The organism is Curtobacterium sp. GC_Cur_3 (assembly GCF_026544205.1).
GTDB lineage: Bacteria > Actinomycetota > Actinomycetes > Actinomycetales > Microbacteriaceae > Curtobacterium.
Genome location: NZ_JALNUI010000022.1, coordinates 1 through 57018 on the forward strand (window position 1 = coordinate 1; position 57018 = coordinate 57018).

Sequence of the window (57018 nt, forward strand, 5' to 3'; positions counted from 1 at the left end):
CGGACTTCTTCCCTTTGCAGGATGCCCATCCAGGCAACTTCGGTACTGTACCACTACTTCAGTGGCGGTCATGTTGACCGGCTTCATTGGAGTGGGTGGTCCCGCTTGAGGCCGACGTGATCCGGACTGCGTCGCTCGGGGCTCTCGCTCCGGTGACCGTCTCGGCGTTTCCGCCGCACCTTTGGGGTGACGAGTAAGAACATTACGCACGATTCCCGGATCGGGCAAACCGGGGCGCCACGACGGCGTGTCGCCCGGAACGACGCGGATCGAGCACCAGGAACGACCGAGGGCCCGATATCCGGGTGGACGTCGGGCCCTCGTGACCGTGCGGTCGGGGTCGATCAGTGGCGTGCGATGACCGGGCTCTTCAGCGTGCCGATCCCGGAGATGGTGACCTCGACGACCTCGCCGTCGCGGATCTCACCGACACCGGCGGGCGTGCCCGTCAGGATGACGTCGCCGGGCAGGAGCGTCCAGATCGCCGACACGAACTCGATGAGCGACGGGATGTCGTGCACCATCTCGCTGGTGGACGCCACCTGGCGCAGGTCACCGTCGACGCGGGTCTCGAGGCGCAGGTCCGACGGGTCGATCTCGGTCTCGATGACGGGGCCGAGGGGGCAGAACGTGTCGAAGCCCTTCGCCCGGGCCCACTGCCCGTCGCGTGCCTGGAGGTCACGGGCGGTGACGTCGTTCGCGATCGTGTAGCCGAGGATGACGCTGGCGAAGTCCTCGCGCTTGACGTTCTTGGCGAGTGAGCCGATCACGATGGCGAGCTCACCCTCGTGGTCGACGCGTCCGATGCCCTCGGGCAGGCGGATCGGTTCGTCCGGGCCGATCACCGAGGTGTTCGGCTTGAGGAACACCACGGGGTCGTCACCCGACACGTCGTCCATCTCGGCTTCGTGTTCGGCGTAGTTGAGCCCGACGCCGATGACCTTGGACCGCGGGATCACCGGTGCGAGGAGCTTGACGTCCGACAGTGGCACCCGCTCCCCCGTGGTCTCGAAGCCCTGGTACATCGGGTCCCCCGCGAGCACCACCAGAGCGCGCTCGTCGAGGATGCCGTACCGGGGGTCTTCACCCTTGCTGCTGAACCGTGCGATCTTCACCGTTCGACCCTACCGACGTCCGCGCCGCGATCAGGACGCGTCGGTCAGCTTGGTCATCCACCCGTGCGGGTCGGGACGACGGCCGGACTGGATGTCGGTGAGCTCCTCGCGCAGGGACATCGTCAGTTCGCCGGCCCCCACCGTCGGCGAGCCGATCGTGAACCCGTCGCCGCGGAGCTCGGCGATCGGCGTCACCACGGCGGCGGTGCCGCACGCGAAGGCCTCGGTGATCGAGCCGTCCGCCACGCCGTCGCGCCACTCGTCGAGCGTCACCCGTCGGCGTTCGACCGTCAGGCCGCGGTCCTCTGCCAGCTGCAGGATGGAGTCGCGCGTGATGCCCTCGAGGATGGAGGGCGAGTCAGGCGTCACCAGGGTGCCGTCGGCCTTGACCAGCACGACGTTCATGCCGCCGAGCTCCTCGAGGTAGCGGCCCTCTTCGGAGTCGAGGAACATCACCTGCTGGCAGCCGTGCTCGTAGGCCTCCTGCTGCGGGAGCAGGGACGCGGCGTAGTTGCCACCCGTCTTCGCGGCACCCGTGCCGCCGCGGCCGGCGCGGGCGTAGTTCGTGGAGAGCCAGATGGACACGGGCTTCGGTCCCGAGGTGAAGTACGCACCTGCCGGGCTGGCGATGCAGTGGTACGCCACGGCCTGGGCAGCGCGGACCCCGAGGAAGGACTCCGTCGCGATCATGAACGGCCGCAGGTACAGGCTGGTCTCCGGAGCCGACGGCACCCAGTCCACGTCGGTCTGGACGAGCTGCCGGATCGACTCGACGAAGGCCTCGACCGGGAGCTCCGGCAGCGCCAGCCGTCGGGCGGAGCGCTGGAAGCGTCGGGCGTTCGCATCCGGGCGGAAGGTCCAGACGGACCCGTCGGCGTGCCGGTAGGCCTTCAGCCCCTCGAAGATCTCCTGCGCGTAGTGCAGGACGCTGGCGCTCGGGTCGAGGGAGAGCGGTCCGTACGGGTGGATCGAGGCGTCGTGCCAGCCGTCGTCGACCGTCCACTCGATGGTGGCCATGTGGTCGGTGAAGTGCTTGCCGAAGCCGGGGTCCGCGAGGATGACCTCACGCTCGGCCTCCGCACGACGCTGCGCCGACGGGGTGGTGGAGAACTCGAGTCCGAAGACCGAGTCGGCGCTGACGGTGTCGCTGCTCATCGGTGTGGCTCCTTCTCAGGCGGTTCTGGTGCGTGCGGTGACCGCTGCGACGACGGCGTCGCCGATCTCGGTCGTGCTCCGCTCGGATGTGCCCCGGGCGGCCAGGTCGGCCTCCACCGCGGCCGTCACGACCGACGCCAGGTCCGCGCGACCGATGTGGTCGAGCAGCAGGGCGACGGACAGGACGGCGGCCGTGGGGTCGGCCTTCTGCTGACCAGCGATGTCCGGAGCGGAACCGTGCACCGGCTCGAACATGCTGGGGAAGGTGCCGTCGGGGTTGATGTTCCCCGAGGCCGCCAGACCGATCCCGCCGCTGATCGCGCCGGCCAGGTCGGTGATGATGTCGCCGAACAGGTTGTCGGTGACGATGACGTCGAAGCGACCGGGGTCGCGCACCATGTGGATGGTCACGGCGTCAACGTGCTGGTAGTCGACGGTGACGTCGGGGTGTTCCTGCGCCACGGCGTCCACCGTGCGCTGCCAGAGGGCTCCGGCGTGCACCAGGACGTTGCTCTTGTGGACCAGCGTCAGGTGCTTCCGCTCGCGTCGGCTCGCCAGGTCGAAGGCGTAGCGGACGGTGCGCTCGACCCCGTGCGCGGTGTTCAGCGAGACCTCGGTCGCGATCTCGTGCGGTGTGCCGACGCGGATCGCTCCACCGTTGCCGACGTAGGGGCCCTCGGTGCCCTCCCGCACCACCACGAAGTCGACGGCCCCGGGTGCCGCGAGCGGGGACGCCACCGCGTCGTGGACCTTGGTCGGACGCAGGTTGACGTAGTGGTCGAACGCGAACCGGAGCCGCAGCAGGAGCCCGCGTTCGATGATCCCCCCGGCCAGACGCGGGTCGCGCGGGTCCCCGCCGACGGCGCCGAGCAGGATTGCGTCGTGCGTGGCGAGGGCGTCGAGGTCGTCCTGCGTCAGGATCTCGCCGGTGTCCAGGTACCGGGTCGCGCCGAGGGCGAAGGGGGTCTCCTGGATGACCAGGTCGTCCGGGGCGACGGCGTACAGGACCCGCAGGGCCTGGTCCACGACCTCTGGACCGATGCCGTCGCCGCGGATGACCGCGAGCTGGAGTGTCTGCGTCATGGCTGTCCCTAGAGCGTGATGTCGATCTCGCGGAGCGAGGAGGCGTCGATCGTCCGACGGACGTGCTCGAGGATCTCCGCGGGCACGGGCGAGTCCACGGTCAGGACGCTCAGGGCCTGTCCGCCGGCGGCCTGGCGCGCGATCTGCATGGCCGCGATGTTGATGCCGGCCTCACCGAACTCCTTGCCGTACACCGCGACGATGCCCGGGCGGTCGGTGTAGTCCATGACCACGTGGTGCTTGTCGAGCGCGACCTCGACGTCGTAGCCGTTGATCTCGACGAGCTTCTCGACCTGCTTCGGGCCGGTCAGGGTGCCCGAGACGCTGATCGCGGGGCCGTCGGACTGGGCGCCGCGGATCGTCAGGACGTTGCGGTACTCGGTGCTGTCCGTGTCCGTGATGAGCCGGACGGACACCCCGCGCTGCTCCGCGATGAGCGGGGCGTTGACGTAGGAGACCTGGTCGCTCACGACGTCGGTGAAGACGCCCTTGAGCGCCGCGAGCTTCAGCACGCTGACGTCGAAGCCAGCGAGCTCGCCGTGGACCTCGACGTCGATGCTGGTGACCGGCGAGGTGGCGAGCGCGGTGAAGACCTGCCCGAGCTTCTCGACCAGGGGGATCCCCGGGCGGACGTAGGGGTCGATGACACCACCGGCGACGTTGACGGCGTCCGGGACGAGCTCCCCGCCGAGGGCGAGCCGCACGGACTTGGCGACGGAGACGCCCGCCTTCTCCTGTGCTTCGTCCGTCGAGGCACCGAGGTGCGGTGTGACGACGACGTTCGGCAGGGCGAGGAGCGGCGAGTCCGTCGGGGGCTCGGTGACGAAGACGTCGAGGCCGGCACCGGCGATCTGCCCGGCGGTGAGGGCCCGGTGCAGGGCGTCCTCGTCGATCAGGCCACCGCGGGCGACGTTCACGACGAAGGCGGTCGGCTTCATGACCGCGAACTGGTCGTCGGAGATCATCCCGAGGGTCTCGGGGGTCTTCGGCATGTGGATCGTGACGAAGTCGGCACGGCGGAGCAGGTCGTCGAGCGACACGAGCTCGACGCCGAGCTGCTGGGCGCGGGCCGTCGTGACGTAGGGGTCGTACGCGATGACCGAGACGCCGAAGGCCTGCAGCCGCTGCGTGATGAGGGCACCGATGCGACCGAGGCCGATGATGCCGACGGTCTTCTCGTAGAGCTCGACGCCGGTGTACGCGGATCGCTTCCACGCGCCGGCCGCCAGCGACGCGTGCGCTGCCGGGATGTGGCGCGCGAGCGAGAGGATGTGACCGACCGTGAGCTCGGCCGCCGAGATGATGTTCGACGTCGGGGCGTTGACCACCATCACACCGGCGGTGGTGGCCGCCTTGATGTCGACGTTGTCGAGCCCGACGCCGGCACGGGCGACGACCTTGAGGTTCGGAGCGGCGGCGATCGCCTCGGCGTCGACCTTGGTGGCGGAACGCACCAGGACGGCGTGCGCGTCGGCGAGGGAGGCCAGGAGTGCGGCGCGGTCGGTGCCGTCCACGTTCCGGATCTCGAAGTCGGGCCCGAGGGCGTCGACTGTGGCGGGCGAGAGTTCTTCGGCGATCAGGACGACCGGCTTCGGCACAGCTGTTTCCTCACACGAGACGGGCGGTGTCCGCCCATCGTATCGACGCCGACGGGCGCGTTACGACCGTCGGCGGTGCCCTGTGGAGAACCGCATGCCGGACGGGAGGCTCGTGGCGGGGCCCGCCACGGGCCTCCTGTCCGGCATGGGTGGCGTCAGCCGTCGGTTCAGGACCCGATGCGGAGCGTGGTGCCGACGTACTGCAGCAGCGTGAACCAGAGCGCGGAGACCGCGCAGAGCGCGGCGACGAAGACCACGACGGTCCGCACGAGGTCCATCCGGCGGGACACGACCCAGGCGGCGACGAAGCCGACCGGCGCGATGGCGACGTCGATGACGAGCGCGACCCACGGCGTGGAGGTCTCGAGGCCGGTGCCGCCGTTCTTGTGCACGAAGGCGTTGAAGTCCGCGACGGACTTCGAGACCCCGACGAAGTTGCCGACGGCCTGCCAGGTCACGTACGCGAGGCACAGGGCGGCGACGACCCAGACCACGACCTTGGCCGGGGTGACGACGACGCGGCGCCGCTCGGTGGCCGCGGCGGTCATCCGAAGCTCCTGGTCATGATGAAGGGCCACGGGATGAGGACGAGCGCCCCGACCAGCAGCCAGGTGAACCGGGTGCGGTTGGAGCTGGCCTGTCCGAGCCACAGCGTGGCGGCGAACCAGAAGGCCGGTGCCATGATCGCGAGGACGCGCATCGCCTCTGAGACGATGCCGGCGACGCCCGTGCCGGTGATGGTCAACAGGCTGGCGCTCACCAGCCAGGCGACCGTGTAGAGCAGGTAGACACCACCGAAGACACCCATCCCCACGAGTGCCCCGGACCCGAGCGGCTGCTCGGCGTCGGACTCGCGACGCGCACGGACCGAGACGGGGTTGTGCGCGGCGTCCACGTGGGTGGCGTCGGTGCCGTCGTCCCAGGAGAGCGCGGCGTCGTCGTCGTGGTCGACAGCCGGATCCGGCGGGGACGCGGCGGCGCCGTCATGTGCGGGAGGTGCCGGGGTCATGCCGTCGATCCTACGAGAGGCCGCGGACAGCCGCAGACCGTCCGGGGCGACCTGTGGACGGGTCAGACGTCTGCTGCCTCGGTCTGCAGGACCTCGGCGACCACGTCGCGCACGGCCGGGAACAGCGGGTGGCTCTCCATCAGGCCGGTGAGGATCTCGGTGAGGGCGTGTGCCGTCGCGCCGGACCGGAGCAGTGCGTGGAGCTCGATCGACTCGGGGTCGTCCTGGTCGTCGAAGGCGAGCGCCACGCGGACCGCGCCGACGAGGTGCTCGACGGGCATCCCGCGCTCGGCGAGCTGCGCGGCCGGACCGACGAAGCGCTCGCGGCGGCCGAGCTTGCGGAGCGGGTTGCGCCCGACGCGAGCGGTGGTGTCCGGCAGGTGCGGGTTCGCGATCCTGGACAGGTTCGCGGCGACGTAACGGGCGTGGTCCGCGCGGTCGAAGCCGTGCTTGGCGACGAGGAGCTCGGTCGTCTCCGCGAGGACGCCGTCCACCGCGGCACGCACCGTCGGGTCCTCGAGGGCTTCACGGATGAGCCGGATCCCGCGGACGTAGCCGTGGTAGGCCGCCGTCGCGTGGGCGGTGTTCACCGTGTAGAGCTTCCGCTCGACGAACGGCTGCAGGTCGTCGACCCAGGTGACGCCGTCGATCGCGGGCGGTTCGGCGTCGGTCCCGGCGAACGGCGTGCGTTCGATGACCCACTCGTAGAAGGGCTCGAGCACGACGTCGAGCCCGCCGAGCTGTCCGAGGACGCCGGACTGGTCGGGCACGATGCGGTCGATGGCGCAGTTCGCGAAGACCGCGGCGACGACGCGGTCCTCGAGCACGGGGGCACGACGGATGCTGGCGTGCAGCGAGTCGGTGGCGTTGTAGGCGTTCTCGCACGCCACGATCGTGACGACACCGGCCTCGAGGGGCCGTGCCGCGAGGCCCTCGGCGATGATCGGGGCGACGAGCGGCAGCGTGCGGGCACCGACGGCGGTGGTGACGACGTCGGCCTCGGCGATGGCCTGGACGACGCGGGCGCGGTCGGACTTGCTGCTCAGCGCCCGGAACCCGTGCACCACGTGCTCGACCGGGGCCTCGCCGACCTCGTGCACGACGAAGCGGCCGGCTTCGTTGAGGGCGGAGACGACACGCTCGTCGACGTCGACGAAGGTGAGTTCGTAGCCGCTCGCCACGAGGAACTGGCCCACGAAGCCGCGCCCGATCTTGCCGGCGCCGATGTGGACCGCTCGCTTCGTCACCGCCATCAAACGATCATCCCATGCTGGTCGGGCCGGTCCTGCCACGTGGCGCGGGGACCGCCCGGCGAGGAGGAGCGGCGGTGCTCGACGCCCTGGGCAGGGGCGGAGGGACGCCTGTGCGCGGCGCCGGGGGTGGTGGAGAAGGGCTTCATGTCGTTCGGGTCACATCGAGAGGCGGCGGTGCACGGGTGCACACCGCCGCCTCGTCGTCGAGTGGTTCTCGAGAAGACTACCGCGCGGCCGAACCGTCGACGTAGTCGGAGTCCGACTGCTTCCACGCGAACAGCTTGCGGAGCTCGCGGCCGGTGGCCTCGATGGGGTGGCCCTCGCCCTTCTCGCGCAGGGCCTTGAACTCCGGTGCGCCGGCGTCCTGGTCGTCGATGAAGCGCTTCGCGAAGGCACCGTTCTGGATGTCCGCGAGCACCGCCTTCATGTTCTCCTTGACCTCGGGCGAGATCACGCGGGGGCCGGAGACGTAGTCGCCGAACTCGGCGGTGTCGGAGATGGACCAGCGCTGCTTGGTGAGGCCGCCCTCCCAGATCAGGTCGACGATGAGCTTGAGCTCGTGCAGGACCTCGAAGTACGCGATCTGCGGCTGGTAGCCCGCCTCGACCAGGGTCTCGAAGCCGTACTGGATGAGCTGCGACGTGCCACCGCAGAGGACGGCCTGCTCGCCGAAGAGGTCGGTCTCGGTCTCCTCGGTGAAGGTCGTCTTGATGCCGCCGGAGCGCAGTCCGCCGATCGCCTTCGCGTAGGACCAGGCGAGATCCCAGGCGCTGCCGGACGAGTCGACCTCGACGGCGACGATCACGGGGACGCCACGGCCGGCCTCGTACTCGCGGCGCACGGTGTGCCCCGGGCCCTTCGGGGCGACGAGGGTGACGTCGACACCGGCGGGCGCCTCGATGTAGCCGTAGCGGATGTTGAAGCCGTGGCCGAAGACGAGCGTGGCGCCCGGCTGCAGGTTCGGCTCGATGTCGTCCTTGTAGACGATGCGCTGGACCTGGTCGGGCGCGAGGATCACGATGACGTCGGCCCATTTGGTGGCCTCGGCGGGCGTGTGCACCTCGAAGCCGGCCTCCTCGGCCTTCTGGCGGCTCTTGGAGCCCTCCTGCAGACCGATCTTCACCTCGACGCCGGAGTCGCGGAGGTTGAGGGCGTGGGCGTGGCCCTGCGAGCCGTAGCCGATGACCGCGACCTTCTTGCCCTGGATGAGCGTCAGGTCGGCGTCGGCGTCGTACACAATGTCAGTCACGGTGTGGTTCTCCTGGGTCGGTGTTCGTGCGGGTGCGTGGCGGTGCTCAACGCACCCGGTCGGTGATGCTCTTCGGTCCGCGGCCCATGCCGAGGAGACCCGCGCGGGCGAGCTCCTTGATGCCGTAGGGCTCGAGCACGCGGAGGATCGCCTGGATCTTGCCGGGGTCACCGGTCACCTCGACGATGAGCGAGTCGTTCGCGACGTCGACGACCTGGGCGCGGAACAGGGTCACTGCTTCGAGCACGGCCGACCGCGTCTGGTTGTCGACACGGACCTTCACGAGCATGTGCTCGCGCTGGACCGACTGTGGGAAGTCGAGTTCGACGATCTTGATGACGTTGACGAGCTTGTTGAGCTGCTTGGTCACCTGTTCGAGCGGCAGGTCCTCGACGTCGACGACCACCGTGATGCGGGACAGGCCCTCCACCTCGGTGTTGCCCACGGCGAGGGACTCGATGTTGAAGCCCCGTCGGGCGAACAGCCCGGCGACGCGCGTCAACAGACCGGGCTTGTCCTCCACCAGGAGGGACAGGACGTGGCTCATGCGGGTTCTCCCGTCATGTCGGCGTCCTCGTCGTCCCAGGTGGGGGCGAGTTCGCGGGCGTACTCGATGGAGGAGTTGCCGGTCCCCTGCGGGACCATCGGCCACACCATCGAGTCGCGGCTGACGACGAAGTCGATGACGACCGGGCGGTCGTTCGTGTCGAGTGCGAGCTGGATGGCGGCGTCGACCTCGTCGGCCTTCTCGACGCGGATGCCGAGGGCACCGTAGGCGTCGGCGAGCTTGACGAAGTCCGGGATCCGCTTGGTGCCGTGGCCCGTCTGCAGGTCGGTGAAGGAGTGGCGGCCGTCGTAGAACAGCGTCTGCCACTGCCGCACCATGCCGAGCGACGAGTTGTTGATGATCGCGACCTTGATCGGGATGTCGTTGATGACGCAGGTCGCGAGTTCCTGGTTGGTCATCTGGAAGCAGCCGTCGCCGTCGATCGCCCAGACGACCCGGTCGGGCTGGGCCACCTTGGCGCCCATCGCGGCCGGGACCGAGTAGCCCATCGTCCCGGCACCACCGGAGTTGAGCCAGGCGTTCGGGCGCTCGTACTGGATGAACTGCGCCGACCACATCTGGTGCTGGCCGACCCCGGAGGCGAAGACGCCCTCGGGCCCGGTCATCTCACCGATCCGCTTGATGATCGCCTGCGGGGCGAGGAGCCCGTCGGTCGGTTCGGTGTAGCCGAGCGGGAAGTCGGTGCGCAGCTGCTCGAGGTGCGCCCACCAGTCGGTGGTCGACGCACGGTCGTCCACGGGCACGTCGGCCCACGCGGCGGTGAGGTCGACGAGGACCTCGCGGGCGTCACCGACGATCGGGACGTCCGCGTACCGGATCTTCGAGATCTCGGCGGGGTCGATGTCGACGTGCACGACCTTGGCGCCCGGGGCGAAGTCGTCGACCTTGCCCGTGACGCGGTCGTCGAAGCGGGCACCGAGCGCGATGATGAGGTCGCTCTCCTGCAGCCCGAGCACCGCCGGCACCGTGCCGTGCATCCCCGGCATGCCGAGGTGCTGCGCGTGGGAGTCCGGGAAGGCGCCGCGCGCCATCAGCGTCGTGACGACGGGGGCACCGGTTGCCTCGGCGAACGCCAGGAGCTCCTTCGACGCACCGGAGCGGATGACGCCGCCGCCGACGTAGAGCACCGGGCGGGACGACGCCGCGAGCAGCTGGGCCGCCGCGGTGATCTGCTTGCCGTGCGCCTTGGTGACGGGCCGGTAGCCGGGCAGGTCGACCTTGGGCGGCCAGACGTACGGCGCCGACTTCTGCTGGGCGTCCTTCGTGATGTCGACGAGCACCGGACCGGGCCGGCCGGTCGTCGCGATCTGGTAGGCCGCCGCGATCGTCGCGGGGACGTCCTCGGGCTTCGTGACCAGGAACGAGTGCTTCGTGATCGGCATCGTGATGCCGACGATGTCGGCTTCCTGGAACGCGTCGGTGCCCATCAGCGTCGAGAACACCTGACCGGTGATCGCGATGAACGGCACCGAGTCCATGTAGGCGTCCGCGATCGCGGTGACGAGGTTCGTCGCACCGGGGCCGGACGTGGCGATGGCGACGCCGACCTTGCCGGACGAGGACGCGTAGCCCTCGGCGGCGTGCCCGGCGCCCTGCTCGTGCCGGACCAGGATGTGGCGGATCGTCTTCGACGCCATGAGCTCGTCGTAGAACGGGATGATCGCGCCGCCGGGGAGCCCGAAGACGTCCGTGATCCCGAGGTGCTCGAGGGACCGCAGGACGGCCCCCGAGCCGGTGAGGACCTCCGGCGTGCGACGCGCTCCGGTGGCCGCGGACAGCGGTGTTGCTTCCGTGGGCATGTGGGGTTTCCTGCCTGGAGAGGTGGCGATGGTGCGGGTGTCGACGCTAGCCCGTGACCGCGCCGGTGGCGGCGGACTGGACGAGCTTGGCGTACTTCGCGAGGACTCCGCGGGTGTAGCGCGGGGGCAGCGGCGCCCAGCCGTCACGGCGGGCCTCCAGCTCGGCGGCGTCGACCAGTAGGTCGAGCGTCCGAGCCGCGATGTCGACACGGATGCGGTCGCCATCGCGCACGAAGGCGACGGGACCTGCGTCCACTGCCTCCGGTGCGATGTGGCCGATGCAGAGGCCGGTTGTGCCGCCTGAGAATCGACCGTCGGTCAAGAGTAGTACATCCTTGCCGAGGCCCGCGCCCTTGATGGCCGCCGTGATGGCGAGCATCTCACGCATGCCGGGGCCGCCCTTCGGGCCCTCGTAGCGGATGACGACGACGTCGCCCTTCTGGATCCGGCCCTCGGTCAGGGCGTCCATGGCGGAGCGCTCGCGGTCGAACACCCGCGCGGGGCCCTCGAAGACCTCGGCGTCGAAGCCGGCCGTCTTCACGACCGCGCCCTCGGGAGCGAACGAGCCCTGCAGGATCGTCAGGCCGCCGGTGGCGTGGATCGGGTTGTCGAGCTTGCGGAAGACGTTGCCGTCGAGCTCCGGCGGGTCGATCTCGGCGAGGTTCTCCGCGACGGTCTTGCCCGTCACGGTCATGCACTCGCCGTGCAGCAGGCCGGCGTCGAGCAGCGCCTTCATGATCACCGGGATGCCGCCGTTGCGGTCCACGTCGAGCATGACGTACTTGCCGAAGGGCTTCATGTCGGCCAGGTGCGGGACCTTCGAGCCGATGCGGTTGAAGTCGTCGAGGCTGAGCTCGACCTCGGCCTCGTGCGCGATGGCGAGCAGGTGCAGGACGACGTTGGTCGAGCCTCCGAGTGCCATGGCGACGGCGATGGCGTTCTCGAACGCTTCCTTCGTGAGGATCTGGCGCGCGGTGATGCCGAGCCGGAGCATGTTCACGACGGCCTCACCGGAACGGTGCGCGTAGTAGTCGCGACGACGGTCGGCGCTGGGCGGCGCGGCCGAACCGGGCAGCGACATGCCGAGGGCCTCGGCGACGGACGCCATGGTGTTGGCCGTGTACATGCCGCCGCAGGCGCCTTCGCCCGGGACGATCGCGCACTCGATCTTCTTGAGCTCCTCTTCGCTCATGGTGCCGGCCTTGCACGCGCCGACGCCCTCGAAGGAGTCGATGATCGTGACTTCCTTCATCGAGCCGTCGGCCTGCTTCACGTAGCCGGGCATGACCGAACCGGCGTAGAGGAACACGCTCGCGAGGTCGAGGCGGGCCGCGGCCATGAGCATGCCGGGCAGCGACTTGTCGCAGCCGGCGAGCAGCACGGTCCCGTCGAGGCGCTCCGCGTTCACGACGGTCTCGACGCTGTCCGCGATGACCTCACGCGAGACGAGGGAGAAGTGCATGCCCTCGTGGCCCATCGAGATGCCGTCGGAGACGGAGATGGTGCCGAACTGCAGCGGGTAGCCGCCACCGCCGTGGACGCCTTCCTTGGCGCCCTGGGCGAGTCGGTCGAGGGAAAGGTTGCACGGGGTGATCTCGTTCCAGGACGAGGCGATGCCGATCTGCGGCTTCTCCCAGTCCTCGTCGCCCATCCCGACGGCCCGCAGCATGCCACGCGAGGTGGTTGCTTCGATCCCGTCGGTGACGACCCGGCTCCGCGGCTTCACGTCGATGTCAGGCATGCGCTGAGTCTAGGACGGATTGGGATACCAGCGGCGCACGTCCATGCATCTGCATGTTGCGACGGGTGCCGGAGAGCTCGCAAAACACCGGTGTTCGTCGTTGGAGCCGCGTCAGGACGCGGCGTGATCGCTGAACACCGGCGTTCCGCTGGAAGGGCGGGGCAGGGCAGGGCGGGCGGACGGACGGGAGGCTCGGCTCGGCCTGGTCAGCGCACCGCGCGCAGGCGCGCGAGCTGCTTCAGGACGTCGGTCAGGGCCGCCGGGTCGGCGACGCGGAAACCGGCGAGTGTGTCGCCCTCCCCCACCTTCACGCCGACGTCGCCGTCGCCGAGCACGCGGAAGGCGTCCTCGTCGGTGACGTCGTCCCCGGCGAAGAACACGGCGTCCGACCCGCGGAGGTCGCGCAGCCGGGCGATCGCGTCGCCCTTCGTGACGTGCCGGACGGCGAACTCGAGGATGTCCTTGCCGCCGCGCTCGAGCACGTCGGCGTCGGCCTCGTGCGCAGCCGCACTCGCCGCGGCGTTCACCTCGGCGGCGACCTCGGCGCTGACCCGCCGGGTGTGCACGCCGTGCCCGGCGGGCTTGTGCTCGATGACGACGCCAGGGAACCGCTCGCCGACCTCGTCGAGCGCGGCACCGACCCGGGCGACCCGCTGCTGTTCGTCCTCGGTGAGGGCGTCCTCGGCGTGGCCGTCGACCCGCCACTCGACGCCGTGCGAGCCGACGAGCGCCATGTCCGCCGGCGCCTGCGTGACCGCCGCGAGGCTGTCGAGCGGCCGACCGGAGACGAGCACCACCTCGGTGTCCTTCGCCCGCTGCAGGGTGAGCACGGCCGCCCAGCTGCCGGGCAGGGCGCCGACGTGGCCGGGGTCGTCGGCGAACGGCGCCAGGGTGCCGTCGAAGTCGAGGGCGACCAGGAGACGCGGAGCGTCGCCGAGGCCCGCCAGGGCCGCTGTCAGAGCCGACCCGTCGACGGTGGTGTCAGTGGTCTCGTCACGCATCACGGGCCTCCCGGGTGTCCTCTGCTGCACGCGCCTTCTGGGCGTCCTGGTCGAAGATCGACGTGCCGTCGGTCTGGGCCTCGCGGTGCCGGTCGGCCGGTTCGGTCGCCGACGCGTCGATCCGCGCGTTGCGCGGGGCGTGCCGGTCGAGCGCCTCGAGGAACGACCGCGACCAGCGGGCCACGTCGTTGTCGCGCACGCGCTTGCGGAGGGCGCGCATGCGGGTGGAGCGCTCGCGGCGGGGCATCTCGATCGCACGCTCGACGGCGTCCTTCATGGCGCCGATGTCGTGCGGGTTGATGATCACCGCCTGCTTCAGCTCGTCGGCGGCACCGGCGAACTCGGAGAGGATCAGCACGCCGTCGTTGTCGAAGCGCGTGGCGACGTACTCCTTGGCGACCAGGTTCATGCCGTCCCGGAGCGCCGTCACGAGCATGATGTCGGCGGCCAGGTAGAGCGCGACCATCTCCTCGCGGGGGTAGCCGTGGTGCAGGTAGGAGATCGGCTGGTGGCCGATGGTGCCGAGGTCGCCGTTGATCCGCCCGACGCTCAGCTCGATCTCGTCGCGCAGCGTGCGGTAGGTGTCGACCCGCTCGCGGCTCGGGCTCGCGACCTGCACGAGGGTGGCGTCCTCGACCCGGATGCGGCCGTCCTCGATGAGCTCACCGAACGCCTTGATGCGGTGGCGGATGCCCTTGGTGTAGTCGAGGCGGTCGACCCCGAGCAGCACGGTCTTCGGGTTGCCGAGGCCGGCGCGGATCTCCCGGGCGCGCTCCTGCACCTCGGGCTTCCTGGCGATGTCCTCGAAGCTCTCGGCGTCGATCGAGATCGGGAAGTGGCGAGCCTCGACGTGGCGCACGGTGATGCCCTTGCGGCTGCGCGGAGCCGCCGGGTCGTCCACGGGGACGTCGATCGTCGTGCCCTTGGTCGTGTAGCCCTTGATGTGGCGGACCGCACGGAGGAAGTCGCTGGCGTCGTCCTGCCGCTGGAACCCGATCACGTCGGCGCCGAGCAGACCGTCGAGGATCTGGGCGCGCCACGGCAGCTGCGCGTAGATGCCGACGGGCGGGAACGGGATGTGGTTGAAGAACCCGATCGTGACGTCGGGACGGAGTTCCCGCAGCAGGGCCGGCACGAGCTGCAGCTGGTAGTCCTGCACCCAGACGATGCCGTCCTGCTCGACGATGTCGGCGATCTGCTCCGCGAAGCGCTTGTTCACGCTCTTGTACGCGTTCCACCAGTCCCGGTGGTAGCTCGGGTGCTCGATGACGTCGTGGTAGAGCGGCCAGAGGGTGTCGTTGCTGAAGCCCTCGTAGTAGTCCTGCACATCGCTCGCGCTGAGCGGGACCGGGACGATGTGGATGCCCTCGTTGTCGAAGGGCGCGACCTCGACGTCGGGCTGGCCGACCCAGCCGACCCAGGCGCCGTCGTTGGCGCGCATGACCGGCTCGAGCGCGGTGACGAGGCCACCGGGAGAGTGCCGCCAGCCCTCGTTGCCGTCCTCGTCGACGACGCGGTCCACGGGGAGACGGTTGCTGGCGACGACGAAGGAGTACTTGGTGGACGAAGGATGCGGAGCTGACACGCCACCGAAGCTACCAGCGTGCCGATCCCCCGCGCCCGGCAGCGGAACCTGAGCAGACTGCACGCCACGGCCGGACGACCCGGTCCTGGCGCGCAGACGTCGCTCACTAGGCTCTGGCGCATGGTCAGCACTCGCTCGTGGCGGAACGGTTCGGACGCGGAGCGGGACTTCCCCGTCGACCGGGTGTCGGACCTGGTCGCCGACGAGGACGCCTTCGTCTGGATCGACTACACGGACCCGTCGGCCGCCGACCTCGAGCAGGTCGAGGAGGAGCTCGGCATCCACGCGCTCGCCGTCGAGGACGCCGTCGAGCACGGGCAGCGGCCGAAGCTCGACCGGTACCGCGACAGCCTCTTCCTGGTCGTCTACGACGTGCACGGGCGGGACTCCGAGGGCGAGCTGATCACGCGCGAGGTCAAGGCCTTCGTGACGAAGCGCGCCCTGGTGACGATCCACGGCGCGGACGTCGACATCGCCGCGGTCGAGCGCCGGCTCGCCTCGAACTCCGACATGGCCGAGCACGGGGTGCCGTGGCTCGTGTGGGCGCTCCTCGACGCCGTCGTCGACCACGCCACCGCCGTGGTCGAGCAGATCGAGCAGGACATCGACGCGCTCGAAGACGACCTGTTCGAGCACGGCGACCCCCGCGAGCAGCAGATCCAGCGCCGGTCGTTCCGGCTGCGCAAGGCACTCGGGGTCCTCCGGCGTCAGGTCGTCCCGACGAAGGACAGCGTCGCGTCGCTCCTGCACGGGGACGCGGAGACCATCGTCAACGGCATCCGCCCGTACTTCCGCGACGTCGAGGACCACCTGGTCTCCATCTCGGACTCGGTCGACCAGCTCCGCGACGCCGTGGGCAGCGTGCTCGACACGAACCTCAACCTGGCGTCGAACCGCCAGAACACCGTGATGAAGAAGGTGACGAGCTGGGCGGCGATCATCGCGATCCCGACAGCGATCACCGGGTTCTTCGGGCAGAACGTGACGTTCCCCGGCGAGGGGCACTGGAGCGGGCTGTTCGCGTCCGTGGCGCTCATCATCGTGACATCGCTGCTGCTGTACCGGTCGTTCAAGCACCGCGACTGGCTGTAGCCCGAGGGTGCGGCTCGGCACAGCACAGCCGGCTCAGCCCGGCGCTACAGCCGGCTCAGCCCGGCGCTACAGCCGGCTCAGCCGGCGCTACAGCCGTAGGGCGAGGACGCCGGCGACGACCGTGAGCGGCGCGACGACGCACCCGAGCGCCATGTAGCGCCCCCACGACAGGTGCACACCCTCGGCGCTGAGCCGTGCGTGCCACAGGAGCGTCGCGAGCGAGGCCCACGGCGTGATGAGGCAGCCGGCGTTCACGCCGATGAGGAGCGCGGCGTACCGCAGGGCCTCGTGTCCCGCCGAGGGCTCGAGCACCAGGTAGGCGGGCAGGTTGTCGATCACGTTGGCGGTCACCGCACCCGCACCGCCGAGCAGCAGCAGGGAACCGGTCCCCGTCCCACCGGACACGGCTTGCACGAGCGGGTCGGTGATGCCCGTCGTGTGCAGGGTCTCGACGACGACGAACAGCCCGGCGGCGAACACGAGCGTCGACCACGGCACGCGCGACGGCTTCAGCTCGGACGGCGCCCGGAAGGCCGCGACCACGACGAGCAGCACGGCCGCGGCCAGCGCGGCGATCCACACCGTCACGCCGACGGTCAGCGCGACGACGAGCGCCACGAGCACCGCCGAGGCCGCACCGAAGAAGACCGGGTCGGCGGGGCGGCGCACGTCGACCGGTGTGTACCGGCCGAAGAGCTTGCCACGGAACACGACGAGCAGCACCGCGCACGGCACGACGACCCCGGCGAGCGCGGCCCAGACCATCAGGCCGGCGAAGGGCAGCGGGCCGTCGAGCCCGATGCGGTCGACGGCGAGCAGGTTCGTCAGGTTCGACACGGGCAGGAGCAGCGAGGCCGTGTTCGCCAGCCACACGGTGGTCAGCGCGAACGGCATCGGCGGGAGCCCGACGCGGCGGGCGAGCGCGATGACGATCGGCGTGAGGAGCACGGCGGTGGTGTCGATGGACAGGAACACGGTGCAGAGCACGGCGAGGACGACGACGGCACCCCACAGCCCGATGGTCCGGCCGCCGCCGATGCGCGCGGCGACGTCCGCCAGGCGGTCGAACACCCCGGCGTCCGCGGCGAGCTCGGAGACGATCGTCAGTCCGAGGACGAACCCGAGGACGGGCAGTACCCGGGCGGCGAGGTCCCCGAGGTCGGCGAGCGGCAGCAGACCGAGGGCCACGCACACGGCTCCGGCGACGAGCAGGGCTGCTCCGATGACGGCTTGGCGCACGGTGGTTCTCCTCGCGGTGGTGAGCCGGAGGTGCCTGTGCGCCCGGCGGCGTTCCAATGTACCCACCGGTAGCGTTGACCCGACGACAACAGGAGGCATCTGTGCGCAAGTTCATGTTCAACGGTGCGGTGTGGAGTTCCCTCATCAGCGGCTACAGCGTTCTGCAGACCACCCGTCAGGGGCCCAGGGACTGGCGTCTCGCCCTGACGTGGGTGGCGTGGATCTCGACGACGATCGTCGCCATCGGCACGGTCGTCGAGGACGACCGCGCGGTGCGCTCGCGTCAGCCGTGAGCTGACGTCCCCACGGGACGCCACGGGAGGCTCGGTGCCAGCTGGCACCGGGCCTCCCGTTGCGTCCGGGGTCGCCGCCTGCAGACGGAGGGCCGTGTTCAGATCTGGCGGTGACGGATCCGATTCACGGATCCCGAGGGTCGCGAACCAGATCCGTCATCGCCGCGAAGACAAACCGACGAGCGGGCGGCACCGGTGCCCAGAGCCGCCGACAGCGTGACGCCGTCGGGACCGGACTCGGGCCGGACCCCTCCGGGCGCGGCCACGCGTTCCGGGTGGACTGGGCGCCCGGGGCGGACGGGTCGCCGCTTGAGGGCGGAGGGCGGTGTTCTGATCCGGCGGTGACGGATACGGTTCGCGAATTCCAAAGTTCGCGAACCAGATCCGTCATCGCCACGAAGACGAACCGTCGGCCGGCCGGTACCGGTGCCCAGAGGTGCCGACAGTGTGACGCGTCGGGAACCGGCTCGGACAGGACCAGTCCGGGATCCTCCTCGGCCGCTACCGTTGCGGCGGCACGTCCGACGCCCGGATGCCCGAGGTCTGGATCGGGCCGGTGAAGAGCGCAGCACGCTCGTCGCCCTCACCGAAGAGCGAGGCGTCACCCTCCGACGACCGGCTGCGTCGACGGGCCGGGGCCGCGGGCTCGGCGAGCTGCACGCGCTGGACCGGGAGCGCGTCCGGGTGGGTGCGCTGCAGCCAGTCGATCATCTCCTCGCGGACGTAGCAGCGCAGGTCGAACAGGCCACCGGCGTCCGGTGCGGTCACCAGGATGCGCACGCGCACCATCCCGCCGACCGCGTCCGTGACCTGGAGCACCTTCGTGCGGCGGTCCCAGATCGTCGACGTCTCGAGGATGCGGTCGAGCTCCGAGCGCATCTCCGCCGGACTGACCCGCCAGTCCAGGTCGAACTCGACGGCGCCGAGGAGCTCGCTGCTCGTGCGGGTCCAGTTCTCGAAGGGCGTCGAGGTGAAGTACGTCGACGGCAGCACGAAGCGGCGGTCGTCCCAGAGGTGGACGACGACGTACGTCAGCGTGATCTCCTCGATGCGGCCCCACTGCTGCTCGACCACGACGACGTCGTCCACCCGGATCGACCCGGAGAACGCGAGCTGCATGCCCGCGAACACGTTGCCGAGGGTCGACTGCGCGGCGAGACCGGCGATGACCGAGATGAGTCCGGCGGAGGCGAGGACGCTCGCGCCGGCGGCCTCGACCCCGGGGAACGTCAGGAGGATCGCGCCGACGCCGATGATGACGAGCACCGCGACGGTGAGCCGGCGCAGGATGAGGACCTGCGTGCGGATCCGGCGGGCCACGCGGTTGTCCGGCACGTCGACGCGGTACTTGTGCAGCCCCAGGCTCTCGAGGAACACCGCGAGCACGCACGCGAGCCACGTGCCGACGCCGATGGTGGCGACGAGGAAGACGTGGGAGACGGCGTCGCGCCAGGGGTAGCGGTCGGAGTCCGGGATCGAGGAGGCGAACGCGACCCACAGCAGGGCGACGAGCAGCATCGTCCTGGTGGCGTGTCGAGAGCGTCGGGACAGCGAGGCGGCCCAGCGCTCACGACGCCCGAGTGCCCGGAAGACCAGGTGCAGGACGAGCGCGACGACGGCGGTCACGACGAGGGCGAACCCGACCGCGACCAGGAGGCGGATGAGGATGTCCATCCGACCATGGTGGCAACGTCGCTCGCGCGCCGTCCAGGAGACGGACAGACCCGGCGAGGGGTCGTGTGCGATGTCGGCAGGTTGGTGGACAGGACCCAGCCCGTTCGGAGGTGGATGTGATGCATCGGTCCGATCCGCATGTAGCGTGTCGGCCATGACAGCGCAGAACGACACCGGGGTGGACCGTGCGCCCGCCAACGACTTCTCGCACGAGCAGGAGGGCTACCAGCACGGGCTGAAGCCCAGGCAGCTCCAGATGATCGCGATCGGCGGTGCGATCGGTACCGGGCTCTTCCTGGGTGCCGGTGGACGGCTGCACACCGCCGGGCCCGCCCTGGCCGTCGTGTACCTGATCGCGGGCGTGTTCGCGTTCTTCATCCTCCGGGCCCTCGGCGAGCTCGTCCTCCACCGCCCGTCCTCCGGGTCGTTCATCTCCTACGCCCGCGAGTTCTACGGCGAGAAGTTCGCCTACGCCGCAGGCTGGATGTACTTCCTCAACTGGGCGATGACCTCGATCGTCGACACCACCGCGGTCGCCCTGTACCTGCAGTACTGGCGGGCCTTCACCGCTGCGCCGCAGTGGTTGCTGGCACTCATCGCGCTGATCGTCGTCCTGGCGGCGAACATGGTGGCGGTGAAGGTCTTCGGCGAGCTGGAGTTCTGGTTCGCGATCATCAAGGTCGTCGCCCTGGTCGCGTTCCTCGTCGTGGCGCTCGTCTGGCTGATCTTCGCGTTCCCGGTCGAGACCGGCGGCGAGGCGATCCGCACCGGGTTCTCGATCTGGCAGGACAACGGCGGTCTGATCCCGAACGGTCTGCTGCCCGCCGTGCTGGTGGTGCAGGGCGTCGTCTTCGCGTACGCCGCGATCGAGCTCGTCGGCACCGCGTCCGGCGAGACCCAGGACACCGAGAAGGTCATCCCCCGCGCCATCAACTCCGTCGTCCTCCGCATCGCCGTGTTCTACGTCGGCTCGGTCGTGCTCCTCTCGCTCCTGCTCCCGTACACGTCGTACAAGGAGGGCCAGAGCCCGTTCGTGACGTTCTTCTCGTCGCTCGGCAACCCGCAGGTCGGGGTGATCGTCGGCTCGATCATGAACTTCGTCGTCCTGACCGCCGCGCTGTCCTCGCTCAACGCCGGGCTGTACTCGACCGGACGCGCACTGCACTCGATGGGCATGAACGGGTCCGCTCCGAAGTGGACGACGAAGATGACCAAGGGCGGCGTGCCGTTCGCGGGCATCCTGCTGACGGCCGCGTTCACGGTCGCCGGCGTGGCCCTGAACTACTTCGTCCCGAGCCAGGCGTTCGAGATCGCCCTGAACATCGCCAGCCTCGGGATCATCACCGCGTGGGGCACGATCATCCTCTGCCAGATGAAGCTGCGGCAGTGGGCGAAGCAGGGCCTGGCGAAGGAACCGTCGTTCAAGCTGCCCGGTGCACCCGTCACCGCGTGGCTGACCCTGGCGTTCCTGGTCTCGGTGCTCGTGCTGATGGCGATCGACTGGCCCGTCGGCACGCTCACCATCGCCTCGCTCGTGATCATCATCCCGCTGCTCGTCGTCGGGTGGTTCCTGCAGCGCGACCGGATCCTCCGCATCGCCTCGCTCCGCGAGGGCGTCACCGGCCCCTACCCGATCACCGGCCGCGACCCGGCGAACCAGGTCCGGCGCGGCGACACGGACACGGACGGGGACGACTCCCGCTCCTGATGCTTGTCCGCGCAACGCGACGAGCGTCCTCGTGACACCGAGAGGTCCGGCACCCGCCGCTACGATCAGCGGGTGCCGGACCTCTCTGCTTCCCCGACGCTCGACCTCCAGCTCTCGTGGCGTGGCACCTTCGGCCGCGTCCGCGTGTTCCCGGACCGGGTGCACGCCGAGACGAGCTACGAGCGCGACGGGCTGACGGCGGTGCCGATGGAGCACGTGCAGGGCTGGCGCATCGAGCCGTGCGACTTCGACGCCGTCTGCGTGGAGTTCATGACCCCCGAGGACACCTACCGCGTGCTCCTCGACACCTCCGACCGGGGCGTCGCGGCCCTGGCGCTGCAGCGCGTCCTCGGCGAACCGGCTCCGACCGAGTCCTGACGCACCACGACCGGACCAGTCAGTCGACCGCGGTCGTCATGGTCGCACCGGAACCGGCGAACGCGCCTGCAGCGGTGGACGCGGCCGCCCACGGCCTGGAGGCTCGTGGCGGGCTGGCAGCGAGCCTCCCGTCCGGTGGTCCGCCGGGCGGGCGGCACACCAGCCGTCACCGGCGGGGCGGGAGCGGCGTCAGACGAGCAGCAGGATCCCGGCGACGATCGAGGCGGCCGTGATCGCCAGGGCGATCAGCAGCAGGACCAGGTGCACCCGGTAGAAGGTCGTCGGGCGGCCGGCGGCGTCACGGGCCCGGGTGTCCTTCGCGACCCGCTGGAAGAAGCGGGGCCAGGCGACCAGGTTGAACAGGGCACCGATGAACAGGACGACTGCGGCGAAGACGAGCACCGGAGGAGTCTACCGAGGCGGTCCGTGCTGATCAGGACCGGGGTGCTCGGCCGCCCCCAACGCGGCCGAGTCCCACCGGCGATCGCCACACGATGTGTAGCAATGGCTACGAACATACACGGCGTGGCGTCCGGCGTCGACCCGTGCCCGGTCCGGACGGTTCAGGAGGCGTCGAGCGCGGACTCGGCCCGGGCGAGGGCGGTCCGCTCGTGGTCGTCGAGCGTGGACCGGGAACTGCGGACGCCGTCGTTGATCTCGACGATCAGCCGACTGAGCCGGGTGGCGGGGTCGGCGGTGGCCGGGTACGCGTTGTCGCTGCCCATGCGGGCGTGCAGGGGCGTGAGGGACGCGATCGCGGACTCCACGGCACGGGCACGCCGCGCACGGGCGGTCCGGTGCCCGACCACGAGCAGGAGCATGCCCGACGCGACGCAGAGGACCGCGCCCGGGGTGGCGACGTCGTACGGCAGCGCGAGCCGGCGGGTGAGGGCCACGTTCCCGAGCACGTGCGCGAGGTCCATCACGACGACGACCACCATCCGCACGACCCCGGCCACCCCGCCCAGCACGAGCACCCAGAGCCCGACGAGGTCCGTGCGCGTGCGGGCCTCCCGGACGTGGAGCACGCAGATCCACCCGGTCGCGGCGAGGGCGACCCCGAGGTAGACCGTCTGCGCGATCGAGTAGACCGCCGCTGCCGGCTCGGCCCCGGCGACGAGCATGAAGGTCGTCGTGGTCGGGGGCTTGTCCAGGACGACGAACGCCGTGACGATGACGACCCCGACCACGGCGCAGGACACGGTGATCGCGGTCCGCAGCCACCGACTGTCGGCACCGACGGCCTTCGCGACGCCCCAGAGCAGCGTGCTCGTGCCGGCGATCATCAGGCAGTCGCTGACCACCGTCACGACGTTCCGACCACCGACGAGCGGGTCGAGCCACCGGTAGAGCGGGTCGACGTTCGTCACGATCGTGGCGGAGAACAGCAGGAACGTCACCGCGAGGGTGCGGTCCTGCCCGCGCTGCAGGACGAACAGGACGACGGCGCCCGCGACGAGCAGCACGGCCTGGGCGACGGCGAGGATCATCGCTGGTGGCCGGTCAGCCGAAGACGCCGCGGAAGGCGCTCGGCCGGCTGCGGTGGTCGCGGATGAGCTGGGCGAGGCGGTCGGCGAAGTGCTCGGCCTCCCGCTCGAAGCTGTTCTCGAACAGCCCGCGTGCCATGGCCCGCTCGACCTTGTACCGGGGCAGGTCGGGGATGACGTCCCGGATGTACGCCGACTGCGCCGAGGCGTCCTGGTGGGCGTGCAGCACGTGGCCGAGCTCGTGGCCGATGACGAACGCGCGGAAGGTGCGCGACGGGGACGGCGAGATCATGATGAGGTGCTGGTGTTCGAGGGTGGCGACGAAGCCGCACACGGGCTCGTCCGTCAGGAAGCTCTCCTCACGCACCACGATCGGCTTGCCGACGACCTCCGAGGCCGCACGGACGGCGTCGTCGACGTCCACCCAGCGCTCGTCGTGTCCGCGCTGCCAGAAGGCGTCCACCCGGTCCGTGGTCACGGCAGGATCCCGCGCTGCGACTCCTCCTCGATCACCGCGGCGATCCGGCGGAGGGCGTCGGGTGAGAGCTCGCCGGGGAACGTGCGGGCGGCGAACCCGCTCACCCGGGCCGAGCGGAGCGAGCGGACGAGGGCGAGCTGCGCGCCGATCCGCTCTGGGACCTCGCTGTCCTCGAGCAGGAAGCGCTCGTCGACCTCGAAGAACTCGGCGAGGAGCTGCAGCAGCGCGGTGTCCCGGTTGCGCCGGCCGTCGCCGGAGATCATGTAGGTCCACTTCGCACGGGAGAGCGATCCGCCGTGGGCATCGACCCACTCCTCGATCACGGAGAACGGCACCGGCGAGCCGCGCTGCGACTCCTCGAAGTCGAGCAGCAGGTTGAGCCGGCGTGCGAGTTCGGCGGCGTCGAGCGCGCCGCCCTTCGGTTCGTGTGTGCCCATGCGTCCCGACCCCCTCCGGATACACGAAGACCCCCGCCGGAGCGAGGGTCTCAGTCGTGTGCACCCCCTCGGACTTGAACCGAGAACCCACTGATTAAGAGTCAGTTGCTCTGCCAATTGAGCTAGAGGTGCATGCACTCCACTTGCGAGTGCCGTTCCGGTGTGTGTGCCGCAACGGGAATCAACAATAGCATGGGATTCGCGTGCCCGAGAACACCTCCGGGCACCGACCGAACAGGAGCACCATGACCGACCGTCTCGTCGCCGGCGACACCGCCCCCGACTTCACCCTCCAGGACCAGGACGGCACGGAGCACACCCTCGGGTCCCTGCGTGGACGCAAGGTCATCGTGTACTTCTACCCCGCGGCGTCGACCCCGGGCTGCACGACCGAGGCCTGTGACTTCCGCGACAACATGTCCTCGTTGCAGGCCGCCGGGTACGAGGTCCTCGGCGTGTCGAAGGACGACCTCCCCGCCCTGGCGACCTTCAAGCACGAGCAGGCCCTGACCTTCCCGCTGCTGAGCGACCCGGACCTCGCCGTGCACAAGGCGTACGCGGCCTGGGGCGAGAAGAACAACTACGGCAAGGTCGTCACCGGGACCATCCGGTCGACGATCGTCGTCGACGAGGACGGCGCCGTGCAGCTCCCCCTCTACAACGTGAAGGCGACCGGTCACGTGGCGAGCCTCCGGAAGAAGCTCGGCCTGGTCTGAGCCCACGAACGCACTGGAGGCCCGGTGCCGGTCCCGGGGACCGGCACCGGGCCTCCAGTGCGTTGCAGGCCTGGTCCTGGCGCTACTCGACCGGACGGGCCAACGCGGTCGTCACCGACTTCGACAGCACCAGCGTGATCGCGACGAGCGCGGGCAGGAGCAGCGCCCAGCCCACTGCCGGGACGCGGAACACCCCCTGGAACGCACCGATCGCGAGCGCGCCCTGCAGGACCTGCCACACGACGATGCCGCTGCGCACCCAGGGGCGGCCGCGCCAGAGGCCGACGAGCAGCGACCCGAGCCACAGCGCCGCGATCGCCGCCAGCACCACGAGGGCGATGCCGGACGCCACGCTCGTCGCCGGTGCGACGAGGAGCTCGACGAGCAGCACGACCGTCACGACCGCGACGGCGAGGAACTCGAGCGCGAGGACGATGAGCAGGCCGTACATCGCCCGCGACCGCGGCTCGGGAGCGTCTGGGACGGTCGAGGTGGGGTCAGACACAGAGATCCTCCAGCATTGCAACCCTTGATTTGGTCATATCAGTATGGAACGATGTTCGAGGTCGTTTGGACGGCACGATGTGGTGTGCGTCTCCCGTGGTTCGACGCTCCTCCCCCGAGCGTTCTGCGGGCGTCAGGCTCTCCCCGCGCGGTTTCCTCCCCACAGGATCTTCCCGCGCGTCACATGTGCATGTGCAGAGTCCTCCAGCCCCGAACCACGGCCCCGGCCTGCCGTTCGAGCACTGACATCAAGGAGCACCACCACATGGATTGGCGTGACAAGGCAGCTTGCCTCACCGCAGACCCCGAGCTCTTCTTCCCCGTCGGGAACACCGGGCCCGCGGTGGACCAGATCGAGAAGGCCAAGTCGGTGTGCGCTCGTTGCACGGTGACGGAGATGTGCCTGCAGTACGCACTCGAGAACAACCAGGACTCCGGTGTCTGGGGTGGCCTCAGCGAGGACGAGCGTCGCGCGCTCAAGCGTCGCGCCGCCCGGGCTCGCCGCGCCTCCTGACGCAGCAGCGCTGACGACGACGCCCGTCGTGCCCCTCGGGGTGCGGCGGGCGTCGTCGTGTGCAGGGCGTGCGTGCGGGGGCGTGCGTGCGGGGTCGCCGGTCGGGCGTGGTCGTCTGACGGGCCCGCTCAACACCGGTGTCTTGCAGTCACGCCGCGGGAAGTCGCGGTGCGGTGCCTGAACACCGGTGTCTTGCGGACCCGGACCCGGCTCGGGCACGGCGTGCGGCCGGCGCCGGGCGCCGGGCGCCGGGCGCCGGGGCTAGGCGGCCGCGGTCTCCCAGCGGAACGGGATCGAGATCGTGACCTCGGTGCCGCTGCCGGTGAGCGTGTGCCAGTCGATCGTGCCGCCGAGCTCGCCCTGGATGAGCGTGCGGACGATCTGCGTGCCGAGGCCCGAGCCGACCTTGCCCTCGGGCAGCCCCACGCCGTTGTCGCGGACCTGGATCTCGAGGTGGTCGTCTGAGCGGTGGGCAACGATCTCGACCTCGCCGTCGCGGCCGTCGAGTCCGTGCTCCACGGCGTTCGTCACGAGTTCGGTCAGTCCGAGCGCGAGCGGCGTGGCGGCCTCGGACGGGAGGACGCCGAACTCCCCCGTCTTCTTCGGGTGCACGGTGGTGTTGTGGGAGGCCGCGACCTCGGTCACGAGCTTGAGCACGGAGTCGAAGACCTCGTCGAAGTCGACGTTCTGACTGAGGCCGGTCGACAGCGTGTCGTGCACGACGGCGATCGCCGCCACGCGCCGCATCGCGTTCTGCAGGGACGTCTTGGCCTCTTCCGAGTGCGTGCGACGCGCCTGGATGCGCAGGAGCGACGCCACCGTCTGCAGGTTGTTCTTCACGCGGTGGTGGATCTCGCGGATCGTCGCGTCCTTGGTGATGAGCTCGCGTTCCTGGTGCCGCATCTCGGTGACGTCACGGCAGAGCACGACCGCGCCGATCCGCTCGCCGTGGTCCCGCAGCGGGATCGACCGCAGGGTCACGGCGACACCGTTCGACTCGATGTCCGCGCGCCACGGGGCTCGCCCGGTGACGACGAGCGGCAGGGACTCGTCGACGTCCAGCTGGGCGCCGAGGAGCTCGGTGGTGACCTCGGCGAGGGACTTCCGCTCGAGTTCGCCCTCGAAGCCCATCCGGTTGAAGGCGCTGAGGCCGTTCGGGCTGGCGAACGTGACGATGCCGTTCGTGTCGAGGCGGAGCAGGCCGTCGCTCGCACGGGGTGCACCACGGCGGGGGCCGGCCGGGGCGCCGAGGTCCGGGAAGTCGCCCGTCGCGATCATGCCGAACAGGTCGTTCGCGCTCGCGGTGAAGTTGAGCTCCTGGCGGCTCGGCGTGCGCATCTCGTCCTGGTTGGAGTGACGCGTGACGACGGCGATGGGCCGGTCGGTCGTCTGCTTGCTCTTCGCGCTGAGGCGGCGGAGCACGGGGATGGCGCGGACCCGGGTCGGGGTGTCCTCGTACCAGTCCGGCTCGGCGGAGTCGACGACACGGGCGGACGCGAAGCTCTCGGTGACCTGCTCGCGCCACTCCTCGCGGATCTCCTGCCCGACGATGTCGCGGTAGAACAGCGTGGCGGCGGACGACGGACGCGCGTGGGCGACGGCCACGAAGGAACCGTCCTCGGCCGTCGGCACCCAGAGCACCATGTCGGCGAACGACAGGTCCGAGAGGAGCTGCCAGTCCCCCACCAGCAGGTGGAGCCACTCCACGTCCGCTTCGGAGGATCGGCCTTGTGCGAGGACGAGATCACTGAGGGTCGACACCCGACCAGTCTAGGGTCCGGCGACTTGTGGACAGATTGTCGCCCTCCACAGCCCCTACTGCTCGTTATGTTGCATTTCGCATTCCCCATACGCTCTGCCCACCAACGAAAGGGGCCGGGGTGGCGCGGGAAGCACGACGGATCGACGACGATCCGCAGGACGACACGGGACCGGGAGACACGGTGGTCGCGCAGGACGGGACAGCGCTCCGCGTGGAGGCCGAGGGTCAGGAGTCCGCCACGGCGCTGGTGCCGCGACCGAGCGGGTCCGACGGGCCGGACAGCGCCGGCGGCTCGGTACCGGGGCCCCCGCCGCTCCCGGACCCGGCAGAGACCGCGCAGGCGCTGGCCCTGTGCGTCGCCGAGATCCTCACCGGCGCTCGGGACGTCGAGAGCATCGCCCGGTGGATCACGGACGACGTGCAGCGGCACCTCCACCAGCGAGCCGCGTACGCCGCCCGGGCACGGTCGGCCTCCCCGCACCGGAACCGACGGCCCTCGATCCGCGTCGGGAACGTCGTGGTGAGCCGCCCGCGGGACGGCGTGGCCGAGGCGAGCGTGGTGGTCCACACCCGCAGCCGCGCCCGAGCGGTCGCGATCCGGCTCGAGGAGCGCGCCGGGCGGTGGCGCGCCACCGCGATCGGGATGCTCTGACCGCCGCGATCCCGTCTGGACGGACCACGGACAGACGGGAGGCCCGGTGCCAGCTGGCACCGAGCCTCCCGTCTGCGGAGATGGTCGGGACTAGCCCTTCTTGGCAGCCTGACGACGGTCGGCACGGTTCGTCGCCGCTGCCTGACCGGTCGCCGTGGCAGCCGAGCCGAAGGCCGAGCCCTTCTCGGGCACGATCTCGGCTTCTTCCTCCGCCTGGGCCTGCTGAGCCAGCGCGGTGGCGGCCTGCTCGAGGTGCCCGCGTTCGTCGCGGACCTCGACCTCGCCGTCGATCGACGGCGCGGAGAACTCGAGGCCGGCGACCTCTTCCTCGTCGAGGCCCTTGGCCTCGATGACCGCGTTCTCGCCGTCCGACTGGACCTGCACCTCGAGGTTGAACAGGAAGCCGACCGACTCCTCCCGGATCTGCCCCATCATCGTCTGGAACAGGGCGTAGCCCTCGCGCTGGTACTCGACCAGCGGGTCACGCTGCGCCATGGCACGGAGGCCGATGCCGTCCTTGAGGTAGTCCATCTCGTAGAGGTGGTCACGCCAGCGACGGTCGACCACCGAGAGGACGACGCGACGCTCGAGCTCACGCATCGCCTCTTCGCCGAGGGTCTCCTCGCGCTTGGCGTAGGCGAGCTGGGCGTCGGAGAGGATCTCGCGGCCGAGGAACTCCCGCGTCGCCTTGCCCTTCGAGCCGGCCTCGGTGATGATCTCGTCGATCGTGATCGAGATCGGGAACAGCGTGCCGAGCTCCGTCCACATCGCATCGAGGTCCCAGTCGTCCGGGGAGCCCTCGCCGGTGTGGGTGTCGATGACGTCGTCCACGACGTTCTTCAGGAAGTTCTGGGTGCGGTCGTGGAGGTCGTCGCCCTCGAGGATGTGGCGGCGGTCGCTGTAGATGGCCTCGCGCTGCCGGTTGAGGACGTCGTCGTACTTGAGGACGTTCTTGCGGATCTCGGCGTTCCGGCCCTCGACCTGCGACTGGGCAGAACGGATCGCACGGCCGACGAGCTTGTTCTCGATGGCCAGGTCGTCCGGGACGTTCGACCGACCCATCAGGCTCTCGGCGGCACCGGAGTTGAACAGGCGCATCAGGTCGTCGGTCAGCGACAGGTAGAAGCGGCTCTCGCCCGGGTCACCCTGACGGCCGGAACGACCACGCAGCTGGTTGTCGATGCGGCGGGACTCGTGGCGCTCGGTGCCGAGGACGTACAGGCCGCCGACCGCACGGACCTTGTCGCCCTCTTCCTCGACGATCGCCTTCGTGTTCGCGAAGACCTCGTCCCAGGCGGACTCGTACTCGTCGGGGGTCTCGGTGGGCGAGAGGCCCTTCGTGTGCATCTCCTGCACGGCGAGGAACTCCGAGTTGCCACCGAGCATGATGTCGGTGCCGCGGCCGGCCATGTTCGTGGCGACCGTGACGGCGCCGAAGCGACCGGCCTGGGCGACGATGGCGGCCTCTCGCGCGTGGTTCTTCGCGTTGAGGACCTCGTGCTTGACGCCCTTCTTCGCGAGGAGCTTGGAGAGGTACTCCGACTTCTCGACGCTGGTGGTGCCGACGAGGACGGGCTGCCCCTTCTCGTGGCGCTCCTCGATGTCGTTGGCGACCTGCTCGAACTTGGCCTTCTCGTTCTTGTAGACGAGGTCGGTCTGGTCGATGCGCTGCATCGGCTTGTTCGTCGGGATGGCGACGACGCCGAGCTTGTACGTCGACATGAACTCGGCGGCTTCGGTCTCCGCGGTGCCGGTCATGCCGGAGAGCTTCTGGTACAGGCGGAAGTAGTTCTGCAGCGTGACGGTCGCGAGGGTCTGGTTCTCGGCCTTGACCTCGACGCCCTCCTTGGCCTCGATCGCCTGGTGGATGCCCTCGTTGTAGCGACGGCCCATCAGGATGCGGCCGGTGTGCTCGTCGACGATGAGCACCTCGCCGTTCATCACGACGTAGTCCTTGTCGCGCTTGAACAGCGAGTCCGCCTTGATGGCGTTGTTGAGGAAGGAGATCAGCGGGGTGTTCGCCGACTCGTAGAGGTTGTCGATGCCGAGGTAGTCCTCGACCTTCTCGATGCCGGGCTCGAGCACGCCGACGGTGCGCTTCTTCTCGTCGACCTCGAAGTCCTCGCCGGCCGTGAGGCGCTTGGCGATCGAGGCGAACTCGGTGAACCAGCGGTTGGCCTCGCCGGAGGACGGGCCCGAGATGATGAGCGGCGTGCGGGCCTCGTCGATGAGGATGGAGTCCACCTCGTCGACGATGGCGAAGAAGTGGCCGCGCTGCACCATGTCGACGGCCTGCCACGCCATGTTGTCGCGCAGGTAGTCGAAGCCGAACTCGTTGTTCGTGCCGTAGGTGATGTCGGCGGCGTACTGCTCGCGCCGCTCGGCAGGCGACTGGTTCGCGACGATGCAGCCCGTCGTCATGCCGAGGGCACGGAACACGCGGCCCATGAGCTCGGACTGGTACGACGCCAGGAAGTCGTTCACGGTGATGACGTGGACGCCGCGCGACGGGATCGCGTTGAGGTACGCCGCGGTCGTCGCGACGAGGGTCTTGCCCTCACCGGTCTTCATCTCGGCGATGTTGCCGAGGTGGAGCGCCGCGCCACCCATGAGCTGCACGTCGAAGTGCCGCATGCCGAGGGTGCGCTTCGAGGCCTCACGCACCGCGGCGAAGGCCTCCGGCAGGAGGTCGTCGAGCGTCTCGCCGTTCGCGTAGCGCTCGCGCAGCTCCTTGGTCTCGTCCTGGAGCTCCTCGTCGCTGAGGCTCGCGAAGTCGTCCTCGAGGTCGTTGATCGCGGAGGCGTACGCCTTCAGTCGTCGGAGGGTGCGTCCTTCACCGACGCGGAGGACCTTCTCCAGCACGTTTGCCACGTGAACTCCTTACGGTTCGTCGCGCGCGGTCGGCGCGTCCGAACAGCCAGTCATGCTAGCAACCCGCCCGAGCCCTGTGCTGTGAGGAACGCCGACAGAACACAGGTGTGCGCGGCCCCCGAACGGGCCGCGCACACCGGGGTGGTCCCTCGGACGCTCAGGCGAGCGCGGCCGCGGGCTCCGTCTGCGTGGCGTCGTCGGCCGCTGCGTCGGTGCTGGCGGCGTCGGTGCCGTCGAGTCCGATCACGCCGTAGTCCCAGCCCTTGCGCCGATAGACGACGCTCGGACGGTGGGTCTCCGCGTCGACGAACAGGTAGAAGTCGTGTCCGACGAGCTCCATGAAGTAGAGCGCGTCGTCGACGGTCATCGGCTCGGCGGTGAAGACCTTCTCGCGGATGACGACGGGCGAGTAGACCTCGTCCTCTTCCTCGTGGGGCTCCTCGGTCACGACCGGGATCGCCCCGGTGGCGACGTCCTCGATGAGCTTGCCGTCGGCCGGCACGACGTCCATGCCGTCGAACGCGGACCCTGCCGCCTCGGCGACGGAGGTCGGGCGGTGACGACCGCGGTGCACCTTGCGGCGGTCACGGGCCCGGCGGAGACGCTCCATGATCCGGGCGAAGGCGAGGTCGAACGCCGCGTACTTGTCCGACGCGGCGGACTCGGCCCGCACGAGGGGTCCCGGGCCGATGAGCGTCAGTTCGACGCGGTCCTCACCCTGACCGCCCCCGCTCTTCTCGTTGTGTCGGCTGATCCGCACCTCGAAGGCGAGTGCGCGATCGGCGAGCACGTCGATCTTGTCGGACTTCTGCTCGACGTAGGTACGGAATCGGTCGGTGACCCCGACGTTCCGGCCTGTGATCGTCACGTCCATGGCGGCTCCCATCGCTGAGTCGGCGCGTCACCTGCTTCCGGCGAACTCCGACGCCTTGCCAGGGACGCTAGACCCGCCGGTGGACCCGTGTCACCGGGAGCGGGCGCGTCGTGCCGGACACCCACCGGATGCACAGAGGACACCGGGCGTTCACCCGAGGTCGTCGTCATGCCTCGACGCTCGCCGTCGCGACGCACCGCACCACCCGGCCCCCGGCGGCCCGGACGGCGCGGACGGCCTCGGCCATCGTCACGCCGGTCGTGACGACGTCGTCGACGAGGACGACGGCCCGGCCCTCCACCCGGACGGCGCGGAGCGTGCCGACCGTGGCGGCGACCCGTTCCAGGGCCGTGCGCTCCTTCTGGCCGGCACCGGCACGCAGCCGACTCGCGGGCGCAGGGACACGGCGCAACCGCCCCGTCCCCCGGACCCCGCCGCGCGCGAGCAGGAGCACCACGGTGTCGAAGCCCCGCCGACGGCGACCGCGGGGAGACGGCGGGACCCGGAGGACGACCGTGCCCGGAGGTGCGTCGGCGAGCGCCTGACGCACCAGCGCGGCGGTCCGGTGACCGAGCGGGCCGGCGACGTCGACACGGCCGCGCAGCTTGAGCTCGAGGAGCAGGGTGCGGACGAGGCCCTCGTACTCGAAGGCGGCGTCGAGGCGCACCCCGCCGACGAGCCGGACCCGCTGCGGCCGTTCGTCGAGCGCGGCACGGCAGGACCGGCAGAGGGCGCGGTCGGGCGCGTCGCAGCCGAGACAGGCGACGGGGAGGAACAGGGCGAGGACGGCGACGAGTGCGTCGCGCCAGGGGTGTGGAGCCGGGGTCATGGGGCGATCCTCGCGGCGGGAGGGCGCCGGGCGGGGGCCGTCGTCGGGGACGGTGGAGGGCCTCCCGGCCGGGGCGCCTGTGGAGGAACGGCGAGCGCCGCACGACCGGACGCGCCGACCGGGACTCCGTCAGCGCTGGACGCCGAGCACCGACGCCGAGACCCCGGTGCGGTCCCACCCGCCGCCGGTGGACTGCACGACCTGGCCGTCCCGCATCCGCAGGAGCAACGAGTGCGCGCTGCCACCGACGATCTGCGTCGCCTCGTCCTCCGGCCGCTGGAGGGCCGTTGACTGCCCGCCGATGGTGGCGCGGACGACGCTCGGGCCGCTCGTCGTCTGCCCGAGCGAGGCGACGTCGAGGTCGCTCACCCACGTGGCTCCGAGTGCCTCGCCGTCGGCGGACTGGAGCCGCACCGGCGCTCCGAGTGCCGTCGGGGAGCGGTCCGAGTCGCGGATGATCGCCATCACGTAGAGCGCGGCTCCGGCACCGGTGTCCACGAGGGCGAGGGCCCTGGTGGAGTCGCGGGACACCTGGAAGGAGACCAGGTCGCCGTCCGGCAGCGTCGACGCGACCGCGTGGGAGTCGCCGGCGAAGCCGTAGGCCGTGATCTTCCTGGTGTCCTTCGCGGTCCCCACCCACACGAAGCCCGCGTCGTCCACGGACGGGTCGACGAACCCGTCCCCGGCGACGATGCGCAGCGGCCGTTTGCCGTTCTTGATCGTCCACACGCCGTCCGCGTTGCCGAACGCGGCGTCCGAGCCGGAGGCGGTCAGCGACAGCGACGTCGGGTCGAGGCGGCTGATCGCGGTCCCGAGGCCGTTGCCGAGCGCGGAGACGTCGCCGCTGCCGGGCGTGGCGAACCCGACGGTGCCGCCGTCCACGACGAGGGGGCGCGGGTCGACGTCGGGGTCCACGACGGCGCTCGTGCCGCTCGAGTCCGGCACCGAGAAGCTGGCTCCCTCGATGGTCATCGTGATCGAGGAGATGGTCGCGACCGTCGACAGGGACCGGGCCAGCTGCTCCCGCATCCGCACCTTGTCGACGGTGGTGGCCCGGAGCGCGTCGCTCGACAGGTCCACCTGGGCGCTGCCGTTGTCGACCGTGACGGCGTTCAGCGAGAGCTGCGTGCCCTCGGGGAACGAGGACACCACGGCGCCCTTCAGCCAGTCGGCCGGTCCGGCGAGCAGGGCGCTCACGATCCGGGTGCTCGTGGAGGAGCGAGCCAGGAACCAGCGCTCGTCGGGGACGAGGAAGCGGTAGGTGGGGTCGTAGAAGTACAGCGCGTGCGCCTGGAACACCTGCTCGAAGCTGACCGGCGTCAGGATGATCCCGTCGGGCGCGTAGCTGATGCGCCACTCGCCGTCCTCCTTGACGAACTGGAAGGTCAGCGTGGACGAGGTGGGGCGGACCGCCTGGGTGTACTCGCCGTCGCTGTCGACGGTCGCGCTCGCCGTCAGCGTGTACGTGAGCTCGCGGGTGCCGGTGCGGTCGACGTCGCCGGCGCCCTGCCGGACGGTGACGCTCTGGCGCGGGTTCCACTTCTGCGCGAAGGAGCCGCTGAGGAACTCGCGGGCGATGGCGTAGTTGTCCTGGGCGCCGGTCGCGGCCTCGATGAACTGCTGGAGGATCGTGTCCTGCGCCGAGCCCTTCTCCGGTCCGCTCGGGCGGTAGTCGACGCCGGACACGGTGTCGTCCTTGAGGTCCTGGCCGCTCCGCACCGGACCGCCGGTGGGGATGGCGGCGCAGGCGGTGAGCGCGACGAGGGTCAGCGTGGCGAGCGCGACGGCGAGCAGCCCGCGGGGCGTGCGTCGCCGCGGGCCGCGTGGTGTGATCGCGGTGGTCCTGGTCATCGGGTGCCTCCTCCGCGTGGGCCGTCGTAGTGCTCGTCGAGTTCGGGGAGCGGGATGGCCGACGTGGCCGTGGCCTCCTGCCCGCGACGTGGGACGGTGAGCACGAACGCCGACCCCTCGCCCGGTCGGGACCACACGTCGATGCGGCCACCGTGCAGGTTCGCGTCGCCGAGGCTGATCGCCAGGCCGAGGCCCGTGCCGCCGATGGTGCGCTTGCGGCTGGGGTCCGCACGCCAGAACCGGTCGAACACCCGGGCGGTGTCCTCCGGGGGCATCCCGACGCCGTGGTCCCGCACGGCGATCGCGACGGTCCTGGCGTCGCTGTCGACGACGACGTGCACGGGCTTGCCGTCCCCGTGCTCGACGGCGTTGCCGACGAGGTTGCGCAGGATCCGTCGGATGCGCCGGCCGTCGAGCTGCATGGTGGTGTGGCCGCCGGGGGTCGCGAGGACGAGATCGACGCCGGCGCGCTCGGCGAGCGGTCGGAACTCGTCGACGATGTCGGCGGTCAGCGACGCCGGCACGACGGGCTCCGTCTCGAGCTCGACGGCCTGCGCGTCGTAGCGGGAGATCTCGAGGAGGTCGGACAGGAGCAGCTCGAAGCGGTCGATCTGGTCGTGGAGGAGCTCGGCGGAGCGTCCGACGGCGGGTTCGAAGGCGTGCCGGGCGTCGTAGAGCACGTCACCGGCGAGGCGGATCGTGGTGAGCGGCGTGCGCAGCTCGTGGGAGACGTCGGAGACGAAGCGCTGCTGTACCCGGGAGAGCTCGGCGAGCTGGGTGATCTGCCGGCTGACGGCGTCCGCCATCCCGTTGAAGCTCCGCGCGAGGGTGGCGACGTCGTCCTGCCCCTTCACCGGGATGCGTTCGTCGAGCCGTCCGGAGGCGATCTTCCGGCTCGTCTCCGCCGCACCGCGGATCGGCACCACGACGAGCCGGACGACGAGCGACGTGACCAGGGCGATGAGCACGATGAGCGCGACACCACCGATCGAGAGCGTCTGCGACACGAAGTCGAGGGTCTGCTGGGCGTCGGAGAGGTCGTAGACCAGGTAGAGCTCGTACTGGCCGGCGCTCGGGATCTGCAGCGTCGACCCGACGGCGAGTCCCGGCTGTCGGCGGCCGTCGTCGTCGAGGCGCACGGCCTGCAGGCTGAGCTTGCCGCTGTTCTTCGCCACCTCTTTGCGGAGCTCGTCGGTGATGACGGCGTCCGGGAAGTCCTGGCTGGCGAGGTTCTGCAGCGTCTGCGGACCCGAGGACCTGGGCGACCGCTCGATCGCGATGCTCGTGCCGCCGGGGCTCGTCGTATTCGACAGGATCGCGCGCTGCGCCTCGTTCTGCAGGGTCTCGAGCTCGGACTGGTTGTTGTCCTCGGCCGCGGTGGCCGCGTCGAAGATGCCCTGCGCGACGTTCGTGGCCCTGGCCGACTCGGCCTCGATCTGGTCGCGACGCTGCGAGTAGACGTTGCTCGAGATGCTCAGCATCACCGCGGTGCCGATGATCGCGACGGCGAGTCCGGTGGTGGTGACCGTGATGGCCACCGACCGGAACATCAGCGAGCGCCGCCAGAAGAACGCGATGCCCCGCCAGCCCCGCCTGGCCCACGCCCGGAGCCGTCGACGCGCCCGCGACAGGGACGGCTGCCCGGACGAGCTGGGCACGGTGCTCAGGCTCCCCCGGCGCGGTAGCCGACGCCGCGGACGGTGGTCACGATGCGCGGCGCGTCGGGGTCGTGCTCGATCTTCGCGCGGAGCCGCTGCACGTGGACGTTCACCAGGCGGGTGTCGGCCTTGTAGTGGTAGCCCCACACCTGCTCGAGCAGCATCTCGCGCGTGAAGACCTGGTTCGGCTTCTCGGCGAGGGCCCGCAGCAGGTCGAACTCGAGCGGGGTCAGTGCGATCACGGCGTCGCCGCGTCGGACCTCGTGGCCGGGGACGTCGACGACCAGGTCGCCGACGTGCAGCACCGTCGCGTCGGAGGCGGTCGGCCGCAGGCGGGTGCGGATGCGGGCGACGAGCTCCTTCGGGTTGAAGGGCTTCACCACGTAGTCGTCGGCGCCGTTCTCGAGGCCGGCGACGACGTCGGACGTGTCGCCCTTCGCGGTGAGCATGATGATCGGCGTGCCGCTCTCGGCGCGGATCCGGCGGCACACCTCGATGCCGTCGATGCCCGGGAGCATGACGTCGAGGAGCACGAGGTCGGGCTTCGTCGCGTGGAAGGCCTCGACGGCGTCGTTGCCGTCACCGCTGAACTCGGGCTCGTAGCCCTCGGCGCGGAGGACGATGCCGATCATCTCGGCGAGGGCCTGGTCGTCGTCGACGACGAGGATGCGCGGTGTCATGTGATGTGGACTCCGGGTGGCGTACGGAGGTGCCCGGGCAGGCACCGTCCGCTCACGATAGCCGAGCCCCCGTCACGCGGGGTTTTCCGCCAGGATGGGGAGGTCCGCGTGTTCCCCGCGCGGCCGACGTGAGGGGGCGGTCCGATGGCCGGCGATGGATGGCAGACACCAGGGGCGGGCGGGGCCCCTGCCGGTGGGCAGCAGTCCGGTGGGCAGCAGTCGGGTGGGCAGCAGGGTCCTCAGCCAGGAGGCTCCCGGTACGCCGCCACGCCGCCACCGTCTCCGACGCCCCCGCCTCCAGGACACGGGTCCGGTCCGACACCGCCGTCGCGTCCGGTGATCCCGCTGCGCCCGCTCGGCCTCGGTGACGTGCTGGCCGGCGCGTTCACGGTGTTCCGCCGGAACGCGCGCGTCCTGCTCCTCTGGAGCCTGCTGCTCTCCGGCGTGCTCGGACTGGCCTCCACCGTCGCGACGACGCTCGGGCAGCGGTCGCTGCAGGAGCGGATGCTCTCGGCGATCGGCACCGGGACGGGGACCGGGACCGGCTCCGACGCCGACGCGATCGCCGCGGGCTCGGTGACGCTGTACCTCCTGCTCGCGGTCGGGGTGCCGTTCCTGGCGTTCCTGGCACGCGGGTTCCTCGTCGCCCCGGTCGCGGTCGACACCGGGCAGCGGGTGCTCGGCCGGCGCGGCACGTTCCGCGGGCTCTGGGCGCTCCTCGAGGGTCGTCGGTTGTCGGTGCTGTGGTGGATGCTCCTGCAGCTCGCCGCCGGCGCGGTGATCGGTGCGGTGTTCGTGGTCGTGCTGATCGGCTTCTTCGGGGCACTCGGTGCGACGGACACGGCCATCGGCGGGTTCTTCCTGGCGCTCCTCGGGCTCGGGCTCGTCTTCGGGCTGCTCGTGGCGTTCTTCACCACCCGGTTCGCGTTCACGGTGCCGACCATCGCGCTCGAGGGCCGCGGGGTCTTCTCCGCCGCCGCGCAGTCCTGGCGCCTGACCCGCGGGGCCTTCTGGCGGACCTTCGGCATCCTGCTCCTCGTGCAGATCGCCTTCAGCATCGTGGCCGGCATCGCGAGCACGCCGCTCACCCTCGGCGTCTCGCTGTTCTCGGGCGTGTTCGACCCGCTCGGGCAGACGACGGGGCGCCCCGGGAGCCTGTCGGCCGGGGCCGTCGTCGCACTCGTGGTCGGCAGCCTCCTGACGATCGCCGTGCAGTGCATCACGGACGTCCTGAGCGCCTCGGTGACCACCTTCCTGTCGATCGACCGCCGCATCCGGACAGAAGCGCTCGACCAGCGCATCGCCGCACACCTGGAGACCGGCCAGCCGGCGGACCCGTTCGCCCCCGCGCAGCCCGTCGCCGAGCGCCCGTGGCCGCAGCAGCCGCAGCAGCCGTGGGGACCGCCGCCCCCGCCGTGGGGACCGCAGCCGCCGCTGGGCCAGCAGCCACCGCAGTGGGGTGGCCAGCAGCAGCAGCCACCGCAGTGGGGTGGCCAGCAGCAACCGCCGCAGTGGGGTCCGTCACGACCGGACGGGCGGGGATGACGAGCGTCGACCCCGACCAGGCCCGACGGCTCCTCGAACGGGAGCTCGAGCGCGGCGAGTACAGCGACGCCCACGTGACCTGGTGGGACCGGGCATCGCGGGACCTCCTCGAGTGGTTCGGCTCGCTCCGTCCCGGCGGCGTCGGTGGTGTCGGACTCGACCGCACGCTGCTCGTCGTGGCGATCGTGGTGCTCGTCGCGGTGGTCGTGCTCGTCGTCGTGTCGCGCGGGCTGCCACGGCGCCGCGCCCGGCTCCGGGCCGACGACGTGCGCGGGGTCCTCGACGACGACGACCTGCGCCCGGCCGCCGCCATCGCCGAGGCCGCCCGCGCCGCCATGCGCGCCGGGGACTGGTCGACCGCCGTGCTCGAGGGCTACCGGGCCGTGGCCCGTGGTCTCGGTGAGCGCGACCTCGTCCCCGACGTGCCCGGTGCGACCGCCGGGGCGATCGCGGCCCGGGCTTCCCGGCCGTTCCCGACGTTCAGCGACGACCTGCACCGAGCAGCGACGACGTTCGACGCCGTGCGGTACCTCGGGCTCGACACCGACGAGGCCGCGGCGCGCCAGGTCCTCGACACCGAGCACCGGCTCCGCACGGCCCGACCGACCCGCACGGACGTCCCGGCGGTGCCCGCGTGAGCGCCACCGCCACCGCGCCTACGCGCACCCCGACGCCGACGCCGGACGGCCAGCGCGAGGGTCGGCGGTCCCGCGTCGTGTTCTGGGTCGCCATCGTCCTGGTCGGGCTCCTCCTCGCGGCGGTGACGGCGGCGGTCGGCAGCGGTTCCGGCCCCACCGACACCCCGCTCGATCCCGGGTCGTCGACCGCGAGCGGCTCGAAGGCACTCGTCCGGGTCCTCGAGCAGCGCGGCACCACCGTCGACGTCGTGCGGGACGCCGACCGGATCGACGGCGACGGCACCGTCCTCGTCGACGACTCCGCCGGCGTGCTCTCCGCGGGCGTCGCCCGGCGCATCGCCCGATCCGCGTCGGACGTCGTGCTCGTCACCACCGACCCGGGCGTCCTCGAGTCCTTCCGCGTCCGCGCCGAACCGGCCGGCCCCGTCCGGTCCACCGAGCCGGTCTCGACCGCCGCGTGCGGGATCCCGGCGGCGCGGACGGCGCGGTCGGTCACCCCGACCGGCTCCGGGTACACGGTGCGGGCGTCGGCCGGCACGCGCTGCGCCCCCGACGGCACCGCCAGCGCCCGCGTCTGGGGACTCGTCCGCACGGACACCGCCACGGGCACCGTCACCCTCGTCGGCACCACCGCCGCGTTCCGCAACGACACCGTCACGACCGCAGGGAACGCCTCGCTGGCGCTCGGTCTGCTCGGCGGCGCCGACCACCTGTCCTGGTACGTGCCCCGTGCCGGCAGCACCGACGCCGCACCCTCGCTCGGTGACCTCGCTCCCCCGTGGGTGCCCAGCGCGATCGGCATGCTCGCCGCGGTGGCCGTCGCCGCGGGCGTCTGGCGCGGGCGTCGCCTGGGCCCGCTCGTCGTCGAGTCGATGCCCGTCGTGGTCCGCGCCTCGGAGACGACCGAGGGTCGAGCGCGCCTCTACGCCAGGACCCGCGACCGCACCCACGCGCTCGACACCCTCCGGGTCGCGGCCATCCGACGGGTCGGTCGCACGCTCGGGCTCCCCCGCTCCGCCCACGTCGACGAGGTCGTGCGTCGCGCGGCCGACGCCACCGGCCTGCCGGTCGCGCAGGTCGGCGCCGTGCTCGTCGGGGGACCGACACCCGACGACCGGGCGCTCGTCGACGGCGTGGCCGCGGTCGACGACCTGGAACGCAGCGTCCGGCGAGCCGTCGCCGGGGACGCACCACGCGCCTCCCGGCCGGCCGACCCGACCGCCGCCGCACCCACCGACCTGACCGACCCCCGACCAGGAGGACGACCGTGACCGACCTGCCCACCACCACCGGCGCCACCGGCGCCACGTCGACCGACGAGCTCCGGGAGGCCTTCACCCGCGTCCGCGTCGAGGTCGGCAAAGCCGTCGTCGGACAGGAGGGCGCCGTCTCCGGGATGATCGTCGGGCTGCTGGCGCAGGGCCACGTCCTGCTCGAGGGCGTCCCCGGCGTCGCGAAGACCCTGCTGGTGCGGAGCCTCGCCGCCGCCATGTCGCTCGACACCAAGCGCATCCAGTTCACGCCGGACCTGATGCCCGGGGACGTCACGGGATCGCTCGTGTACGACGCCTCCACCGGGACGTTCCCGTTCCGCGAGGGCCCCGTCTTCACGAACGTGCTGCTCGCCGACGAGGTGAACCGCACGCCCCCGAAGACGCAGTCCGCGCTGCTCGAGGCCATGGAGGAACGCCAGGTCAGCGTCGACGGGTCGCCGAAGCTGCTCCCCGACCCGTTCTTCGTCGCGGCGACGATGAACCCGATCGAGTTCGAGGGCACGTACACGCTCCCGGAGGCCCAGCTCGACCGCTTCCTCATGAAGCTCACCCTGGACATCCCGCCGCGCGACGTCGAGTGGCAGGTGCTCCGCCGACACGCCGACGGGTTCGTCCCGCGGGACGTCCGGTCCGCGGGCATCATGCCGGTCGTCGGAGCGGACGAGGTCCTCGCGGCCCAGCGTGCCGTCCGGGCCGTCGGGGCCCGGGACGACGTGCTCGCGTACATCGTGGACCTCGCCCGTGCGACCCGGCAGGCGCCGTCCGTGCGGGTCGGGGTCAGCCCCCGCGGTGCCACGGCCCTGCTCGCCGCCGCGAAGGCCTGGGCGTGGCTCACCGGCTACGACGGCATCACACCCGACCACGTCCAGGCGATGCTGCTGCCCGTGTGGCGGCACCGCCTGCGGGTCGCAGCGGACGCCGAGCTCGAGGGCGTCGGCGCCGACGGCGTGCTGCAGCAGGTGCTCGAACAGGTGCGGGTGCCGATCTAGTGGCGATCTCCGGCCGGTTCGTCGCGCTCCTCGCCGTCGCGATCGTCCCCACCGTGCTGTTCGGCAGCGGATGGGGCGGTGTCGCGTGGGCCGGTGTCGTCGTGCTCGCCGCGGTGCTGGACGTGGTGCTCGCCGCCGATCTGTGCGCCGTGCGGGTCGAACGGCGGATGCCCCGGCTGGCCCGGCGCGACACGGTCGCCGACGCGACGCTCGTGCTCGCGAACGACGGCCGTCGCCCGCTGCGCGCCGAGGTCCGCGACATGTGGGAGCCCTCCGCCGGCCACGCACCCCGACGGATCTGGATGACCGTCCCCGCCGAGGAGCGCCGCACCGCCAGGATCCGCTTCGCACCGTTCCGGCGCGGACGTCGTCGGAGCGCAGGGGTCGCCCTCCGCGCGTTCGGGCCCCTCGGCCTCGCCGCCCGGCAACGGGTCGTCCCGGCGCCCGCGGAACTCGTCGTGACGCCGCCGTTCCGGTCGCGCCGCCACCTGCCCTCGCGGCTCGCCCGGCTCCGGGAGCTCGACGGCGAGACGACGCTGCAGCTCCGCGGGCACGGCACCGAGTTCGACTCGCTGCGCGACTACGTGCGCGGGGACGACGTCCGCTCGATCGACTGGCGGGCGACGGCGCGGCGGCAGGACCTCGTCGTGCGGACCTGGCGGCCCGAGCGGGACCGACGCGTGATCGTCGTCGTCGACGCCGGGCGTGCCGGGGCCGGGCGGGTCGGGGACGAACCGCGCCTGGACACCTTCATCGAGACCGCCCTGCTCGTCGGCGCCCTCGCCGCGGCCGCCGGGGACCGTGTCGACCTGGTGGTCCTCGACGACCGTCCGCGCGGCCGCGTGCACGGTGCCACGCGGGTCGACGTCGTGCAGCGGTTCGGGGAGACGCTGGCGCTCGCGGAACCGGGACTCGCCGCGACGGACTGGTCCGCGGTGCCGGCGCTGGTGGACGGCGTCACGACGCAGCGGTCCCTCGTGGTGCTGGCGACCAGTCTCGACTCCGTCGGGGCGTCCGCCGACCTGCTCACGGTGCTGCCGGCGCTCGCGCGGCGGCACGCGGTGGTGGTGACGGCCGTGGACGACCCGGCCGTGGCGGCGATGGCGGGGCGTGGCGGCGCCGGACGAGGTGGCGGGCCGGGGGCGAACCTCCCGGTCGGCGGTCGCGACGTCTACCGCCGGGCCGCGGCCGAACGCTCGTTGCTGGACGCTGACGGCGTCGCGGACGTCGCCCGGCGTGCGGGGACCGAGGTGGTGCACGGGGCCCCGGAGCAGGTGCCACCGCTGGTGGCCGACGCGTACCTCCGCGCCAAGGCGGCCGGGAGGCTCTGAGCCGTCCGCCACTGACGTCGTGTCCGGCGCGTCGTGTCCGGCGCGTCACGGCCTGCGTTGATCGGTCAGCACAGGCCGCGGCACACGTCGCTGCGGGTCAGCCGGCGACGATGGCCGAGGCGCCGCGGTCGAACTCCTCCACGTCGCCGCGCTCCCCCGCGCGGTACGCACGACGGCCGAGGACCCACTGGTAGGTCAGGACGGCGGCGAGGGCGAGCATGCCGATCCCGATCTTCACCGGCCACGGCCAGTCCTGACGGGTGACGGTGCCCTCGATGACGCCGGAGAGCAGCAGGGTCAGCACCAGACCGATGGCCACGGCGATGAGCGCGCGGCCGTCCTCGGCGAGGGCCTGCGCCCGCGTGCGCTGCCCGGGAGCGACCCACGACCAGAAGATCATCAGCCCGGCCGCAGCCGCGAGGAACACCGAGTAGAGCTCGAGCTGGCCGTGCGGGGCGATGTAGAGGAAGAAGTCGCCGAGCCGCCCCTGCGAGTGCATGATCGCCCCGGACACGCCGAGGTTCAGCGCGTTCTGCCCGACCGCGGCCGGCACGAACAGGCCCGTGATGCCGAAGGCCACCATCCGCGCGGCCACGAACGCGTTGTTCGTCCACACCTGGGCGGAGAACGCCCCGAGGCCGTGGTCGGAGTAGTAGTCGACGAAGTCCTGGGTGGCGTACTGCCGCAGGGCGGCGTCGGTGCCGAAGGTGGCGACGGCACCCGGTGTCTCGGTGATCCAGACGCCGCTGACGACCGCGATGGCGACCGTGGCGACCGTCACCCAGATCGTCACCCACCGGATCCGGTACAGGGCGGCCGGCAGCTGGAGTGCGAAGAACGCGGTGAGCATCGTCAGCGGGTCGGTGGGGGCGCCGGTGAAGCGGAGCCGGGCGCGGTACAGCCCCAGCGAGAGCCGGTCCCCGGTCGCCGAGCGTGGGGCGACGCCTCGGATGCGGGCGAGGTCGGTCGCGGCGGACTGGTAGCCCGTGACGAGGCGGTCGACGTCCTCGCCGGAGGTCGTGCGGCGCCGGGTCAGGCGGTCGAGCTCGTCCCACTGGTCACGGTGCGTCGCCGAGTACGCGTCCAGGTCCATGCCGTTCCCCTCGTGCCGCGGTGCGCTCCGGCAGGTGCCGGACTCGGTCCGGGTCCGTCCCGGCCTGTGCCGGCCTGTGCCGGCATTCGGTCCGGGTGCGCCCCGGCATGGTCGTGCCGGGGTCGTTCCGACACAATGGAACCATGTCGAAGCGACGGACGCCCCGGGACCTCGCCGACGAGCGCTTCGTCCGGGCCCTCGACGAGACCAGCGACGAGCTCGTCGTCGGCGAGGCGGTCGCGCTCGACGTCGTCCCGGCGGGCATCGCGCTGCGGCTGGCCGCGGGGCTCCTCGACGGGGCCTGCCTGATCGCGCTGTACCTCATGCTGCTGCTCGGGTTCCTGCGGGTCGTCCCCGCCGGCATCGACGAGGCCTGGGTCGCCGCATTGCTGATCGCCTCGATCGTCACCGTCCTCGTGCTGGTGCCCGCGGCCGTCGAGACCGTGACGCGGGGCAAGAGCGTCGGGCGGTACGCCCTCGGCACCCGGGTCGTGCGGGTCGACGGCGGCGCGGTGTCGTTCCGGCACGCGTTCACCCGGTCGCTCGTCGGGGTGCTCGAGCTGTGGACGACGTTCGGCTCGGTGGCCGTGGTCGTGGCGCTCTTCGGCTCGCGGCCGCGACGACTCGGGGACCTGCTCGCCGGGACGGTCGTGCAGCACGAGCGGCTGCCGCGATCGACGGACCCGGTCGTGCTCCTGCCGCCGTCGCTCGTCGGGTGGTCGGCCGTCGCCGATGTCCGCGCGCTCCCCCAGCGCCTGGAGAACCGACTCGGAGCGTTCTTCCGCGGTGCCGCGTCCGTGCAGCCCGCACTCCGCGACGCCACCGCCCTCGCACTCGCGGCCGAGGTCGCCGAGTACGCGCACCCGGTGCCGCCCGTGCCCGCGGTGGAGTTCCTCGCAGGGGTCGTCGCACTCCGGCGCGAGCGCGACCTGCGGGCGTTCGGGTCCCGCGCGCGGACGCTCGCCGACGCGACGGCGACAGCCGGGGCGCGCCCGCCGGGCTTCCCGCGCTGAGGCGCTGCCACGACAGCTCGCGCCGCTACGTCGCGCCGGAGCGCACCGCGAAACGGACACAGCACCGCGCACTTGCGCAGTGCTGTGTCCGTTCCGTGGTGCGGCGCCGCCGCCGGCAGCGGCTCAGTACCGGTAGTGGTCCGGCTTGAAGGGGCCCTCGACCGGGACGCCGATGTAGGACGCCTGCTCCGGCCGGAGCTCGGTCAGCCGGACACCGAGCGCGTCGAGGTGCAGTCGTGCGACCTTCTCGTCGAGGTGCTTCGGGAGCACGTACACGCCGGTCGGGTAGGACTCGCGCCGGGTGTGCAGCTCGATCTGCGCGAGGACCTGGTTCGTGAAGGAGTTGCTCATCACGAAGGACGGGTGCCCGGTCGCGTTGCCGAGGTTCATCAGGCGGCCCTCGCTGAGGACCAGGATCGAGCGGCCGTTCGGCAGGCGCCACTCGTGGACCTGCGGCTTGATCTCGACCTTCTCGGCCCCGGGCAGGGTCTCGAGGCCGACCATGTCGATCTCGTTGTCGAAGTGTCCGACGTTCGCGACGATCGCGAGGTGCTTGAGCGCGAGCATGTCCTCGACACCGACGACCCCGAGGTTGCCCGTGCAGGTGACGACGATGTCGACCTGGTCGACGACGTCCGACAGGCGCGCGACCTGGTAGCCGTCCATCGCGGCCTGCAGCGCGCAGATGGGGTCGACCTCGCTGACGATGACGCGGGCACCCTGGCCACGCATGGCCTCGGCCGCGCCCTTGCCGACGTCGCCGTAGCCGACGACGAACACGACCTTGCCGCCGATGAGCACGTCGGTGGCGCGGTTCAGGCCGTCCGGCAGCGAGTGCCGGATGCCGTACTTGTTGTCGAACTTGCTCTTGGTGACGGAGTCGTTCACGTTGATCGCCGGGAACTTCAGCTGGTCGGTGCGCGCCAGCTCGTACAGGCGGTGCACGCCCGTGGTCGTCTCCTCGGTCACGCCCTCGATGTCCGCGGCGATGCGGGTCCAGCGGTCCGAGGAGTCCCGCAACGAGGACGCGATCGTGTCGAGCACGATCCGGTACTCGGCGCTGGCGTCGTCACCGGCGTCCGGCACACGGCCCGCCGCCTCGGCGTCCGCGCCGGTGTGGACGAGCATCGTGGCGTCGCCACCGTCGTCGAGGATGAGATTCGGACCGGTCCAGGAGGCCCCGGCCGCTGCGGCCTCGGCACTCCAGTCGAAGATCTGGTTGGTGCACCACCAGTACTCCTCGAGCGTCTCGCCCTTCCATGCGAAAACGGGCACACCGGCGGGAGCGTCGGGGGTGCCGGTGGGGCCGACCGCGATGGCCGCGGCGGCTTCGTCCTGCGTGGAGAAGATGTTGCAGCTCGCCCAGCGGACCTGGGCACCGAGCGCCGTGAGCGTCTCGATGAGCACGGCCGTCTGCACGGTCATGTGCAGGGAACCAGCGATCCGGGCCCCGGCGAGGGGCTGCGAGGGACCGAACTCCTCGCGCAGGGACATGAGGCCCGGCATCTCGTTCTCGGCGAGGCGGATCTGGTGGCGGCCAGCCTCGGCGAGGCCGAGGTCGGCGACGCGGTGTGCTGCTGCGGCGCGGGTGTCGGTGGGCATGCGGCCAGTCTCGCACGGCCCCCCGACACCACCCGCAGGCGGGAGACACCTCTCGCAGGTGGGAGACACCTCCCGCAGGCGGGAGACACCTCCCGCAGGTGTGCACCGGCCGTCTCGGGTCGGTGCCTGTGGTCGCGGTGGTGGGGCGGGCCTCCAGGCCGGACAGGAGGCCCGGACCACCCGGGTGGGCCGACCTGCGTGCTGCGGGCGGCCGGGTCAGTCGGCGGAGCGTTCCTCGCGGAGCGGCTCACGGCGGATGACGTGCCAGCCCCGGGGCACGCGCAGCCGTGCGGCATGGCGGGCGCACAGGTCGTAACCGTGCGGTTCGACGCGGGTGGAGAGGGGCCCGATGACGACCATCGAGTCGCCGTAGTCGTACGTCAGGGTCGACGAGGCGCTCGCGCCACAGGCGACCTTGCTGCAGATCCGTACGTCCATCTCGACGACGACCCTAACGGACGCCCCGTCGGCGTCCGGTGCCGCGCGTACGATGTGGGGATGCGCCGCAAGCCCCGACTCGTCACCCCGGTCGCCCGCGGCCGCGGGCGGTCCCGCCACGGCCGGGGGTACCGCTCCAGCATCACCGGACCGGAGCTCGCGCCGGTCATCACCCGGGCCGAGGCCTTCGACCGGATCGTCGGCGACACCGCCCACTACCTGCTTGGCCTCTGGCCGGAGGAGCTGCAGGGCGTCGTGTTCCAGGTCGCCGACATGCCGACCGAGTCAGCGCTGCCGGACGAGCTGCCGCGGTGGCGGGTCGAGCACGGTGCGCGTCGGGTGACCGTGTTCCGGATCCCCGTCGAGCGCGTCACCCACTCCCCCGAGAAGGACGACGTCGACCGGCGCATCGTCGTCGAGACCGCGGTGTTCCGTGCGGTCGCCGAGCTGCTCGACAAGGACCCGTGGGACCTGGCGCCGGACCGCTACCGCCACTGGTGAGGCGCGCTCCGCGTCAGGGGTAGACGCGGACGGGGCTGGAGACCTCGGTCGCCGGACGGAGCGGAAACCCCGCCAGGCCGTCGTCGCCCGCGTAGGTGATGCCCGCGACGACCCGGTCGGCACCGGTGATGACGAGCTGCTTCGCCGTCTGGACACGGACGGTGGAGGTGGCCCCGGCCGCGACGTCGACCCGCTGCCGGTCGTCGCCCGACGCGATCGTCACGCGGGCGTCCTCGGTCGTCGGGTTCACCAGGTTGAGGCGGACGCCGTCCCCCGGCGCGACCGCGGTGACGATGCGCTTGCCGAGGGGCTCCGCCGACGCGAACCAGCCGAGGTCCGTGCCGCGTTCCGCCGTCGGCGTGGTCGACCGCGCACCGGCGACGACCGGCTGGGTGGAGCTGACCGTGATCGAGTACCGGCCGTTGTCGAAGTCGTCGAGCGCGACGTCGGTGACCACGCCCGGTTCGGCGGTGGTGTTCACCGTGGTGCCGCCGCCCGTCGCCGTCGTGATGCCGAGGGTGACGCGGGCAGCCCTGGTGCCGGGCACGAACAGCCGGACGACGGGCGCGGCGTCGGCCGTGTCGTCGCCGCGCTGGGCCTGCTGGATGTCGCGGAGGACGACGCCCGGGATGACCTGGGCCCGCGCGGGTCCCGCGCCGCCGGAGACGACGTCGTACCCGCCGGGGGTGAGCGTGCGGACGACGGTCTCCTGCATGTGGGCGACGATCTGGCCGCCGGACGAGGTGACGTGGACGACCGTCGAGGCCTGGTCGGAGACGAAGCCCGACAGCGGCACGACCTTCTGCGAGTTCGGCGCCACGACGATGCCCGTCGTGCCGGGGGCGCTCACGGTGCCGGTCGCGTCGAACACCGACAGGTCGACCGTGGCGTTGACGTCGGTCGGGTTGGAGAGGGTGATGAGGCTGGTGCGGCCGGTCTCGGTCGAGCCGCCGACGAGCCAGGTCGACTGCGAGGGGTCGTCGCACGAGGCGGCACCGATGCCGACCAGGTCGCCGTCGGAGACGCTCTGGTAGCTGGACCCGGCGACCTGCGGGGTGGTGTCCGCCGCCGGGGCGGTGAGCAGCGTCGGGTTGCTGCTGCCCGTGGTCGAGGACTGCAGGTCGGAGCGGTCGACCGTGCTGCCCGTGGTCGCCGTCGCGATGCTGGGCGACCCGACCGGGGTGGCGGTCGTGGCGTCGTTGCCGGCGTCGTCGGAGAGCCGCAGGGCGCTGCCCGCGCAGACGCGTTCGGCGTCGGCCGGCACCGGGGTCACGGTGCGGCCGGCGGGACGGCCCGGCGTCTCCTGGGTGCCGAAGGTGTGCGCGGCGGCGATGGTGCCGGCAGCGACGACCACGGCGATCACGGTGGCGGTCCCGCGGACGACCCAGCGGCGAGCGGTGGTGGTCATTCGTCGCGCTCCTCGTCGAAGGTGGTGGCGGGTTCGTCGGCCTCGAGGACGTTCGAGGTGGCGCGGCGTCGGCGCGGGGCGGTCGGGACGGCGAGGAGTGCCGCGGCGCCGAACACCACCCCGAGGACCACGAGGTAGAGCACGTGCGTGGTCCGCGCCGCGGCGGACCCGGTGCTCGGACGGTCGACGTCGCCCTCGTAGTGGAACAGCTGGCCGCTCGTCGTCTCACCGATGCTCGTGAAGAGCGCGTTCTGGCCGATGGCCCCGGCGGCGCGGTCGTGGACCTGCTGCGCGAGGTCGTCGTCCGGTGCGTCGTCGAGCAGCACGAAGCTGACGCCGAGCTCCTCGAGCGCGGGGCGCGGGTCGTAGCCGCTGCGGCTCGCCAGGTTGCCGGCGAGGGTGGCCAGCCGGGACCCGGAGGACGACAGCGACAGCGCCGTGGCGTCGAGCGTGGTCTGGTCGTCGAGCGTCGAGCCCTGCCCGCGCTCGAGGGACACCGCGAGCGAGCCGTTCGTCTGCGGTTCGACGACGAGCGTGCCGACGTCGGGGTTCGCCTGCGCCTCGGCGTTGACGTAGGCGCTCAGGACCCGGCCCGTGGTCGGCTGGATGACCGCGTTGCCGAGGTAGAACGCGGCGAAGGCGGGCGCCACGGCCGCACCGGCGAACACCGCGGCGACGACCCCGACGACCGGGGCCCGACGTGGCAGCGTGTCGATGCCGATCGACACGGCGACGACGAGCGCGAGCCAGTACACCGTGAGACCGCTGCCCGGCCAGACGATGGTGGTCGTGGCCCCGACGCCGGTGACCGCGACGTGGGTGGCGGCGAAGGCGGTGGCGAACCCGAGCAGCGCGGTGACGAGCGCCACGCCCGCGACGTGCCAGCGGTGGCCGAGCAGGGCGCCGATGGCGGTCACGGCGATCGGGAGCGCGAGGACGGCGAGGGCGATCGGCAGCGCGGCGACGACGGCGGACATGGGCGAGCTCACCGGCAGCCAGCCGTTCCAGTCGGGCAGCGGCTGCCCGATCGCGAGCTGCAGGGCCGAGGGCGCCCGGGTTGCCGAGGGCACGCCCGGGTCCGCGAAGACGCCGAGGGGGTTGCCGCGGGCGATCTGTGTCAGCACCAGCGGCAGGAAGAGCACCGCGGCGGGGACCGGGATGAACACCCGTCGGTGGGCATGCCGCCAGCCGCTCACCAGCGACACGAGCCACCCGATGAGCAGGACCGGCAGGAGCGACGGTGCCGAGGCGGCGACCCCGGCGAACAGCAGCGCGGCGCCGGCGGCGGAGGCCCAGGAGCGGTGCGCCTCGAGCACGGTGAGGAACAGCCAGGGCAGCAGCACGTGCGCGATGACCGCGCCGAGGTGGCCCGTGGTGACGGCGCCGACGAGCGCCGGCGCGATCGTGTACAGCGCCGCGCCCACCACCGGCACCCAGGTGCGCGTCGTGAGCTTGCGGACGACGAACCAGGCACCGAGCGCGGACACCGGGAACGCCAGGAGCATCACGAGCACGACGGCGGTCGACGGCGACCAGGCCACGATCGACCCGAGCACGGCGAGCACGGCGGCGAACGGGTCGCTCGGTCCGGTGGACCCGGTGCCGAGGGTGTGCCAGCCGTAGCCGACGTTCTGCCAGAGCTTCGCGACCGACGTCGACAGCGGCAGGAGCCCGCCACCGGTCAGCGCGGGCGAGCCGAGCAGCGGGAAGAGCGTGACGACGCTGAGGAGCGCCGCGGCCAGGACGACCCAGATGCCGCCGTCGCCGAGGAACGACGCCCGGGCGACCGGGGCGTCCTCGACCCGCGCGAGCTCGACGTCGCGGGAGGTGGTCCGCCGCTCGTGGACCCGGCGCCAGCTGACGCGCAGGGGCTCGACGGCGGCCCACCCGAGCTTCTTCGTGCGCGCCAGTGACCTCCTGGCCCGCGAGACCCCGCCCCCGAAGGCGACGGCGAACGCGGCGGAGAGCTCCCCCGACACCGCCGCCGGGTGCTTCGCGACGAGGTGCCCGATCGCCCGCCCGATCGCGAACGGCACCAGGGTGAGCCAGTGGATCCAGAGCACGCCGAGGGGCGCGTAGGTCATGCGGCGGTGCAGCTGGGCCTGTCGGTGCATCCGCACGCGGCGGCCCTCGGACACGCGCTTGCGGCCGAACTCCTCGATCGGGCCGGCACTCGTGGCCCGCGCCTCGGGCACGACGGCGACACGGTACCCCGCGAGGCGGACGCGCACGCAGAAGTCGAGGGCGGCGTCGACGTCCGGCAGCGCCGGGTCGAACCCGCCGAGCGTCGCCCAGACCGAGCGGCGCACGAGCATCCCGCCGGCGGCGACCGCCATCACGTCGGTGTTGCGGTCGTGCTGGCCCTGGTCCAGCTCGTCCTGCACGAGGACGAGGGACCGGCCGAACCGGGTCATGCTCTCGCCGAGGTCGCGGATGCGCGAGGCGTCACGCGGGTCGACGAGCTTGGGACCGGCGACCGCGACGGACGGGGCGATCTCCACCGCTGCCAGCATCTCGGCGAGGGCTGTCGGCGTTGGGGCGTTGTCGTGCCCGATGAGCCAGAGCCACTCGTCGACGGCCTCGTCGGCCTCGGGACGTGGGACGGCCTTCTCGGCCACGGCGACCGCGTCGCCGAACGACCGGCCCGCCGGGATCCGGGTCAGCTGGGCGGAACCACCGAACTCGAGCTGGGCGGTCGATCCGTCCGTCGAGCCGACGTCGACGACCACCAGGTTCTCCGGGTGCCGGGTCTGACCGGCGAGGGCGTCCAGCGTCCGATCGAGGTGGTCCGCCCCGTTGGCGACGACCAGGACGGCGGTGACACGGGGCTGAGCGGAACTGGGCTGCATGACGGGCGACACTCTACGGACTGGAGGCACGGCTGCAGCCCGGTGGGTCGGCGCGCCGTGAACCTGTGGAGACGATCAACGCGAGGTGCGGGACGGACGTGATCCGGGCCTCCAGATCGGTCCGCCGCGCGGTGGCGCGTCGCTACGCGCGCTTCCTGAGCTTGCGACGCTCGCGCTCGGAGAGGCCGCCCCAGATGCCGAAGCGCTCGTCGTTCTCGAGGGCGTACTCGAGGCACTGCGACCGGACCTCGCACGTGGTGCAGATCTTCTTCGCCTCACGCGTGGAGCCGCCCTTCTCCGGGAAGAAGGCCTCGGGGTCCGTCTGCGCGCAGAGCGAGTCCGCCTGCCAGGCGAGCGGGTTCTCCTCGTCGTCGGTCTCCGGACGTCGGACGCCCGGGACGCCGAGCGCCACGGGGTCGACGTGCCAGTCTTCCGGAACTCCGGCGTGGAAGTCGGAACCGCTCACCCTGATCACCCCTTGGTTCGTCTCGCTGTCGGTCGTTGCCTGTAATTACAGCGGTGTGATTCGCCGGAGTCAAGTCGCGGATCATAAGAGGCACCGAGGGTTCCGGCGTGTCATGTCCCCCATTCGGGCGTGTCGCACCGGTTCTGTCGGCAGGTCGGGGGACACGGCGGGGTTCGGGCGTGGGTCGGGCACGCTCCGACATCGTTCAACGGACACAGCACCGCGGCGGTGCGCGGTGCTGTGTCCGGATCGTGGTGCAGTGCGGGGCGGCGCGCCGGGGGGGGCTCAGCCGACGCGGCGGCGGGCCTCCCAGGCGCTGGAGACCATCTCGTCGAGGGTGTGGCGCATCGCCCAGTCGAGGTCGCGCGCGGCGGCCTCACCCGTGGCCACGATCCGGTCCGGGTCACCCGGGCGGCGCGGGGCGATCTCCGGCTCGAACGGGATGCCGGTGCCGCGGGCCATCGCGTCCATGATCTGCCGGACGCTGACGCCGTCGCCGCTGCCGAGGTTGTAGGCGCGGTCGAGGGGCTCCCCCGCCTCGAGCTTCGCCGCGGCGATGGCGTGCGAGTGCGCCAGGTCGGCCACGTGCACGTAGTCGCGGACGCAGGTGCCGTCGGGCGTGGCGTAGTCGTCGCCGTTGATCCGCGGGGTGCGACCGGCGAGCAGCGCGTCGAACACGAGCGGGAAGAGGTTGTGCGGGCTGGCGTCGTACAGGTCGGGCACGCCGGAGCCGACGACGTTGAAGTAGCGCAGCGACGTCGTGGTGAAGCCGCGCGCGACCTCCATGTCCTTCAGGAGCCACTCGCCGATGAGCTTCGACTCGCCGTACGGCGACTCCGGGTTCTTCGCGGTGGACTCGACGACGGTCTCGACGTCGGGCGTGCCGTAGACCGCGGCGCTCGACGAGAACACGACCTTGTCGACGTCGGCATCGGCCATCGCGCGGAGGAGCGTCGCCATGCCGGTGACGTTCTGCTCGTAGGTGTGCAACGGACGCTCGACGGAGACGCCCGCGTACTTGAAGCCCGCGACGTGCACGACGCCCGTGACCCCGTGCTCCCGGATCGTCCGCGCGACGAGGTCGCCGTCGAGGATCGTGCCCTCGACGAAGGGGACGTCGTCGGGGACGAACGCGCGGAAGCCGCTCGAGAGGTCGTCCAGCGCGACGGTGTCGATGTCCGCCGCGCGGAGCGCCCGGACGACGTGGGATCCGATGTACCCGGCACCGCCGGTGACCAGCCAACTCATGGTCGCCACGCTAGCGGACGCGGCACCGTCGCCCGCCGCGGAGCACCGCGCACCCGCTGCGCGAAGCCGCAGAAGCGCCCTGCAGCGCCCGCCGCCCCGCCGCAGCAGCAGCAGCGCCAGCCGCCCCGCCGCAGCAGCCCCCGCTACGCCCCCGTCGCGATGAAGACCGTCGAGGTGACGCCGTCCGACGAGTCGGCCTCGACGGTGACGTCGCCCTCGTCCGGGGTCACGAAGCACGACTCGCCCCGACGGAGCAGCGTCGCCGAGGTCGCCCCGACCAGCGTCACGACGCCCTCGGTGCAGATGGCGATCGAGGGCCCGGAGAGCGGTGCCACCCCACCCGTGCTGAGCCCGACCGGCCGTCCGTCGCCGGTGACCCGCACGAGCGCGAACCCCACGCCCGCCGGCGCGAAGCGGTCGACGCCGGGGGCGATCTCCTCGGGTTCGAGCAGCGGCGCCGGGTACGCCGTGAAGTCGAGCACGCGGAGCAGCTCCGGCACGTCGACGTGCTTGGGCGTGAGGCCGCCGCGCAGCACGTTGTCGGACGGCGCCATCAGCTCGATGCCGAGGCCGTCGAGGTAGGCGTGGATGTTGCCGGCGGGCAGGTACATCGCCTGGCCGCGGGTGAGCGTCACCCGGTGCATCAGCAGCGACACGACGACGCCGGGGTCACCCGGGTACGACTCGGCGAGCGCCGCGGCGGTGCGGATGTTCGGCGAGGGGTCCTGGACGTCGGGTGCCAGGTGGCCGACGGCGTCGATGACCGCGAGCGCGGAGCCGTCGGCGTCCTCGAGCCACCGCACGGTGTCCTCGAGCCCCTGCTGCAGGTGCGCGACGAGCGGGCCGAGGCGGCCGCTGTCCCCGTCGAGCGTCTCGACGTCGGCGAGCGTGGAGTCGACGGGACGGAAGCCGCTCAGGGCTTCGAACCGGTCGCTGAGCGCCACGACGAGCTCGGGCTTCGGGTACGGGTCCTTGTAGTTGCGGGCGGGGTCGTCGAGCGCGATGCCGGCGGCGTCCTCGCGCGCGAAGCCGTCGCGGGCCTGTTCCGGCGTCGGGTGGGCCTGCAGCGACAGGGGTGCAGCGGCGGCGAGCACCTTGAGCAGGAACGGCAGGCCGGTGCGGTCCCCGCCGAGGGCGACCTGCGGCTCGGCCGCGATCCAGTCGAGCACGGTGTCCGCGCCGCCGACCATCGCGGGGTTCACGACCACGCTGGGGCTGCCCGGGTGTGCACCGAGCCAGAGCTCCGCCTGCGGGGCGCCGGTGACGGTGCGGCCGAGGAGCTCGGGGATGGCGGAGACGGACCCCCACGCGTAGTCGCGGGGGGTGTTGGTGATGCCGAGGAACATGCCCCGAGCGTATCGGCAGCCGGTGTCGTCGCCGTGGACGATCCGCGATACATAGACTCTCCGCGATGTCTGCTCCCCTCGACACCCCGTCGGCGCCCTCGCGTCCGCAGGCCCGCGACACCACGCGGTGGGACGTCCAGGGGCTGCGCGCCTTCGCCGTCCTCGCCGTCGTCGTCTACCACCTGTGGCCGAACCGGCTGCCCGGCGGCTTCGTGGGCGTCGACGTGTTCTTCGTCATCTCCGGGTACCTCATCACCGGACACCTGCTCCGCGAGCAGGTGTCGACCGGGCGGATCGCCCTCGGTCGGTTCTGGGCCCGGCGGGCGAAGCGGCTGCTGCCCGGCGCGTTCCTGACGCTGCTCGCCACCGGCACGGCGGTGCTGCTGGCCGTTCCGAGCACGCTCTGGGGGCAGTACGGCCGCGAGCTCATCGCCTCCACCGTGTACGTGCAGAACTGGCAGCTCGCGTCCGACTCGGTCGACTACCTGGCGTCGGACAACCAGCCGTCGCCGTTCCAGCACTTCTGGTCGCTGTCGGTCGAGGAGCAGTTCTACATCGTGCTCCCGGTCGTGCTGGCGCTGCTGGCGCTCGCGCTCCGCCGCACGCGCTGGCACTCCCCCGTGCGGACGGCGCGGGTCCTGCTCGCCGCCGTCGTCGTGCTCTCGTTCGCCTGGTGCGTCGTGGAGACCCGGACCGCGCCCGGCATCGCCTACTTCTCGACGGCGACGCGGGCGTGGGAGTTCGCGCTGGGTGGGCTCGCGTCCACCGTCGTGCTGTCGGCTCCCGGCACGCGGGTGGCGCGGTGGGTCCGGTCGGGAGGCTCGTGGCTGGGTCTGGTCCTGCTGCTCGCGTCCCTGTGGGCGATCTCCCCGGCGACCCCGTTCCCGGGCACCGCAGCGCTGCTGCCCGTGGTCGGGGCGGCGCTCGTGGTGCTGCTCGGCGGCCACTCCGGGCTGGCCGTGCTCGGTCGGTTCGCGCCCGTGGCGTTCCTCGGCCGGATCTCCTACTCCGTGTACCTCTGGCACTGGCCCGCGGTCGTGCTCCTGCCGATCGTCCTCGGGCACCCGCTCGGCACGCGGTCGAAGCTCGTCGTGCTCGTCGGGTCGGTCGTGGTCGCCGCGCTGACGACGCTCCTCGTCGAGGAACCCCTGCGCTTCTCCTCCTGGGTCCGCGCACTCCGGCCGCGTCGTGTGGCGCTCTACGGTGCCCTCAGCACCGTGCTCGTCATCGGGCTCGGGGCGAGCACCCTCGGGGCACTCCAGGTGCAGCAGGACCAGGCCGCGGCGTACCAGCAGCGGCTGCAGGCCGGCGACGTCGCCTGCTTCGGCGCCGCCGCCCGCATCGGGTCCGCCGACCCCTGTGTCGACCCGAGGCTCGCCGGCGTCCGGGTGCCGGCGCCCGCTGCCGCCGGGTCGGACGACCAGAACCGCGCGGCGTGCTGGTCGAACACCACGGCGGACTTCAACGTCTGCTCACTGGGTCCGGAGACGGGGTACTCGAAGCACCTGCTCGCCGTCGGCGACTCGCACAACAACGCCCTGATCTCGGCGTACCGGGCGATCGCCGAGCAGCGGCACTGGCGCATCGACGTCGCCGGCCACATCGGGTGCTACCTCACGACCGCCGAGCAGTGGGCGCCGTCCCAGGCCTACACGGACACCTGCCAGGGCTGGAAGCGTTCCGCGACCGCGTGGATCCGCTCGCACGCGGACCAGCTCGACGGCGTCGTGGTGACGCACGCGACCACGAAGAGCCCGGTCATCGTCCCGGCGGGCAGCACGAACGAGGCGACCGTCGTCGACGGACTCGTCGGTGCGTGGCGGTCCGCGACCGACAACGGCGTGCCGGTCGTCGCGATCCGGGACAACCCGGTCGCCCGCCCCGACACCCTCGACTGCGTGGCGCAGATGCGCGGGCCGACGACGACCGCGTGCGACGTGCCGCGGGCCCAGGCGACGGCGTCGTTCGACGGGTCGCAGCAGGCCGTCGCCCGGGTCGGCGCGATGGCCGCGTACGTCGACATGACCGACTGGTACTGCACCGTGGACAGCTGCCCGGCGGTCGTCGGGGGCGTCGTGGTGCACCGGGACCCGACGCACCTCACCGCGACCTACGCCACCACCCTCGCGCCCTTCCTGGGTGCCAGGATCGCGCGGGCCCTGGACGCCGTCGGACGCTGAGCACGGTCGCCGTCCTCCCGGGCGTTAGCCTGTCCTCGTGACGAACACCTGGCCCCTGGCGCGCGGCACCGTTCCCGAGCGCGAGGTCTTCGCCTTCGCCACCGCGGTGCTCGCCACGCTGTTCGCCGGGGACGCCCTCCCGAACATGCTCACGTGGTACGGCGCCGCCGTGGTCTGGGCGCTCGAGGGTGCGTGGGGCGTCGCGATCGTCGTCCGCGCCCGACCCACCATCCGACGGACCCCG

Annotated in this window: 51 protein-coding genes and 1 tRNA gene (1 of these 52 only partly in view); 16 read left to right on the top strand and 36 right to left on the bottom strand. The window is 71.6% G+C overall.

The annotated features are described in order from the left end of the window. Positions 1–344: 344 nt before the first annotated feature. The 13 genes from OXR63_RS12515 to otsA all read right to left on the bottom strand — a co-directional run bounded on the left by OXR63_RS12515 (position 345) and on the right by otsA (position 15156). A complete protein-coding gene (locus OXR63_RS12515) occupies positions 345–1115 on the bottom strand; it encodes a fumarylacetoacetate hydrolase family protein (protein ID WP_267423700.1) in 771 nt (256 codons plus the stop codon). Positions 1116–1145: 30 nt separating this feature from the next. Continuing rightward, the gene (locus OXR63_RS12520) at positions 1146–2270 is read right to left on the bottom strand and encodes a branched-chain amino acid aminotransferase (protein WP_267423702.1); all 1125 of its coding nucleotides are present in this window, start codon (positions 2268–2270) and stop codon (positions 1146–1148) included. Positions 2271–2285: 15 nt separating this feature from the next. Continuing rightward, positions 2286–3353, bottom strand: a complete 1068-nt coding sequence (locus OXR63_RS12525) for a 3-isopropylmalate dehydrogenase (RefSeq protein WP_267423704.1) — start codon at positions 3351–3353, stop codon at positions 2286–2288. An 8-nt stretch (positions 3354–3361) separates the two neighbouring features. Then, entirely contained in the window at positions 3362–4951 is a 1590-nt protein-coding gene (gene serA / locus OXR63_RS12530; RefSeq protein WP_267423706.1) for a phosphoglycerate dehydrogenase, read from the bottom strand. 167 nt (positions 4952–5118) lie between these two features. After that, positions 5119–5499, bottom strand: coding sequence for a hypothetical protein (locus OXR63_RS12535; protein WP_267423707.1), 381 nt, complete (start codon positions 5497–5499; stop codon positions 5119–5121). Beyond that, the gene (locus OXR63_RS12540) at positions 5496–5960 is read right to left on the bottom strand and encodes a hypothetical protein (RefSeq protein WP_267423708.1); all 465 of its coding nucleotides are present in this window, start codon (positions 5958–5960) and stop codon (positions 5496–5498) included. The genes OXR63_RS12535 and OXR63_RS12540 overlap by 4 nt, the downstream gene beginning before the upstream one ends. 62 nt (positions 5961–6022) lie before the next feature. Next, entirely contained in the window at positions 6023–7213 is a 1191-nt protein-coding gene (locus OXR63_RS12545) for a mannitol-1-phosphate 5-dehydrogenase (RefSeq protein WP_267423710.1), read from the bottom strand. Positions 7214–7436: 223 nt separating this feature from the next. After that, entirely contained in the window at positions 7437–8462 is a 1026-nt protein-coding gene (gene ilvC, locus OXR63_RS12550; protein WP_071271342.1) for a ketol-acid reductoisomerase, read from the bottom strand. Between the two features lie 46 nt (positions 8463–8508). Next, positions 8509–9009 carry an acetolactate synthase small subunit gene (gene ilvN / locus OXR63_RS12555; protein WP_071271345.1) on the bottom strand — a complete coding sequence of 167 codons (501 nt, stop codon included), beginning with the start codon at positions 9007–9009 and terminating at the stop codon, positions 8509–8511. Continuing rightward, positions 9006–10829, bottom strand: coding sequence for an acetolactate synthase large subunit (locus tag OXR63_RS12560; protein ID WP_267423712.1), 1824 nt, complete (start codon positions 10827–10829; stop codon positions 9006–9008). Before OXR63_RS12560 ends, ilvN begins: the two co-directional genes overlap by 4 nt. 46 nt (positions 10830–10875) lie before the next feature. Next, on the bottom strand, positions 10876–12570 hold the full coding sequence (ilvD, locus tag OXR63_RS12565; protein ID WP_267423714.1) for a dihydroxy-acid dehydratase: 1695 nt from the start codon (positions 12568–12570) through the stop codon (positions 10876–10878). A 206-nt stretch (positions 12571–12776) separates the two neighbouring features. After that, positions 12777–13571: a trehalose-phosphatase gene (gene otsB / locus OXR63_RS12570; RefSeq protein ID WP_267423716.1), complete on the bottom strand. Its 795-nt coding sequence runs from the start codon at positions 13569–13571 to the stop codon at positions 12777–12779. Beyond that, the gene (gene otsA, locus OXR63_RS12575; protein WP_267423718.1) at positions 13564–15156 is read right to left on the bottom strand and encodes an alpha,alpha-trehalose-phosphate synthase (UDP-forming); all 1593 of its coding nucleotides are present in this window, start codon (positions 15154–15156) and stop codon (positions 13564–13566) included. The genes otsB and otsA overlap by 8 nt, the downstream gene beginning before the upstream one ends. A 120-nt stretch (positions 15157–15276) precedes the next feature. Here otsA and OXR63_RS12580 point away from each other — a divergent pair, with 120 nt between their 5' ends. Next, complete coding sequence (locus tag OXR63_RS12580; RefSeq protein WP_267423719.1) at positions 15277–16248, top strand: magnesium transporter CorA family protein; 972 nt, start codon at positions 15277–15279, stop codon at positions 16246–16248. An 87-nt stretch (positions 16249–16335) separates the two neighbouring features. Here OXR63_RS12580 and OXR63_RS12585 read toward each other — a convergent pair whose 3' ends face one another. Then, entirely contained in the window at positions 16336–17487 is a 1152-nt protein-coding gene (locus OXR63_RS12585; protein WP_267423720.1) for an SLC13 family permease, read from the bottom strand. Positions 17488–17588: 101 nt separating this feature from the next. On the opposite strand from OXR63_RS12585, the gene OXR63_RS12590 reads away from it, so the two are divergent. Beyond that, on the top strand, positions 17589–17780 hold the full coding sequence (locus OXR63_RS12590) for a hypothetical protein (RefSeq protein ID WP_071271369.1): 192 nt from the start codon (positions 17589–17591) through the stop codon (positions 17778–17780). A 501-nt stretch (positions 17781–18281) separates the two neighbouring features. Here OXR63_RS12590 and OXR63_RS12595 read toward each other — a convergent pair. Continuing rightward, positions 18282–19454: a mechanosensitive ion channel family protein gene (locus OXR63_RS12595; RefSeq protein WP_267423722.1), complete on the bottom strand. Its 1173-nt coding sequence runs from the start codon at positions 19452–19454 to the stop codon at positions 18282–18284. Positions 19455–19608: 154 nt separating this feature from the next. On the opposite strand from OXR63_RS12595, the gene OXR63_RS12600 reads away from it, so the two are divergent. Next, positions 19609–21162 carry an amino acid permease gene (locus OXR63_RS12600; protein WP_267423724.1) on the top strand — a complete coding sequence of 518 codons (1554 nt, stop codon included), beginning with the start codon at positions 19609–19611 and terminating at the stop codon, positions 21160–21162. 72 nt (positions 21163–21234) lie between these two features. Further along, positions 21235–21540 (top strand): hypothetical protein, encoded by a 306-nt coding sequence (locus OXR63_RS12605; protein ID WP_267423725.1) that lies wholly within the window; start codon positions 21235–21237, stop codon positions 21538–21540. Positions 21541–21729: 189 nt separating this feature from the next. Here the strand turns inward: OXR63_RS12605 and OXR63_RS12610 are convergent, their stop codons facing one another. The 5 genes from OXR63_RS12610 to OXR63_RS12630 form a co-directional block, all read right to left on the bottom strand. Next, a complete protein-coding gene (locus OXR63_RS12610) occupies positions 21730–21942 on the bottom strand; it encodes an SCO4848 family membrane protein (protein WP_071271390.1) in 213 nt (70 codons plus the stop codon). Positions 21943–22103: 161 nt separating this feature from the next. Next, complete coding sequence (locus tag OXR63_RS12615) at positions 22104–23030, bottom strand: hypothetical protein (protein WP_267423729.1); 927 nt, start codon at positions 23028–23030, stop codon at positions 22104–22106. A 13-nt stretch (positions 23031–23043) separates the two neighbouring features. After that, the gene (locus OXR63_RS12620; RefSeq protein ID WP_267423731.1) at positions 23044–23505 is read right to left on the bottom strand and encodes an ImmA/IrrE family metallo-endopeptidase; all 462 of its coding nucleotides are present in this window, start codon (positions 23503–23505) and stop codon (positions 23044–23046) included. Then, a complete protein-coding gene (locus tag OXR63_RS12625) occupies positions 23502–23942 on the bottom strand; it encodes a hypothetical protein (protein ID WP_267423733.1) in 441 nt (146 codons plus the stop codon). Before OXR63_RS12625 ends, OXR63_RS12620 begins: the two co-directional genes overlap by 4 nt. Positions 23943–24001: 59 nt before the next feature. Next, positions 24002–24074, bottom strand: a tRNA-Lys gene (locus OXR63_RS12630). Between the two features lie 113 nt (positions 24075–24187). On the opposite strand from OXR63_RS12630, the gene bcp reads away from it, so the two are divergent. Further along, entirely contained in the window at positions 24188–24658 is a 471-nt protein-coding gene (bcp, locus tag OXR63_RS12635; RefSeq protein WP_267423735.1) for a thioredoxin-dependent thiol peroxidase, read from the top strand. A gap of 82 nt (positions 24659–24740) precedes the next feature. Here bcp and OXR63_RS12640 read toward each other — a convergent pair whose 3' ends face one another. Next, positions 24741–25163 carry a hypothetical protein gene (locus tag OXR63_RS12640; RefSeq protein ID WP_267423737.1) on the bottom strand — a complete coding sequence of 141 codons (423 nt, stop codon included), beginning with the start codon at positions 25161–25163 and terminating at the stop codon, positions 24741–24743. Between the two features lie 264 nt (positions 25164–25427). Here OXR63_RS12640 and OXR63_RS12645 point away from each other — a divergent pair, with 264 nt between their 5' ends. Further along, positions 25428–25676, top strand: a complete 249-nt coding sequence (locus tag OXR63_RS12645) for a WhiB family transcriptional regulator (RefSeq protein WP_017888820.1) — start codon at positions 25428–25430, stop codon at positions 25674–25676. A gap of 261 nt (positions 25677–25937) precedes the next feature. Here OXR63_RS12645 and OXR63_RS12650 read toward each other — a convergent pair whose 3' ends face one another. Beyond that, positions 25938–27437: a sensor histidine kinase gene (locus tag OXR63_RS12650; protein WP_194661920.1), complete on the bottom strand. Its 1500-nt coding sequence runs from the start codon at positions 27435–27437 to the stop codon at positions 25938–25940. 119 nt (positions 27438–27556) lie between these two features. On the opposite strand from OXR63_RS12650, the gene OXR63_RS12655 reads away from it, so the two are divergent. Beyond that, positions 27557–28090, top strand: a complete 534-nt coding sequence (locus tag OXR63_RS12655; RefSeq protein WP_267423785.1) for an Rv3235 family protein — start codon at positions 27557–27559, stop codon at positions 28088–28090. Positions 28091–28180: 90 nt separating this feature from the next. Here OXR63_RS12655 and secA read toward each other — a convergent pair whose 3' ends face one another. The 6 genes from secA to mtrA all read right to left on the bottom strand — a co-directional run bounded on the left by secA (position 28181) and on the right by mtrA (position 36853). Further along, positions 28181–30961, bottom strand: a complete 2781-nt coding sequence (secA, locus tag OXR63_RS12660; protein ID WP_267423787.1) for a preprotein translocase subunit SecA — start codon at positions 30959–30961, stop codon at positions 28181–28183. A gap of 157 nt (positions 30962–31118) precedes the next feature. Continuing rightward, positions 31119–31835 (bottom strand): ribosome hibernation-promoting factor, HPF/YfiA family, encoded by a 717-nt coding sequence (gene hpf, locus OXR63_RS12665; protein ID WP_267423789.1) that lies wholly within the window; start codon positions 31833–31835, stop codon positions 31119–31121. A 166-nt stretch (positions 31836–32001) separates the two neighbouring features. Beyond that, positions 32002–32664: a ComF family protein gene (locus OXR63_RS12670; RefSeq protein WP_267423791.1), complete on the bottom strand. Its 663-nt coding sequence runs from the start codon at positions 32662–32664 to the stop codon at positions 32002–32004. A 129-nt stretch (positions 32665–32793) separates the two neighbouring features. After that, entirely contained in the window at positions 32794–34515 is a 1722-nt protein-coding gene (locus tag OXR63_RS12675) for an LpqB family beta-propeller domain-containing protein (RefSeq protein ID WP_267423793.1), read from the bottom strand. Next, positions 34512–36173, bottom strand: coding sequence for an MtrAB system histidine kinase MtrB (mtrB, locus tag OXR63_RS12680; protein ID WP_267423795.1), 1662 nt, complete (start codon positions 36171–36173; stop codon positions 34512–34514). Before mtrB ends, OXR63_RS12675 begins: the two co-directional genes overlap by 4 nt. A 5-nt stretch (positions 36174–36178) precedes the next feature. Then, complete coding sequence (mtrA, locus tag OXR63_RS12685) at positions 36179–36853, bottom strand: MtrAB system response regulator MtrA (RefSeq protein ID WP_071271417.1); 675 nt, start codon at positions 36851–36853, stop codon at positions 36179–36181. 336 nt (positions 36854–37189) lie between these two features. On the opposite strand from mtrA, the gene OXR63_RS12690 reads away from it, so the two are divergent. The 5 genes from OXR63_RS12690 to OXR63_RS12710 are packed head-to-tail and all read left to right on the top strand — an operon-like array spanning position 37190 to position 42630. Next, positions 37190–38398 carry a glycerophosphoryl diester phosphodiesterase membrane domain-containing protein gene (locus OXR63_RS12690; protein ID WP_267423798.1) on the top strand — a complete coding sequence of 403 codons (1209 nt, stop codon included), beginning with the start codon at positions 37190–37192 and terminating at the stop codon, positions 38396–38398. Continuing rightward, positions 38395–39036 (top strand): DUF4129 domain-containing protein, encoded by a 642-nt coding sequence (locus tag OXR63_RS12695; protein ID WP_267423800.1) that lies wholly within the window; start codon positions 38395–38397, stop codon positions 39034–39036. Before OXR63_RS12690 ends, OXR63_RS12695 begins: the two co-directional genes overlap by 4 nt. Further along, complete coding sequence (locus OXR63_RS12700; RefSeq protein ID WP_267423801.1) at positions 39033–40307, top strand: DUF4350 domain-containing protein; 1275 nt, start codon at positions 39033–39035, stop codon at positions 40305–40307. Before OXR63_RS12695 ends, OXR63_RS12700 begins: the two co-directional genes overlap by 4 nt. Then, on the top strand, positions 40304–41299 hold the full coding sequence (locus OXR63_RS12705; RefSeq protein WP_267423802.1) for an AAA family ATPase: 996 nt from the start codon (positions 40304–40306) through the stop codon (positions 41297–41299). Before OXR63_RS12700 ends, OXR63_RS12705 begins: the two co-directional genes overlap by 4 nt. Continuing rightward, a complete protein-coding gene (locus OXR63_RS12710) occupies positions 41299–42630 on the top strand; it encodes a DUF58 domain-containing protein (protein ID WP_267423804.1) in 1332 nt (443 codons plus the stop codon). Before OXR63_RS12705 ends, OXR63_RS12710 begins: the two co-directional genes overlap by 1 nt. A 97-nt stretch (positions 42631–42727) precedes the next feature. Here the strand turns inward: OXR63_RS12710 and OXR63_RS12715 are convergent, their stop codons facing one another. Then, positions 42728–43723, bottom strand: a complete 996-nt coding sequence (locus tag OXR63_RS12715; protein WP_267423806.1) for a stage II sporulation protein M — start codon at positions 43721–43723, stop codon at positions 42728–42730. A gap of 143 nt (positions 43724–43866) precedes the next feature. Here OXR63_RS12715 and OXR63_RS12720 point away from each other — a divergent pair, with 143 nt between their 5' ends. After that, on the top strand, positions 43867–44736 hold the full coding sequence (locus OXR63_RS12720) for an RDD family protein (protein ID WP_267423807.1): 870 nt from the start codon (positions 43867–43869) through the stop codon (positions 44734–44736). A gap of 123 nt (positions 44737–44859) precedes the next feature. On the opposite strand, the gene ahcY is transcribed toward OXR63_RS12720, so the two are convergent. Then, positions 44860–46338 (bottom strand): adenosylhomocysteinase, encoded by a 1479-nt coding sequence (gene ahcY / locus OXR63_RS12725; RefSeq protein WP_267423809.1) that lies wholly within the window; start codon positions 46336–46338, stop codon positions 44860–44862. 216 nt (positions 46339–46554) lie between these two features. Beyond that, entirely contained in the window at positions 46555–46776 is a 222-nt protein-coding gene (locus OXR63_RS12730) for a DUF3499 family protein (RefSeq protein ID WP_267423811.1), read from the bottom strand. A gap of 60 nt (positions 46777–46836) precedes the next feature. Between OXR63_RS12730 and OXR63_RS12735 the strand changes: the two genes are divergently transcribed. After that, complete coding sequence (locus OXR63_RS12735; RefSeq protein WP_267423815.1) at positions 46837–47277, top strand: metallopeptidase family protein; 441 nt, start codon at positions 46837–46839, stop codon at positions 47275–47277. Positions 47278–47290: 13 nt separating this feature from the next. Here OXR63_RS12735 and OXR63_RS12740 read toward each other — a convergent pair whose 3' ends face one another. The 5 genes from OXR63_RS12740 to manA form a co-directional block, all read right to left on the bottom strand. Continuing rightward, positions 47291–48685: a DUF5719 family protein gene (locus tag OXR63_RS12740; RefSeq protein ID WP_267423817.1), complete on the bottom strand. Its 1395-nt coding sequence runs from the start codon at positions 48683–48685 to the stop codon at positions 47291–47293. Beyond that, on the bottom strand, positions 48682–51534 hold the full coding sequence (locus OXR63_RS12745; protein ID WP_267423818.1) for a glycosyltransferase family 2 protein: 2853 nt from the start codon (positions 51532–51534) through the stop codon (positions 48682–48684). Before OXR63_RS12745 ends, OXR63_RS12740 begins: the two co-directional genes overlap by 4 nt. 142 nt (positions 51535–51676) lie before the next feature. Then, positions 51677–52009: a WhiB family transcriptional regulator gene (locus OXR63_RS12750; RefSeq protein ID WP_374116128.1), complete on the bottom strand. Its 333-nt coding sequence runs from the start codon at positions 52007–52009 to the stop codon at positions 51677–51679. Positions 52010–52285: 276 nt separating this feature from the next. Beyond that, positions 52286–53248 carry a UDP-glucose 4-epimerase GalE gene (galE, locus tag OXR63_RS12755; RefSeq protein WP_267423820.1) on the bottom strand — a complete coding sequence of 321 codons (963 nt, stop codon included), beginning with the start codon at positions 53246–53248 and terminating at the stop codon, positions 52286–52288. Positions 53249–53391: 143 nt separating this feature from the next. Next, positions 53392–54594, bottom strand: coding sequence for a mannose-6-phosphate isomerase, class I (manA, locus tag OXR63_RS12760; RefSeq protein ID WP_267423822.1), 1203 nt, complete (start codon positions 54592–54594; stop codon positions 53392–53394). Between the two features lie 65 nt (positions 54595–54659). Here manA and OXR63_RS12765 point away from each other — a divergent pair, with 65 nt between their 5' ends. Both OXR63_RS12765 and OXR63_RS18455 read left to right on the top strand, forming a co-directional pair. After that, on the top strand, positions 54660–56774 hold the full coding sequence (locus OXR63_RS12765) for an acyltransferase family protein (RefSeq protein ID WP_267423824.1): 2115 nt from the start codon (positions 54660–54662) through the stop codon (positions 56772–56774). 37 nt (positions 56775–56811) lie between these two features. Continuing rightward, on the top strand, positions 56812–57018 hold the beginning of the coding sequence (locus tag OXR63_RS18455; RefSeq protein WP_267423826.1) for an O-antigen ligase family protein. It continues 1173 nt past the right edge of the window; 207 of the gene's 1380 nt are visible here — the first part of the coding sequence; the start codon lies at positions 56812–56814; its stop codon lies off the right edge, out of view.

Excerpts from the sequence above, each read along its gene's own strand:
- OXR63_RS12715 (WP_267423806.1), bottom strand. The coding sequence starts at position 43,723 with ATGGACCTGGACGCGTACTCGGCGACGCACCGTGACCAGTGGGACGAG.
- galE (WP_267423820.1), bottom strand. The coding sequence starts at position 53,248 with ATGAGTTGGCTGGTCACCGGCGGTGCCGGGTACATCGGATCCCACGTC.
- otsB (WP_267423716.1), bottom strand. The coding sequence starts at position 13,571 with ATGCGTGACGAGACCACTGACACCACCGTCGACGGGTCGGCTCTGACA.
- mtrA (WP_071271417.1), bottom strand. The coding sequence starts at position 36,853 with ATGACACCGCGCATCCTCGTCGTCGACGACGACCAGGCCCTCGCCGAG.
- OXR63_RS12595 (WP_267423722.1), bottom strand. The coding sequence starts at position 19,454 with ATGGACATCCTCATCCGCCTCCTGGTCGCGGTCGGGTTCGCCCTCGTC.
- OXR63_RS12615 (WP_267423729.1), bottom strand. The coding sequence starts at position 23,030 with ATGATCCTCGCCGTCGCCCAGGCCGTGCTGCTCGTCGCGGGCGCCGTC.
- OXR63_RS12670 (WP_267423791.1), bottom strand. The coding sequence starts at position 32,664 with ATGACCCCGGCTCCACACCCCTGGCGCGACGCACTCGTCGCCGTCCTC.
- OXR63_RS12525 (WP_267423704.1), bottom strand. The coding sequence starts at position 3,353 with ATGACGCAGACACTCCAGCTCGCGGTCATCCGCGGCGACGGCATCGGT.
- OXR63_RS12545 (WP_267423710.1), bottom strand. The coding sequence starts at position 7,213 with ATGGCGGTGACGAAGCGAGCGGTCCACATCGGCGCCGGCAAGATCGGG.
- OXR63_RS12745 (WP_267423818.1), bottom strand. The coding sequence starts at position 51,534 with ATGCAGCCCAGTTCCGCTCAGCCCCGTGTCACCGCCGTCCTGGTCGTC.
- OXR63_RS12720 (WP_267423807.1), top strand. The coding sequence starts at position 43,867 with ATGTCGAAGCGACGGACGCCCCGGGACCTCGCCGACGAGCGCTTCGTC.
- ahcY (WP_267423809.1), bottom strand. The coding sequence starts at position 46,338 with ATGCCCACCGACACCCGCGCCGCAGCAGCACACCGCGTCGCCGACCTC.
- hpf (WP_267423789.1), bottom strand. The coding sequence starts at position 31,835 with ATGGACGTGACGATCACAGGCCGGAACGTCGGGGTCACCGACCGATTC.
- ilvN (WP_071271345.1), bottom strand. The coding sequence starts at position 9,009 with ATGAGCCACGTCCTGTCCCTCCTGGTGGAGGACAAGCCCGGTCTGTTG.
- OXR63_RS12600 (WP_267423724.1), top strand. The coding sequence starts at position 19,609 with ATGACAGCGCAGAACGACACCGGGGTGGACCGTGCGCCCGCCAACGAC.
- OXR63_RS12625 (WP_267423733.1), bottom strand. The coding sequence starts at position 23,942 with ATGGGCACACACGAACCGAAGGGCGGCGCGCTCGACGCCGCCGAACTC.
- bcp (WP_267423735.1), top strand. The coding sequence starts at position 24,188 with ATGACCGACCGTCTCGTCGCCGGCGACACCGCCCCCGACTTCACCCTC.
- OXR63_RS12765 (WP_267423824.1), top strand. The coding sequence starts at position 54,660 with ATGTCTGCTCCCCTCGACACCCCGTCGGCGCCCTCGCGTCCGCAGGCC.
- ilvD (WP_267423714.1), bottom strand. The coding sequence starts at position 12,570 with ATGCCTGACATCGACGTGAAGCCGCGGAGCCGGGTCGTCACCGACGGG.
- OXR63_RS12580 (WP_267423719.1), top strand. The coding sequence starts at position 15,277 with ATGGTCAGCACTCGCTCGTGGCGGAACGGTTCGGACGCGGAGCGGGAC.
- OXR63_RS12540 (WP_267423708.1), bottom strand. The coding sequence starts at position 5,960 with ATGACCCCGGCACCTCCCGCACATGACGGCGCCGCCGCGTCCCCGCCG.
- OXR63_RS12695 (WP_267423800.1), top strand. The coding sequence starts at position 38,395 with ATGACGAGCGTCGACCCCGACCAGGCCCGACGGCTCCTCGAACGGGAG.
- OXR63_RS12560 (WP_267423712.1), bottom strand. The coding sequence starts at position 10,829 with ATGCCCACGGAAGCAACACCGCTGTCCGCGGCCACCGGAGCGCGTCGC.
- OXR63_RS12535 (WP_267423707.1), bottom strand. The coding sequence starts at position 5,499 with ATGACCGCCGCGGCCACCGAGCGGCGCCGCGTCGTCGTCACCCCGGCC.
- manA (WP_267423822.1), bottom strand. The coding sequence starts at position 54,594 with ATGTTCCTCGGCATCACCAACACCCCCCGCGACTACGCGTGGGGGTCC.
- OXR63_RS12735 (WP_267423815.1), top strand. The coding sequence starts at position 46,837 with ATGCGCCGCAAGCCCCGACTCGTCACCCCGGTCGCCCGCGGCCGCGGG.
- OXR63_RS12730 (WP_267423811.1), bottom strand. The coding sequence starts at position 46,776 with ATGGACGTACGGATCTGCAGCAAGGTCGCCTGTGGCGCGAGCGCCTCG.
- OXR63_RS12740 (WP_267423817.1), bottom strand. The coding sequence starts at position 48,685 with ATGACCACCACCGCTCGCCGCTGGGTCGTCCGCGGGACCGCCACCGTG.
- OXR63_RS12645 (WP_017888820.1), top strand. The coding sequence starts at position 25,428 with ATGGATTGGCGTGACAAGGCAGCTTGCCTCACCGCAGACCCCGAGCTC.
- OXR63_RS12520 (WP_267423702.1), bottom strand. The coding sequence starts at position 2,270 with ATGAGCAGCGACACCGTCAGCGCCGACTCGGTCTTCGGACTCGAGTTC.
- OXR63_RS12675 (WP_267423793.1), bottom strand. The coding sequence starts at position 34,515 with ATGACCAGGACCACCGCGATCACACCACGCGGCCCGCGGCGACGCACG.